The sequence below is a fragment of the Clostridium beijerinckii HUN142 genome, from assembly GCF_000621745.1.
Classification (GTDB): domain Bacteria; phylum Bacillota; class Clostridia; order Clostridiales; family Clostridiaceae; genus Clostridium; species Clostridium beijerinckii_A.
Map to the genome: position 1 here is coordinate 346027 of NZ_JHXK01000005.1, position 57671 is coordinate 403697.

Here is a 57671-nt window from a genome sequence, read left to right on the forward strand (position 1 = left end):
TTTGTTTTGGTTCAAGCATCCCTACTAGCTTTCTTTCAATACTCTTTGGATTGTTTCCTGCCTGAATAGCTAAAATTCCTTCAAGCATAATATTCATATTTTTTATTTCTTCTTGAGATTTTCTTTTTAACCTATTTGCAAATGGATGCCAAATTAAATATCCAGTAAAAATACCATAAACAGTTGCAACAAAGGCTGATTTTATACTTTCTCCAAGTTTTTCAATGTCATTAAGATTTCCAAGAGCACCTATTAATCCTATAACAGCTCCTAAAACTCCAAGAGTTGGCGCTGTACCACCTGCTGTTGTAAACGCTGTAGCACCAAGGCGGTGTCTATCTTCCATACTCTCAATTTCTATTTCTAGAACTTCTTTTATAAGATCTGGTTCTAAACCGTCAACTACCATTTCTAATCCTTTTTTCATAAATTTATTTTCTAGTCCCTGTATAGTACTCTCAAGAGATAATAATCCATCTCTTCTAGTTGTTTGAGACATCTCTACAAGCTGTGCTATAATTTCAGCTGGATCTTCTTGACCCTTAGCACTAAAAAGAACACCAAAAATCTTAGGAAGCTTAGTAAACTCTCCTTTTGGAAAAGAATTCAGCAATGCTATTACAGTACCACCAATGATTACCAGTATTGCTTCAGCACTCATAAGTACTTGAAGGCTTGCTCCCTTTTCCAGCATGGCTGCAACTACAATTATTAACCCTCCGATAAGACCAATTACTAAAAATATATCCATTTTTGTCCCCCTTTATTATTCTTCGCACGTCATATGATTAAATGTTAATTTTTTATTAGTAATATAACATATAATTACATTTTTTGTCGTTTTTCTTAGTCATCTGGAATCTATAACCTATAACTATAATACCATAATCTTGAACAATCGAAAACTATATTATGACATATTATATAATATAAATTCTATATATTTTGACTATATGGCACTTTCATCTTCTTTTATTAATTTAATTTGTTGGATTTACTAAATTCAAAACAAAATCTTATTATTAATTTCATCCATATTGTCGAAATATAGGTATTTTTCTGATATAGGTATAAAAATGTGTTCCACAATACATCGAATTAACTTAAAATATAGAATAATAATCCATACAATAAATTCTTTATAAATATAATTAAACAAAATAACATATATTAGAAAACTTTAATAATTCATCATACATTAAATACTTCCCTATGATCAATAAATGTACGATTACTTTATTAATCATAATCACTTCAAATAATAATACGCTTTTATATGAAATGTATATCTATTTCCTTATATCTAATAACTAAAGTTTCTAGATATTATATTTTAAATTTCCTTATAGTTTCTCCTATTTTTTTGCTAGCACAAGCTGTTCTTTTGCATTAACTGGAATATTATTTATAAAATAGATTGAATTACTAGAGCTACCTTCTATGCTATTAGTGCTCTCAGAAGATTTTTGAGACATTTGGGCCATCTGTTGAACTGCACCTGATACTTGATTTATCACTGCATTAACATCAACTTTGTTCTAATCTTCAAATTCCTCAACAAATTTCCTCCCTTTAGCAACAAATTTCTCATTATGATTTTAAAATTTCTTTTATTTTTAGATAATAATGTTATTAAACTAAAATATATTTACTAAATTTCACATAATATTAATATTTTGTATTATATTTAAAAAGTTTAGCATTTCTACTTTTACGTGATTATTAATCTTCTAATGTTTTCAACCATTAATTTATAAACCAAAACAGGTAAATTTAAAGGAGTTATTGATTTTATCAATAACTCCTTTAAATTTACCTATTCTATAATTCTTCTCCATTTGTCTTTATGACATTTTGATACCAATAATAACTATCCTTTTTATAACGGTTCATTGAAGCGCCTTCTTCTTCTTCACGATCTACGTAAATGAAACCATACCTTTTTTGATACCCATTCAACCAGCTTAACAAATCTGTTATGGACCATGTACAATAAGCAAGTACTTCAGATCCCTCATTAATGGCTTCTTTTAGTTCTTCTATATGTGCCTTTAAGTATGCTATACGATAATCATCATGAATTTTATTGTCCTCAGTCTTTTTGTCAAATGCACCTAATCCATTTTCAGAAATAACTATCGGTAAGTCATATCTGCTTGTAATAGTTCTGCAACACATTCTTATACCTATCGGATCTATTGTCCAATCCCAGTCTGTAGTTTTTAAATATGGATTTGGTGGATTTTTAAATAATCCAGGTGTTCCACTAATTTGTGCTGTCCCTTTTTTACCTGTTGTATTCATTTCAGCCATACCAACACCATCAATTGGGTTATACTCAACAACTGCTGTTTGATAGTAATTAACTCCCATGAAATCTACCTGAGCTGCCGCCTTCATAAGCTCTGCATCCCCATCTTCAAATACAGGTGCTACCCCCTGACCTTGTAGATATTTTAATGCAGCTTTTGGGTATCTCCCGTATGCATAAACATCCATCCACCAAAATGATTGTAAATCATCGTAATCTGCCTTTGCTATATTGTTTAATGGATTGCAGTCTATTGAATAGCTAGGTGAAAATGCAAAGCTTGCTCCTATCTTACCATCTGGCACTATTTTTCTAAAAGCAAGCACTGCTTTTGCATGAGCTAAATTTGCATGATGATTTACTTGATAGAACATCTTTAAATCATTTTTCTTTCCTGGTGGGTGTACTGCCATTATCCATCCAAGACTAGTGAATATGTTTTGCTCATTTAATGTTATCCAATACTTAACTTTATCTTTATATCGTTCAAATAAAGTAATAGCGTAATTTTCATAATCATCAATTATATTTCTACTTTCCCAGCCATTATATTCTTCTTGTAAGGCTATAGGCAAATCCCAATGATATATTGTAACCATTGGCTCAATTCCATACTTTAAGCATTCATCTATAACATTATCATAGAATTCTAATCCTTTCTCGTTAACTTCGCCTTTTCCTTTTGGATAAATTCTTGGCCAAGATATAGAGAATCTATATGTTTTTAATCCCATTTCCGCCATTAATGCAATATCTTCTTTATAGCGGTGATAATGATCAACTGCTACATCACCATTTGTTCCTTTGAATGTTTTTCCCGGAATCCTTACAAATTCATCCCAATTACTTCTTCCTTTTCCGTCCTCTTCAGCTGCACCTTCTACCTGATATGCAGCTGATGCACTTCCCCATAAAAAATTATCTGGAAAACCATGTTTTTCTTTAAAATACATTTCTTTATCCTCCTACCAACAAACTTTCTATCACATCTTTGTCAAAATTCTTTTAACTAAATATTATCCTTATTATTAACAACTACTTATAACTCTAGACTACCATAAATTTATTGCACTTGTCCATATAATTTATAACTTTAATTATCAAATGTAATGTCATTTATTTTTTTAATAATGTCATTATATATTTAATTGCAAAATTGTGAAAATATTATATTAATCTTATAAAATAATTCATATAAATCCTGTAATATTTATATATATAAGTCCTAGATAATATAATCCATTCTTTATAAAATTATTTGGTTTGTTATAGCCTGATAGTTTATTTTGAGATAAACTTTGATGAATTAAACTTTTTAGGCCCCATATGATTGATTGAATTTAATATAACAAAATAACCCTATACCAAATTAATAATATATAAGTTCGGTATAGGATTATTATATTTACTAAGACCTAGTAGTTTCCCTACTATTTTCACGTGGATTTTTAAAGCTAGGAGGTGTTGGTTCAGGATCATCAAAATACCTTCCAGGAGTTGATAAGTCAAAATATAATCTAGAATCTTTAGTTACCCCAAAATCTTTATTTGATGCTCTATCCTGCACCTTGTTTAATGCTTCTCTAAATAGTGCATTATGCGCTTCCTCTCTATTTAATAGAAAGTCTATGGTCTCTTTTACGTATTTATCATTAATTTGACGATATAGATATTCATATACAACCTTTGCTCTCTGCTCAGCTGCTATATCCGATAATAAGTCTGCTGCAATGTCTCCTGTAACATTAACATAATCTGCAGTCCAAGGGTGTCCTGATGCATTAATAAGTCCTGGTGCAAGACCTGTCAATACATGAGTTTCTATTTCCCCTCCAGGAGTTTTAGTATAATCAACTTCATGTCCATTTAATAAATTTATAGTTTGTGCCACCATTTCCATATGACTTAACTCTTCAGCCGCAATATCTAGAAACAAATCATGAATTTCAGGATCTTTTACCCTAAAACTCTGTGAAAGATATTGAAGTGCCGCCTTTAGCTCACCATTTGCACCACCTAGCTGTTCTTGCATTAATACAGCATATTGTGGATTTGGTCTCTCTACTTTTACATCTCTAAGTAATGGTTTTTCGTGTTTAAACATTGTACTTACCTCCATTCATCTCAGTTAAAGTTATTTACAAAGTTAGTATTTAATAATCTAATGCTTATTATTCAAAACTCTAAATACATAACTGTGATAAATTTACAAACCTCAACAAATAAAATTATTTTTTATAGAACTGGTCTAAAAAATAAAATACCTGCATCTCTGCAGGTATAAACTCACAATTTCCTATTTGTAATCCACTAAACTCAAAGAATATATTATTTATATTATAGAAATACTTTCATTTCTAAATTGTTATCAACTCATACTCTTTGTTCCCTAAACCTAATTCCATAGCATAATCAATAGCAACTTTCCAATCTGTTTCAGGACTAACATCTGTAAAATGGTCATTATGCTTACAACCACTCTTTTCAAGAAGACTACCTTTCATAACTGGTTGCTTATTTACTGCATCCGCACAAGCTACATCTAGTGCTACTGGATCAAAAGATGCAAACATACCTACATCCGGAACAATCGGTACATCATTTTCTGCATGACAATCACAGTATGGCGATACATCAATTACCAAGCTAATATGAAAATTAGGTCTTCCATTCAATACTGCCCATGAATATTCAGCTATTTTCTTATTTAAAATATCATTTGATTCATCTGATGCTGGCATAACCGCATCCATTGGACAAATTCCTATGCAACGACCACACCCAACACATTTGCTATGATCGATGAGTGCTTTTTTGTCTGTTAAACTTATTGCACTATGTGCACAGTTTTTAGCACACATACCACAGCCAACACATTTATCTTCGCAAACGCTAGGTTTTCCACTACTATGCATTTCCATTTTTCCTGCGCGCGAACCGCATCCCATACCTATATTTTTTAAAGCGCCTCCAAAACCTGTTAACTCATGTCCTTTAAAATGATTTAATGAGATGAATATATCTGCATCCATAATCGCATGACCTATTTTAGCTTCTTTTACATATTTCCCACCAGCGATTGGAACTAAAGCTTCATCAGTCCCTTTTAACCCATCTCCAATTAATATATGGCAACCTGTTGAAAACGGACTATATCCATTTTCATATGCTGAATTTAGATGATCTAAAGCATTCTTTCTGCCTCCTACATATAGAGTATTACAGTCTGTTAAAAATGGATTTCCTCCTAATTCCTTAATAGTATCTACAACAACTTTAGCAAAATTAGGGCGCAAAAATGCTACATTTCCTGGCTCGCCGAAGTGAATCTTAATTGCTGCATATTTCTTCTCAAAATCAATTTGATCAATTCCTGCACTCTTAATTAAACGTTTTAACTTTTGTAGCAAATTTTCCTTAGCTGTTGCTTGCATATTAGTAAAATATACTTTCGATTTTTCCATTTTAAGTCCCTCCAAATTATTTATAAGCTAATGTACTAATTTAATTATAGATTTTAGAGTTAACTCTAAGTCAATACATATGGTAAAAAATCTTTTAAAATTTAATGCAGTATTAAAAATTATATGCCACACCACCTATAACATTTAAAATTATCCACAATGATTAATACTTGTTCACAATTTATTGAGAAATAAGTGTTAATATAATGCATATAGTTTAAAACTATTTTAAACGTGGATTTAGCCTTCCTGAAATCAAAAGAAATCCAAATGGCCCCCCCGTTATAATAACTAACTTAAACGGAAAAGTAATAACACTTAAGAAAACTGGTAATGTTAAAGCTGGAGAAATTGTTTTAGATATTAAATAATTATTGAAAGCAAAATAATATTTAATTAAACATATAAGAAATTGTATTTTATATTATTCTAACTAAAAAAAATCACGACATTTAATTATTAATTGTCGTGATTTTTTTAATTTGCTCATTATAATATTACTTTATATGATTATTTTCTATTCTTTTCAATCCATTCAACTGCAAAATCTACAATTTCTCGTTGCCTCATGAATCTTACATCCGCATTCCCTATTTTTGTATTTTCAACTCTATACTTTTTCTCAAAATCAATTCCTATATCCATAAAATCTTCACCATCAACATATAACGTTGAATACGTAACCCATTTACGCTCGCCATCTTTCATCATTGCACAACTGTTTCTCTCCATATGCTTTGATGGATAATCAGCTCTTTCATCTGCTAAATGAATAGATGTATTTTTATCATATCCAGTTCCCAATAGTAATACATATCCATCTAAATCATATAATTTCCCAATTGGAGAACTTTCGCCAAAAATATCGCTTAAATCATGGTTGTTTATTAAGTATTGTGCATTTTTTCCCCATGCAGCAAAAGACCTTACAGGATGATCACTTCTTAAAACACCTGGCCACTTTCTAAACATTTCTGCTACTGCTCCCATTGTATTTGTTGGAGTAATATTCTTATCATAAGCTGGCCAATTATCTCTTATAATATCCCACCACTCTATTGGTTCCTCCCAATGTACACCATATGTTGGGTCCATGTTTTTCCATGTCTGTGTAGTCATAATTATGGTTCCATCTTTTCCAACTAACTCTATTAACGCTTCAATTATGATCTGTGGGCCTCCACAAACAAATCCAAAGCTTTTCATTGAAGTATGAACTATAATATTTTGTCCACTTTTTATACCAAGTTGTTGTAGCGCATTTACTATATCTTTTTTAATTACAATTTTTCTATCCCCCATACCCTTTCCCTCTCAACTTTAATATTTAATTTTTATTATCTCTTCTATATTTCATAGGCGTGCAACCTACTATATTTTTAAATAGCCTATTAAAAGTTTTAATGCTATTAAATCCACAGTTATAGGCTATCTCTGCAATAGTTTCATCTTCCTCAATTATACGCCACTCTGCTTTTTTAATTCTATAATTATTTAGATAATCTAAAAATGTTACCCCAGTATTTTCTTTGAAAAACTTTGTAAAGTAATATTTACTAAACCCTATAGACTTTGAAATATCATCTAAATCAATATGCTCTTGATAATTACTATCTACATATTGAAATACACTATCCATTTTCTTTAATCTTTCCTTTTCGCGGCTTAAGTCTTCAGATGAATATGCTTGCTTAGGTATATATCTAAGTAGTATACCCGCCAAATCATATAGTCTGGCTTTTATTATTAACTTGTATCCTTCCTCAGCCTTACTATATTCATTGATAATCTCATTTATGTGCCTCTCCATTAGTGCATGGATTTCATTCCCTATGGTTAAATGTATTGATTGATTCCACATAGGTTTTATTATTTTAGTATCTTTCGTTCCAGAAAGAAAATTATCATATATGGAAGTTCTAAATTGTATTACAGCTCTATTACTAAATTTTTTCTCTTTAAAAAAACAATGTATTTCTCCACCACCAATTATAAGTATATCACCTTGCTTTAAATTATAAGTATCTCTATTAATACATGCCTTTAGGGTACCTTCCACAAGATAAATAATTTCTATATCTTCATGCCAGTGATGTGGTGTATTAGAATACCCATCATTAAAAAACAATCTAAAAGGAAATTCAGGTTCTAATACTGTTTTTTCAAAACTCCCATGCATAAATATCTCCTCCAAAATAATTACAATTAAGCTTCTTGATTAATTTCTATAACTCTATCACCTTCTTCTTGATAACTGATTCACGAATAATCTCCATAAGCTTCATAACCCTCATTACCTCTGTATTCTTTACAAGAATTTCTTCTTCTCCTCTTATAGCTCCCATAACATTTCTATAAAAGTCCTTAATATCAGAAGAAACAATTTTAAGTGCTTCTTCTTTAATTGTTTCTTCTGTCCTAGGCGCCATAGTTTTTGTTAATCCGGCAGCTGTTCTAATAGGAATTGCATCATTTTTACGGCTATCAGTTATACGAACGACTTTGCCTCTTAAATTCCAGTCCTCTATCACAGCTGTACCATTTTGACCTAACACATACCAGCGTGGTAAATTTATAAAATTGCTTGTTCCAACTTCTACAACGTAAATTAATCCGCTTTCAAATTCTAACTCAGCAGTAAATCCATCATCCACAAGTTCATTGGTAACATGAGTAAATCTAGCATATACTGATTTTATCCTTTCATCAATCATTATGCATGCCTGGTCAATAATGTGAACACCCCAATCTAAAAGCATTCCACCACCATGTTCTTCTTCTTGTCTCCAATCACCTGGTATGCCACGAGATCCATGTACTCTAGACTCTATTCTAAAGACATTTCCTAAGATAGCTTCATCATATATCTTTTTTACAGTTAAATAATCCTCATCCCAACGTCTATTTTGATGAACAACCAAAAATTTATCCATTTCTTCTGCTACGTCTACCATCTCTTTAAATTCTAAAGATGACATTGCTACTGGTTTTTCACAAATTACATTTTTGCCAGCTTTTAATGAACTGATTACTATCTCTTTATGTACATCATTTGGTGTTGCACATAAAACAATATCTACTTTCTCATCTTCTAAAAGCTCTTTAAAAGAATTATACGGATTTATTCCATTCTCTCTAGCAAATGCTTGTCTATCTTCTTTAATATCATAAGTACCGCAAACAGTCAAATTATCAATTCCTTCAATTAACTCACGATGCCAATTTCCCATGCCTCCCAATCCAACTATTGCTAAATTGAACATCTCATTACACATTGTTTTATTTCTCCCTATCAAATTTTTATAATTATGCCCAAAACATATCACCTTTAGCTTCAAAAATAATTGCATCCTTTAAACAATTTATTGCTTTTATCAACCCTTCTTCTGTTGTCATCAAACTATCCTCATGTTCTATACTCAACGCATGATCATACCCAACCATTCTCAACGCAGAAACAATGTCCTTCCAATAGCCAACATCATGTCCATAGCCGACAGAGCGAAAAATCCAAGAACGTTCAATTTCCTTACTGTAGTGTCCTACATCTAGCACACCGTTTATTGGACAATTGATTTCATCTATCTTTGTATCCTTTGCATGAAAGTGGAAAATGGCATTATGCTTTCCGAGCTCCCTAATTGCTGCCACTGGACTAACTCCTTGCCAAATTAAGTGGCTTGGATCAAAATTAGCACCAATTTCTGGTCCTACAGCTTCGCGCAATCTTAATAAACTTTTAGGATTATATACACAAAAACCAGGATGCATTTCAATAGCTATTTTATCTACCCCATGAGCCCTTGCAAATTTCACTTTTTCCTTCCAGTAAGGAATTAAAACTTTATTCCATTGATAATCTAATATTTCAATAAAATCTTCTGGCCATGGGCAAGTAACCCAATTTGGTTTTTGGGAAGTCTCACTGTCACCAGGACAGCCAGAGAAACAATTTAATATTCTTACTTCCATTTTTTCGCACATTAAAATTGCATTAGTCAAATCATCATCGAATTTTTTTGCTATTTCCTTATTGGGATGAATTGGATTGCCATGACAACTAAATCCACTGATTTCTAAACCACTTCTTTCTAAAATAGATTTAAATTCGGCCAACTTTTCTTCATCTTTTAATAAAATTGCTGGGTCACAATGATGTCTCCCTGGATAACCTCCGCAACCGATTTCAATTGTTTGTACACCTTTACTTGCCAAAAAAGAACAAGCATCTTCAAAAGATCTATCTTGTAAAACTGGATTAAATACACCTAATTTCATATAAATTCATCTCCATAAAATATAATATTATTAATTATTTAAAATATACAGCCTTACCAGTTTTAGCAGACTCATATATTGCTTCTAATATTTGAGTAACTATTAAAGCTTGTTCAGGCCTAACCACTAATTCATCACCATTAATGATTGCATTATAGAACGTACTTTGTTCTATATCAGGAGCACTATCTTCTTCTCCATCATAAAAAGCAACTCCAGTAGCATCTAGTGCAGGCTTTTCTATACATTGTTTATTATACTTAACAGAATTTATCCTCAAACCATCTTTCATATCAGCACCAGCTTTTGTACCACATAAAGAAGTTTTAGCTTCATCAACATCAAGACTATTTAGTGCCCAGCTTGATTCTAGATTTATTGTAGCGCCATTTTTCATCTTAATAAATCCAAAAGCTGAGTCCTCTACTGTAAACTCATCCTTATCCCAATCTCCCCAAGCATTTCCCGTACATGTTTGATCTCCTAACTTGTGGTATACAGATCCTAATACACACTCTGGTTCATAGTTATCCATCATCCAAAGTGTTAAATCAAGGGCGTGAGTACCTATATCAATTAATGGACCTCCACCTTGTTCATCTTCATTTAGAAATACTCCCCAAGTTGGAACAGCTCTACGCCTTATTGCATGTCCCTTTGCATAATAAATTTCACCTAAATCACCGTTTTCGCATGCAGCTTTCAAATATTTTGAATCTGCTCTGTATCTATTTTGATAACCTATAGTTAGGATTTTGCCAGTTTCTTGCGCTACTTCGAGCATAGCTTTAGCTTCAGCGTATGTTTTAGCCATTGGTTTTTCACACATAACATGCTTATCAGCTTTCATTGCTTCAATAGATATATAACTGTGTGATTTATTTGGAGTTAAGACGTAAACGGCCTTAATTTCTTTTTCTTTTGCTAAAAGAACTTTGTAGTCAGTATAAATTCTACTTTCTTCTTTGCCATATTTAGCTTTTGCTTCTATAGCTTTTTCTTCTATTAAATCACAAAATGCTTCTATTTCTATGTTGTGATTCTTTTTTATTGCTGGTAAATGCTTTCCGTTTGCAATACCTCCACATCCTATAATAGCAACCTTTAGTTTCTTTTCATTGCATGTATTCTCCATAATAATTCCCGACTTTCATAGCTTATTAAACCTTAAAGTTTGAAGTCAGTTTTTCACTTCCTTTCATAGTAAATTATCATAATTTATTACTCTTATGAATGATACGTATCATTGTCTTTCATAAATAATTCTATACTTAAATTCGTCCATTTACTCGCCATTAATTGCTTAGTTATTCTCAAATATTGTTTTGCGCATATTCTTTGAATGCTATGATATATTAATTTACCACTTTAGGTTCAAATCTAAATTATCTACATTACAAATTTTAATAGTTTATCCAATTTAATTTTTTAATATAATTTCCTTTCCCCATACATAATCCATTATTTAAAACCACATAAAAAGAAAAACCTTATTTTATTAAAATAAAGTTTCTTCTTTTCTCTTACCTTCTATTTTATTTTTTTCTTATCTAGCGACTCTTATTAGATTAATTATTAGCGGTGGCAAATGGATCAAATTGCTTTCATGCAATCTTATGAATCGCTCATAATTCAAGCTATTTTCTAATTAATTTAGCGACAGTTTCCACATGCCTTGTATTTGGAAACATGTCTACAGGCTGTACTTCTATTGTTTTAAATCCTAAACCCTCTAAGTGTTTTAAATCTCTTGCTAAAGTACTTGGATCACATGATACATACACCACTCTTTTAGGCTTAGCTTCCCCTATAGCATTTAGTAAATTGATATCGCATCCCTTTCTTGGTGGATCTACGACTATTATATCTGGGTTGATTCCATTTCTTATTAACTCTGGAATCACTTCTTCAGATTTTCCTACATAAAATTCCGAGTTGTCTATTCCATTTATTTTTGCATTGTCTACCGCATTATCTATCGCCTGCTCTACTATTTCAACACCATAAACTTTTTTTGCATTTTTAGATAAAAATAATGTTATTGTTCCAGCACCGCAATATGCATCAAAAACAATTTCATTTCCGCTTAAATCGGCATATTCTAAAGCCTTATTATAAAGTACTTCTGTTTGAATAGGATTTATTTGAAAGAAAGATAACGGTGAAATATTAAATTTATATTCACCTATGTAATCAGATATATAATCCTGACCCCACAAAGTTATACACTTATCACCGAGAACCAAACTATTATTTTTAGTATTTATATTCTGAATTACTCCTTTTAAATTTTTAATCTCTTGTCTAATATCTTCTATCAGTTCTTCTTTATTAGGAATTTCCTTATCAGTAGTAATCAGTACAACCATAATTTCATTAGTTTCAAATCCCTTTCTTACCATTATATTTCTAATTAGCCCTTCACTAAAAAATAAAGTATCTTTCCTAGCAGGTAATATAGAATACTTTTTCATCCACTTTCTTACTATTCTTATAATTTTATCAGTTTCCTCATCCTGAATTAAACAATTATCCATATCAACAACTTCATGTGTTTTTTCACTAAAAAATCCTATTGAAGGCTCATTGTTTGTCAATCCAATTGAATATATTCCCTTATTTCTATACCTATACGGAAATTTCATACCTATTGTATTTTTAACTATCTCTCCCGATAATCCACCAATTCTTTCTATACAATCCTTTACTCTATTATATTTGAATTTTAATTGCGAATCATAATCACAATGCATTAGAGTGCACCCACCACATTTTTCGTAATAATTACATTGTGGTACAGTTCTTTCGCCACATTCTTCTACTATATCTATAAGCTTTCCATAAGAATAATTTTTTTTATTTTTGATTATTTCTATCTTTACAGTTTCTCCTATTAAAGCTCCTGGGATAAATATTGGATATCCGTCTATTTTTGCGACACCCTCCCCTTCATATCCCAAGGAATTTATTTTTACAATATACTCTTTATTTCTCTCTAACACATGTACACATCCTTCATTGTTAGTATCACTTCTTAACTATAATTTTTCAAGTCAATATTTAAAAATACTTTCTACATTTTATCATATCTTATTCATTTATTTAAGATTAATATGATTTTCCTAAAATAAAAAAAAGAGCACCTTACGGTGCCAATACAGAATCAGTTGCCATTTAATTCCATAATCATTAAGTTATTATTTCTCTTTTAGAGCAATAATATACATTATATATTAAATATTATATTTATAAATGTTAATTTTTTGTTAACTTTATATATATCTTTAGAATTTAGCTAAACTTTTATTATCTTTAATACATATTACACTAAAATTCATGTGTGGCAAACATTTGAAAACTTTGACCTAAAAAAATCCCAAGCGACTTTGGAGCCGGAGATTTTTCTCACGCATCTGCATTTTCGAATGCATGTGATAAAAATTTGGTCGCCAAATAGATTTATTTTTTATTCTTTTAGTTTTTACTTACTTAAATAACCTGTCATATAAGCTATCTACAGATTTAAATCCAATATAGATTCCTAAAGAACAAAAAAGGAACTTTGGTAAGATTCTTACCAAAGTCCTCATTATATATATTAAAAAAATTATGTTTCAAATATTATTTTACTTCGCTAATTTTTAAAAGGTTTGTTGCGCCAACTTGGTCTACAGGTACTCCAGCTGCTAATACAACTATATCTCCTGCTTTAACAAATTCATTATTTCTAGCTATTTCAACTGATTTTTCTAACATTTCGTCAGTTGATTCCATCTTGCTAGCAACTACTGGATATACTCCCCATGAGAATGCTAATTGTCTAGCAACTATTGGATCTGGAGTAACAGCTATAATTGGGCATTCTGGTCTACATTGAGAAATTCTCTTAGCAGTTGCACCAGTTTGAGTTGAAGTTATTATAGCAGTAGCTTCTAATTCGTTAGCTGCATTACTAGCTGCTCTTGAAATAACTCCTGCAATAGCTGGAATATGTGATTTAGCTTGAGATATTGCTACTTTGTATTCTAAAGATTTTTCAGTTTCTTCAGCAATCTTAGCCATTGTAGCTACAGCTTCTACTGGGTAATCTCCATTAGCACTTTCTCCTGATAACATAATTGCATCAGTACCATCTAATATAGCATTAGCAACGTCTGAAACTTCTGCTCTAGTTGGTCTTGGATTTCTCATCATAGAATCTAACATTTGAGTTGCAGTTACAACTGGCTTACCAACTGCTTTACACTTCTTGATGATCATCTTTTGAACTGCTGGAACTTGTTCTATTGGAATTTCAACACCAAGATCTCCTCTAGCTACCATTATAAGGTCTGAAGCTTCTAAGATTTCGTCTAAGTTGTCAACACCTTCTTGGTTTTCAATTTTCGAACAAATAAGGATTCTTTCTCCACCATTTGCATCAAGTATTTCTCTGATAGTCTTTACATCAGATGCTTTTCTTATGAATGAAGCAGCTATCATAGTAACTCCAACTTCACAACCAAAAATTAAATCTGATTTATCTTTTTCAGTAAGAGCTGGTAATTGAATTGACACTCCTGGTACATTAACTCCCTTATGAGTTCCAACGAATCCAGTGTTTTGAACTTCACACTTAATAGCATTTCCTTCAACAGATTTAACAGTTAATCCTACTAAACCATCATCTATTAAGATAGTATTTCCTGGCTTAACATCATTTGCTAACCCTGCATATGTAACTGAACACTTAGTAGTGTCACCAACTACATCCATATCTCCAGCATATACTGTAAATTCAGAACCCTTAGCTAATTCAACTTTCTTTGGTTCAAATTTACCAGTTCTGATTTCTGGTCCTTTTGTATCAAGAATTATTGCAATTTCTCTATTTAACTTTTTTGATAGTTCTTTAACTTTCTTAATTCTTCCACCATGTTCTTCGTGGTCTCCATGTGAAAAGTTATGTCTTGAAGCATTCATTCCTGAAAGAACGACTTTTTCTAATATTTCCATATCTTCACTTGCAGGGCCAATAGTACAAATCATTTTAGTTTTTCTCATTAAACTAACACTCCTCTTTCTTCTATTAGGCACATTAAATAAAATAATAGTCCAAAGATGCAACATAGATATACATGCTGATCTATTATTTTCTCGATTGTACCTTATTTATAAAATTTATATAAATAAACTATAAGCTAAATTATTATGATAATACTTGAGCGATATCATATAGCTCTTTATCAAATTTACTTTCCATATCAAGAGCTTCATCTATATCTTGATCTATTATTTTATTATCTCTAATTCCTATTACTCTTGAAGTTCCACCTTTTAATAATACTTCTATAGCCTTTGCTCCCATTCTTGAAGCTAAAACTCTATCTGTAGCACTAGGACTTCCACCTCTTTGAATATGACCTAAGATTGTTGCTCTTGCTTCAATTCCAGTTACTTCTTCAACGTACTTTGCAAGTTCAAATGCTCCTCCAATTCCTTCTGCAAGCATTATTAGATTATGCATTTTTCCTTTATTCTTACCTTCTAAGATAGTTCTACAAAGTGCATCTTTATCAAACTCCATTTCTGGAATTATAATTGCTTCTGCGCCTCCACAGATACCTGCATATAAAGATAAATCTCCACAGTCTCTACCCATAACTTCTACAATTGAAACTCTTTCATGAGAAGTTGAAGTATCTCTGATTTTATTTATAGCATCTACAACTGTATTTAACGCTGTATCAAATCCTAAAGTAAAATCTGTATAAGCTAAATCGTTATCTATTGTTCCTGGTAATCCTATTGTTTTAATCCCAAGCTTTGATAATAACTTTGCACCCATAAATGAACCATCTCCACCTATAACTACTAAAGCTTCCACACCATAAGCTTGTAATATTTTTGCAGCCTTTTTTCTTACTTCTTCATTCTTGAATTCAGGACATCTAGCAGTTCTTAAAATTGTTCCACCTCTTTGGATTATATCAGATACTGAATTTCTATCCATGCTGAATAATTCTCCATTGATAAGTCCACTATAACCTCTTTGTACTCCCATAACTTCAATTCCGTTATGAAGCGCAGTTCTTACTACTGCTCTAATTGCAGCATTCATGCCTGGTGCATCTCCACCACTTGTTAACACAGCTATCTTTTTCATAATATATATTTCCTCCTTAAAATACCGCAAAGGGACCTTCAAGGACCCTTGTGTACATAATATAACCATAATTTATTAATCAAGAATTATTGTACATAAATTTGAACCAATTATCAATGATATTTAACCATTTTCTGATATTATTCTAAAATAAATGTCTAAATTTTATGAAAAATTTCACAATACAAATAATTTGAAAATTATTTTACTGAATTTATGACTATATACCGCTAAATATCATATTTTTCATATAAGCTATCTTTATTTATAACAAGGACACTAACTGCATTTTCATAATAGTTTTAGTGTTATAAAACAATGAACGTAATTTGTCTTCTCTATTATAACCAATAATCGATAAATTTATATAAAATAATATAATTTTTGTGATATTAATTTTTGTAATATTTTTCATTTATATATTTACTAAATTTTCAATCACATCTTGTTTCTAATTATGAATCTAATACTTTAACATTCTCTTCTCCTAAAGTTTGTCTCAGTAAGTTCATAGCATCGCTTTCTAAGGAAATCCACCTATCTCTCGGCACCCTAAATTTTTGTCTTCCTTTACTCTCAAATATATAAATAGGAGTATCTCCCATATATTCTTTTATCAATAATTCTTTTAATCTTTTACTCAGAACTGTTGCTGCCACCTTATCATCAACTCTTAAATATACCTTTGAAGTATTGACTTTCTCTAGAGGTTCTATACTTTCGCAAATAAGTTTTGGCGGTTCATCTTCTTTCAAACTTAGTCTACCTTTAACTATTACTAAACTATCTGTTACACATAATTCTTTTACTTTCTCCAAAGTTTTAGGGAAAACTATTACCTCAATCGTTCCAGTTAGGTCTTCAAGTTTTAGGAATGCCATTATAGAATTATTTCTTGTTACCTTTTGGTTGACATTAGCAAGTATTCCTCCAAGAATTACTCTATCATTATCCTGTAATGTATCTTCCTTATTAAACATATTAATTTCACCAATATCACTCTCAAGAGAGTCATCTAACGTTTCATTCATTAGAAATATTTTAGAAATCTCATTTGTAGTCTGCATTTTCAGACTTTGAGCATAGTCATCGAGGGGATGTCCCGTAATGTAAAGTCCGGTCATTTCTTTTTCCATAGCCAATAAGTTACGTTTATTAAATTCTTTAATATTAGGGTAACTAACTTCTGGATTTTTTAATTCTTCACTTGCAAATAAGCTTATTTGTCCATCAATATTTCTTCTCTTATCACTAGATATATTATCAATTAATTTCTCGTGAACAGCTAACATCTTAGATCTAAAAACATTAAAGTCATCTAAAGCTCCAGCTTTTATTAAGCATTCAATAGCACGCTTATTTATTGATGATGGCTCCATTTTATTTATAAAATCCACCAATAATTCAAATTTGCCTTTTTCAGCTCTTGCCTTCACTATACTTGCTACAACATTGGTTCCAACATTCTTTATTGCTGCTAATCCAAATCTAATTTTATTATCTTTAACAGTGAATTTAGAAAAGCTTTCATTTATATTAGGTGGTAAAACTTGTATTCCAAGCTCTTCTGCTATACCGATGTAGTATGCTACTTTTTCACTAATCCCCATTATTGAATTAAGCATTGCTGCAATCATCTCTACTGGATAATACTTCATAAGATATGCTGTTTGATATCCAACAACTGCATATGCTGCTGCATGTGATTTGTTAAACGCATAAGAAGCAAAGTCCATCATGGAATCAAAAATTTTATTAGCTATCTCTTCTGAAATTCCATTTCTCACACATCCTGGCACTATTATCTCATCATTTTCAACAATACCATAAATGAAATTTTTTCTTTCTTCCTCCATGACCTTATGTTTTTTCTTTGACATAGCTCTTCTAACCATGTCACTTCGCCCCATAGAATATCCTGCCAAGTCTCTAACAGCCTGCATTACTTGTTCTTGATATACTAAACACCCATAAGTTACTTTTAATATTGGTTCTAACTCTTTGGTTAGATAAGTAGCCTTTTCTGGATTTCTCTTTCCCTCTATGTATCTTGGTATCTCAGCCATTGGACCAGGTCTGTATAAAGAGATTCCTGCAATTATGTCTTCAAAGGAATCAGGCTTTAATTCTTTCATAAATGAAGTCATTCCTGGTGATTCCAATTGGAATACTCCTGCTGTATTACCTTCTCCAATCATATTATAAACTTCTTCATCTTCAAAATCTATCTTGTCTAAGTCTATATCTACTCCTCTATTTTCTTTAATCATTTTAACAGCATCATTCATAACAGTTAATGTTCTAAGCCCTAAGAAGTCCATTTTAAGCAATCCAAGCTCTTCTAGTGTGTTCATTCCAAATTGAGTTACAATCATCTCATCATTTTTCTGCAATGGAACATATTCAACTAATGGTTTCGATGCTATAACCACACCCGCTGCATGGGTAGAAGAGTGCCTTGGTAGTCCTTCTAAATCCTTTGAAACGTCTATTAACGCTTTTACTCTTTCATCAGTATCATAAGCCAATTTAAGCTCCGGATTTAAATCTAACGCCTTCTCTATAGTTATTCCTAACATTGTTGGTATCATCTTAGCTATCCTATCAACTTCTGCATAACTATAATTCATGGCTCTTCCAACATCTCTTATACATAATCTGGCTGCCATTGTACCAAATGTTATTATCTGCGAAACGTTGCTTGCTCCATATTTCTCAACGACATAATCAATAACCTCTTGTCTTCTTTCATAGCAAAAATCACTATCTATATCAGGCATAGATACTCTTTCTGGATTTAAGAAACGCTCAAAAATCAAATTATATTTAATTGGATCTATTTTGGTAATTCCTAACGTATATGCCACTATTGAACCTGCTGCAGATCCTCTCCCTGGACCCGTAGGTATTCCACTTTCATACGAAAATCTAACAAAATCCCATACAATCAAAAAGTAATCAATATATCCCATTTGCTTTATGACTTGAAGTTCATATTCTAATCTATCAACATATTCTCTAGCTTCTTCATAGTTTGCTACTACTTTTTCAATTTTACTATAGTCCAAACTTTGATTTTTAAGGTTCTCAAATACACTATATCTATCTATGAGACCTTTATAACAAGTATCTCTAAGATACTCATACGGATCTTGGTTGTCTTCTAACGGAAATTTAGGCAGTTTAGATTCGTGAAACTTATATTCATAGTTACACTCATCTGCTATCTTAATAGTATTTTCTAAAGCCTCAGGAACATAGGAAAACAAATCCCACATTTCATCTGCTGATTTTAAATAAAATTGATCTGACGGATATCTTCTTCTATGAGGATCATCAATGGTTTTAGCTGTTTGTATACACATTAGTACGTCATGTGACCTAGAATCTTCCTTACTTATGTAGTGAACATCATTAGTGGCAACTAATGGTATGCCAGTTTCATTAGATAGTTTTATATTTTCTTCATTTACTCTCTTTTGTTCTTCCATTCCATGATTTTGTAACTCAATATAAAAATCACCATTAAAAATTTCTTTATATATTAAAGCTGTCTCTTTTGCTTTCTCATAATTACCTTTAAGATGGTAAGATTGTACTTCACCTCCTAAACATGCACTCAAAGCAATTAACCCTTCACTATGTTTCTTCAAATATTCATAATCTATTCTTGGCTTATAATAGAATCCTTCAATAGATGCAACTGATACTATTTTCATTAGATTTTCATATCCAATTTGATTCTTTACTAATAAGACTAAATGATAAGTTGAATTTTCTTTATCTGGTTGTTTTATATGTCTAGACTTTGGTACAACATAAACTTCGCATCCTAAAATAGGTTTTATATCATTTTCCTTTGCCGCCTTATAAAAATCTACAAGCCCATATAAAACTCCATGGTCAGTAATAGCAATACTCTTCATACCTAATTCTTTTGATTTCTTCATGAGCTTTCCTATTTTTCCCGATCCATCAAGCAAGCTATATTCTGTATGCAAATGTAAATGACAAAATTGTTTTTCTTCCATCATCCTCACCTCCTCTTTAAATTAACAATTAATTCAAAGTTTAAAATTTATAGTTTTTTTAGGACTTTTCTAATTAAACTATAAATCTTAAACCATACGTTATTTAAAAATCTAAAGTTTTACTGCCTTCCATATATGGGCCTATAACTTTTTTAACTTTTTCAACATGAAATTCATTCACATCATATGACAAATAATCTTCCTTATTATCAAATCTTGTTATAAGTCCAATATCATAACTTCTATCGCTTTTTATTACATCTATCCCCACTTCTAGCTGCTTTAATTCTTTAATCATTCCATTCATAGATAATAAAGTCTTTTCCACAAATTTTAAATTTTCTGTTGTTGATTCTTTCAATTTAAATAATACAATGTGCGTAAACATAATATCCTCTCCCTTTAATTTAATTATCTGCTTGTTCTTAATTCCTCTGCTATCTTTTCTATCTTTCTTAATCTATGATTTATTCCCGACTTTCCTACTGGAGGATCTAACATTTCTCCTAATTCCTTCAGTGATTCATCTGGATAATTTAATCTAAGTTCTGCAATTTCTTTTAAGTTATCTGGTAATCTTTGTAATCCAATCTGTGATTGTATAAGTTTTATGCTTTCAACCTGCCTCACAGCTGCATTTACTGTTTTAGAAAGATTTGCTGTCTCACAATTAACAAGTCTGTTTACATTATTTCTCATTTCCTTCATTATTCTTATATTTTCAATCTCTAAAAGTGATGAATGAGCTCCTATTACATTAAGCAAATCTACTATTTGTTCTCCTTCTTTGATATATACTATGAAACTATTTTTTCTTTGTATAACCTTAGAATTTAAACTGAAAGTATTAATTAGATTCGATAGATCTTTTGCATACTCTTCACTATGCGTTACAAATTCTAGGTGGTAAGTTTTCTCTGGGTTACTTATGCTTCCTCCACCAATAAACGCGCCTCTTATATATGCTCTTTTTATACCTTCATCTTTAAAAATATACTCCTCTATCCTATAATCCAAACTCATTATTCCATCAATTTCTTTAAGTATTCCAGTGTCGCTTAATAATCCCCTAACACCCATTTCTTCAGAAATCACTACCATATAAATATTATTCTTCTTTAAAGAGTTACTCTTCTTTACCATTAACTTTGAATGTATATTAAAGTGATCCTTTAAAAGTGTAAAAATCAATCTAGCACTAGCTGGGTTTTCTGTGGTCATTTTAAAACTAAGTCCACTTCCACTAAAAGCTAATGTACCACTAACCTTCATAATAGCTGATATTTCTGCCAACGCCTCTTCCTTCGAAATATCTATATATCTGCATATTTCTCCTTTAACTTTAGATGAAAATGACATTCCGTTTCCTTCCTTATCTATAAATTTTCTTATAATTTATAATTAATCAATTACTTTTCCTTTTTCTTCTCTGACTCTTTCTTTAATACGTTGCGATAAATACATATATTCTATTATCTTTTTCTTATCATATAAAAGTTTCTTTTCCATTATTGTATCTACTAATATTTCTGCCAACTTATCTGAATCGTGCTTTACCAATCCATTTTTAACTTTTACTAAATCATCGCCAACTATTTTTACACCTAAACTATTAATATCTTCTCTATCTAATTTAACAAGTTCTGCACCATCTTTTTGGTATTTTTCCTTTAATTCCTCTGTTATTTCTCCTGTATTAGCAATTACATAGTCAACAATATCTTTCCCACCATATTTGAATAAAACTTTTAAGTGGTCTGATACTTTAAACCCTGTACTCTCTCCAGGCTGAGTCATTATATTAGAAATATATATTTTAATGGCACTACTCTTCCTAACTTCTTTTGCAATATCTTTCACAAGCAAATTAGAAGTTATACTTGTATACAAACTACCTGGTCCCATTACTATAGCATCTGCTTCTTTTATAGCCTCTAATGCCTCTGGAAGAGCTTTTGCATTCCCCGGAACTATTTTCAATTCTTCTATTCTAGATTTTTGTTCAATAGCCTCTTCTGGAATTTGTGATTCTCCTTTTACTATGTTGCCATTTTGTAGTTTTGCAACCAATTGCATATTATCCAAAGTAACAGGTATAACTTTACCTGTTACAGCTAATACCGAACTCATTTTTTGAACTGCTTCCTCAAAATTGTCAGATATTCCATCCATAGCCGCTAGAAATAAATTTCCAAAGCTTTGATTTTTTAATCTCCCATCAGCAAATCTATATTGAAGTAAATCCTCCATTATAGGCTCTGTATCTGCCAATGCTAAAATACAGTTTCTTATATCCCCTGGAGGTAAAATTCCCAAATCTTCTCTTAAATCTCCTGATCCTCCACCATCATCTCCAACCGTAACTATTGCAGTTATATTTGACGTATAGTACTTCAATCCTCGAAGCATTGTGGACAAACCAGTTCCCCCACCAATTACGACTATTTTAGGCCCTTTTACTAATAATCTTTTTTCATATATTAGACTTTCAATTTTTCTGCTATCTAAAGATACTTTAAGGTATCCTCTATTTACCAATACAAGTATAGATTTCATTGTTTCAGTAACTGAGATATATAAAACAAATATTCCTGTAATATTTAAAAATACATAAAAAACTTGGTAATATAAATTGTAAACTCTATGATTGACTAGCTCTGTAAATCCAAATGATATTAACAATATTCCAAAAACCCCAAACGCTAGCCATCGCTTTACTTTAATCCCAGCCTTAAGCCAATCTTTTATCCTCATAGTTTCTTTTCCCCTTTATGAAGATCTTCGGCTACATCTCTATGTTCTATTTTAGAATTATAATTTTCTCTATTTAATATCTCATAAACTTCATTAGCTATTGCAACAGAACGATGTCTTCCCCCTGTGCATCCTATAGATATAATTAACTGACTTTTTCCTTCTTTTATATAATTAGGTATTAAGTATTTCAACATGTCTATTAACTTTTCTATAAAATTCGCCGTTTCCTCTTGCTTTAAAACGTAATCTTTAACTGGTTCATCATTACCAGAATACTGTTTTAATTCCGGTATATAAAAAGGATTTGGTATAAATCTAACATCAAAAACCAAATCAGAATCTACTGGTATCCCATATTTAAATCCAAAGCTCAATACTGTAATTGATAATTGCTTTTCCGGATAGATATGATCTCCATAATTCTTATTTATTTTTTCTCTTAAATGCCTTATTTCATATTTAGATGTATCAATAATAATATCGGCTATATTTTTAACTTCTCTTAATTTTTCTCTTTCTTGCGTAATCCCAGTCAAAACTCTTCCATCTGGTGATAACGGATGACTTCTTCTTGTCTCCTTGAATCTCTTAATAAGTACCTCATCAGTTGCTTCTAAAAACAATATTTCATATTTAAATTCGTTTTTCCTTAAGTAATTTAAAGCTTCAAAAAAGTCATCAAAGAAAATTCCGCCTCTAATATCTATAACTAATGCTACTTTTTCAATATTTCCGCCACTTTGCGTGCATACTTCTGCGAACTTAGAGATTAACTTTGGTGGAAGGTTATCAACACAAAAATATCCTAAATCTTCTAGTGCTCTTGTTGCTTGTGTCTTCCCTGCTCCTGATAATCCTGTAACAATAACAAATCTCATACTACACACTCCCTTTTGCCAAAGATATTTTTTAGGCATAACTATTACTCTTAATTTGCCTTAACATCAAAATTATATCATACTATTATAATTAAATCATAAAAAACCCAAAAGTCTCTAAACTCTTGAGTTTTATATAATTTAGTGTTTACTTATAGATATATTTAACATCTATAGCTTCTATTTTTGTTTATAGTTCTAAAAATAATAATTTTTCATTTTTATAGTTACTAAAATGCTTAATCTTCACCCCAAATTCTAACTTCAGGATATAAATCTACTCCAAATTGTTTTTTCACTTCGTCCTTAACATGACATATTACACCTAATACATCCTTAGCTGTTCCATTATTATAATTAATAACAAATCCAGCATGCTTTGCTGAGACACACGCTCCGCCAATAGTAAATCCTTTTAATCCAGCATCCTCAATTAATTTTCCTGCAAAATATCCCTCTGGTCTTTTAAATGTACTACCTGCTGAAGGGTACTCTAACGGCTGTCTTTCTTCTCTCCTTTTAGTTAATTCATCAACTCTAGCTTGAATCTTTTCTTTATCACCATTAACTAAATTAAAAGTTGCACGTAATACTATATATCCCTTTTGCATAACTATAGACTGTCTATATCCTAAATTTAGTTCTGCTTTAGGAATTATTCTAATTTCTTGATTATCATCTAGTACTTCTGCGCTTTCAATGACAAATGAAATTTCTCCGTCATAAGCTCCTGCATTCATAAATACAGCTCCACCTACGCTACCCGGAATACCACAAGCAAATTGAACTCCTGCTAGTGACCCTTCTGTAGCTGCCTTCGAAACATCTTTAAGTAATGCTCCACATTCTGCAATAACCTTATTACCTATACATTCTATTTTATTGAGTTCGCATAACTTTATAACAACACCTCTAATACCACCATCTTTAACTAAGATATTAGACCCATTTCCTATTACATAAAATGGTATATTATTTTCTTTGCAAATAGTGATAGTTTCTTTTACCTGTTGTATACTGTTTGGAGTCAGAAGTATGTCTACTGGTCCTCCAACTTTAAAGTATATATGTTCACTCATTTTCGCATCTAATTGAATTTGTGACTCTTTGTATAATTTGCTGAACAAATTCTTATATTCTCCATAGTGCTTCATGCCAAAACTCCTCAAACATTTATATTAATCTGCTTTTTGTTTACATGATATAGAATAATTCAAATATTAATCTAAGACAAGTAAATTTTTATTCCGTACTATTATAGCATAATTTATTTATTTTGTTCATGTTTTTAATATATATTCAAAAAATAACATAATGCGTTCTAATTACACAGTATTGGTACAATGATCCAATACTAAAAATTAGGTTGAGCTCACCCAACCTAATTTATCTTATTTTGCATTTCTAAAATACTCTAATATACTATTTGCTGCCTTCGTATCAATTGATTCTGCCTCAAGAAGTTCATCTAATGTAGCCTTTTTAATATTATCAATACTTCCAAATTTCATTAGAAGAGACATTCTTCTCTTCTGTCCAATATTAGGTATATCATCTAATATTGAATGAAGTGTTCTCTTATCTCTTAAACTTCTATGGTAAGTAATTGCGAATCTATGAACTTCATCCTGAATTCTTCTTATCATTTGCATCAAATTAGAATTTCTATTTATTATCAATTCATTATTATTATAAATTATCCCTCTAGTTGCATGATAATCATCCTTAACCAATCCACATACAGGTATATTTACTCCTAATTTATTTAATACTTCAAGAGCTATATTTACCTGGCCCTTTCCACCATCCATCATAATTAAATCCGGAAAATTTGAAAACTTCCCGCTAGAAAACTTAATTTCCTTATTTTGAATCTCTCTAATCTCTTTTAATCCATGAGTAAACCTTCGTTCCAGAATTTCTCTCATACTATCATAATCATTAGCACTTTTTACTGTTTTTATACGAAATCTTCTATAATCACTATTTTTAGCTTTACCATCTTCAAATACAATCATTGACCCAACAGAATCTACTCCTTGTATATTCGATATATCATACGCCTCAATTCTAAGTGGCATAGTATCAAGTTCTAACAATTCTTGAATCTCTTTTAATGAAATCATATTTATTTCTTTGTCTCTCAAAATCTTATCTTTAAATTGATCTAAAGTGACTTTTGCATTGTTTTTAACTAGCTCTAGCATCTCTTTTTTCTCACCTTTTATTGGTACCTTAACAAATACCCTTGAACCACGCTTTATACTTAAAAATTCCTCCAATGCTTCAATTTCATCACTTTCTGGAATGTATATATTCTTTGGAACCTTTGGCGTTCCTCCATAGAATGAAATTATAAATTGTGAAATGATTGTTGTGTCTTCTTCATGAGAACTATTTTCAATCATAAAATGCTCTCTTCCAGTTATTTTTCCATCTCTTAAAAAGAATACTTGAACGCAACAGTCCTTCTCATCTTTATAAATATTAATAAAGTCTTCATCATTTTCTTGGGATTTAAACACCTTTTGTTTTTCTGCTATATTTTCTATAGCAACTATTTTGTCTCTTAAAGATGCAGCTTTCTCAAATTCTAGACTTCTTGATGCATTCTGCATTTCTTCTTTTAATTTATTTAAAAGACTCCTATCCTTTCCACTTAAAACTTCCATTATTTCATCCACCATTTTTTTGTATTCAATTTTAGAAATACGTCCTTCACAAGGTGCATTGCATTTTTTTATATGGTAATTTAAACATGCTCTTGTTGTCTTTTCACCTTCTATGATAGATCTTTTACAAGTTCTTAATGGAAAAATTCTTCTAATTAAATTTATTGTTTCATGCACATCTCCTGCATTTGGATATGGTCCAAAATACTTATTTCCATCCTTAGCATAATTTCTTGTTATAAAAACTCTAGGAAAATCTTCATTAGTAGTTATTTTTATAAACGGATAAAATTTATCATCCTTTAATGAAATATTATATTTAGGGCTATACTTTTTTATTAGATTACATTCTAATATTAAAGCTTCCATTTCAGAATCTGTTACTATGTATTCAAATTCGGCAATATTCTTAACCATCGCTTTTACTTTTTCCGAATGATTTTTAGAATTTTGAAAGTATTGGCGTACTCTATTCTTTAATATTTTTGCTTTTCCTACATAGATAATCTCTCCAAGTGAGTTTTTCATTAAATAAACCCCTGGTTCATTTGGCAAAATCTTTAATTGAGCTTTAAAATCAAACATTCCAGCACTCCTTTCTATGAATTTAAAGATAAAAATTAAAATTAAAAAGTGAAGAGTTTAAAGAAAAATCATTTTACTATTTCCAATTTAGTAATCTTAAGAAATTTTAATGGTTCTCCTATAGCTATTCACTTTTTATTTAACATATTTAATTTTAATTTCCAATAACTGCTTGCCTAATTAATTTTCCAGCTATCGGTGCTGCTGCACTCGCTCCATATCCTCCATTTTCAACTATTACAGCAACTGCAATTTTAGGATTACTTGCCGGTGCAAGCCCAATAAACCAAGAATGAGGTTTAGCACTTTCTCCATTAGCAAGATTGTAGTCAGCTGTACCAGTCTTACCCGCTGCATCAGTTCCTTGAAAGTAACTCCAAGTAGAGTCAATTCTTGAGTTGACTAAATTTTTCATATAGTCTTTTATTATTGTAGCATTAGCTGAACTTATAACTTGTTTATTCACTTTTGTTTCTACTGTCTTAACTACATTACCGTCCTTATCCACCACTTGACTAACAAGTCTTGGTTCCATCATCTTACCATCATCAGCTACTGTACTTGCAACCAACGCCATTTCCATAGGAGTTGCTAAAATACTACTTTGACCAATCCCTGATTGAGCTATGCTCCCAATTTCAGCTTTTGATAACTTTGGAAATTGGCTCTGATCTATTTTAAATCCATCAGATTCTACTGTATTATTAAAACCAAACTTCTCCGCAGTAGCTTTTAACTTATCATTTCCTAGTTCCATCGCCAATGTACCAAATACAAAATTACTTGATAATCTATACGCATCTTTTAGATCTATTTCACCATTAACTTCTCCATTATCATTACTCAATGATTGTTTATCATTAAAGATTATTTTACCTGTATCATTAAAAGTTCTATTTGTAACTCCCGGAATATTTTCTAATGCACTACTAAGAGTTACTGTTTTAAATGTTGATCCCGGCGGATATTTTCCTGATACTGCTCTATTTATAAATGGGCTGTCTTCATTAGAAGCTTTCATTGATCCTTCCAAATCATTTGGATTATATGTTGGCTTAGAAACCATAGCCAGTACTTCTCCTGTTTTAGGATTTAAAGCTACCACTGCACCCTTATTACTTCCAAGTGCATCGTATGCTATTTTTTGAAGCGTTGGATCTAATGTAGTTATAACACCATTACCAACTTTAACCTCATCTTCTTTTCTATTATTAAACATTGATTTTAACTTATCCACGCTAAAATCTTTGGCTAAATTTAAAATATTGTTAGTAAGCTTATTGTATGTAGTTAACTCATTATCGTAGTTTGCCTCTAATCCTGTTAATCCATATCTTGGATCTACATATCCTAGAGCATGAACATATAAATCTCCGTTAACATAAGTTCTTTTTTGTGTTAGAGCATCTACTCTTGCACTTGTTGTAAGCGGATTTTTATTTCTATCATATATAGTTCCTCTTAAAACTTCATTCCTTCTTGCCCAAAGCCTTTGATTACCTTCACTTTCAGCTATATTAGGTGCTGAAAAGACTTGAAAATATGCAATATATGAGATAAGAGCTACAAAGCAAAATAAAAAAACTACCATTACCTGTTTTATACTATTAGATACATTTTTCAATTTTTAGCCCTCCTCCGATATCTTTTGAAGTATTGCTAGTGCAAAAAACATAGTTATTATTGATGATCCCCCAGCACTAATAAGAGGTAATGTAATTCCTGTCAAAGGTATTACTGCAAACACGCCTCCAATTATAACTAGAACCTGACAAGCTATCATAGCGCTGAGCCCTATAGCGTTAAGCTGTGAAAATCTATCTTTAATTCTAAACGAAGCTCTCATTCCCCTATAGAAAAATAAGAAATATATTATCATAATTCCAAGCCCAAACACCATACCCATTTCCTCACAAATTACTGCAAAAATTAAGTCTGAGGTATTTACTGGCATAAACCCTGGATAGCCTTGACCAAGTCCACTTCCAAACATTCCACCAGAAGAAATTGAATATAATCCTTGAACTATCTGATATCCCGTAGTATCTTTATACTTCCACGGATCCCGCCATATTAATACTCTTTGCTGTACATGCGGAAACAGTTTATATGCGAAAATAGATCCCAACACAAATAGTATAAATGTTATTACTACGTACTTTTTCTTTCCAGTTGCAACATATAACATTGTTAATGAAATACCAAAAAATATTAGCGCGGATCCCAAATCCTTTTGCCCAACCAAACATCCTAATGAGTATACAACAACCAGTGCAGGTTGCCAAAGTTGTTTAAAATCTTCTATTATATTATTCTTGTCTTCATAATCATGTAAAGCTGCCGCTAAGTATATAGCAAATGTTATCTTACCAAATTCCGATGGTTGAATACTAAATCCACCAATTCTAATCCAGTTGGTTGCACCATAAACTTCTTGGTGTGCGAACAATGCTAGAGGCATTATAATCAGAGTTGCTATCAGATATACCTTCTTGTACTTAACAAAATCTCTTATATCTGGAATTATCACTACTAGAGCAATAAATATAACTATTCCAGCTGCAAAATACATTAACTGTTTAATAGCAATGTCACTATCCAATCTATATAGTACAGCTATACCTATTACTGACAATATACATGCAAATGTAATCAAAAATTTATCCCCATGAGGATAAAACTTCCGTATTAATATTTGTGTAGCAGTTATTAGGCCACATACTATCAGTCCCATATATATAGCGCCTTTATCTAGATCATCTTTTAATATTGCTAAATTTGTAAAAAGTGCTATGCATAACAAATAAGTTAGCAGTAATAGTTTTATTTCATCTCTTTTTATCTTCAATCCATATCACCCCACCGTGCTATTCCTTTGATATTTAGATTTCTAAAAATACTTTTGTAAAGCTCAGCGGAAAATATAGCTGTATAATACTTCCCGCTGAGCCTAAATTTTTTCCAATAGAAATACTTTTAATATTCTCTTTATTAAAATATCCTAAATCAAAATCTTGAAAACTGCTGTACCAATTTTTATCTCATCTTTATTAGACAGTTTTGCTTTACCATTTATCTTATTTTTATTTAGGTAAGTACCATTTGTACTATTTAAATCTTCTATAAATAAGGAACTATTCCTTATGATAATTCTTGCATGACTTCCTGAAACATGTTGATCACATAATACAATAGAATTATCATCTTTTCTTCCTATTGTCAAATCTGACCTTATAGGAATGATTGATCCATCCTTTAAATCTTTGCTACTTCCAGAATTTATAATTTCTAAGCCATAACTTCCTTTTGCTGTAGGCGGCCTTCTTTTCTTTCCTCCATTTTTAACATCCCTATACATTATCTTTAGCGCATAGTATATTATTACATATAGTATAACAATAAAAACAATTCCAAAAAAACCAGCAATTATTCTCGAAAAACTCATATTTTCACCTCAATATTCATTCCTGTATCCATTGTATATGTAAAATAACTTTCAAAAATCTATAAGTTGTAATTTACATTTACCCTACTAATGATTATACAATAAAAAAGTAAGTATGACATTCAAAAGTGCCACTTAATTAATATATATTATTATATCATCTAGATTATTTTAATATCTACTTATCATATTCTGTCCTATAATGCCCCAATTGTCAATTTTCAATATAATTTCTTCATAAAAACTTTATTTTTTAATTTTATGTTTTATATATCTTACAAGTTGGGCATTATAATTACCAATTATAGGTCTTAATATTATAGCTCTAAATATGAGTACCTATTCCTTAATATCCATAAGTTTTATCTAAGCACATCTTTCAAATACTTACCTGTATAAGATTCCTCAACTTTGCATAGTTCCTCTGGAGTTCCATATTTTATAATTGTACCACCCTTATCTCCACCTTCTGGGCCTAAATCAATTAGATAGTCTGCACATTTTATCATATCTAGATTATGTTCAATTACAACCACAGTATTTCCTGTTTCCACTAAACTTTGAAGTATTTCTATTAATCTGCTGACATCATCTACATGTAACCCTGTTGTTGGTTCGTCTAATATATAAAGAGTTTTTCCTGTGCTTCTCTTTGATAATTCATATGCCAACTTAATTCTTTGTGCTTCTCCTCCTGATAATTGAGTTGAAGGCTGACCTAACCTAATATATCCAAGTCCTACATCATTTAATGTCCTTAATTTATTCTCAATTCTAGGTATATTTTCAAAGAATTTCAACGCTTCTTCAACTGTCATTTTTAATGTATCATCTATATTCTTGCCTTTATACTTTACTTCTAAAGTTTCCCTATTATACCTCTTTCCCTTACATACTTCACATGGAACATAAACATCTGATAAAAATTGCATTTCTATTTTTATTATTCCATCTCCAGAACAAGCTTCACATCTTCCACCTTTAACATTAAAGCTAAATCTACCTTGCTTATATCCTCTCATTTTAGCTTCCGTAGTCTGTGAAAAGAGCTCTCTAATTATATCAAACGTACCTGTATAGGTTGCTGGATTAGAACGTGGTGTTCTTCCAATCGGACTTTGATTTATGTCTATTATTTTATCTATATTTTCATATCCAATTATTTCTTTATGGTTTCCTACTGGATTTTTACTCTTGTTTACTAATCTATTTAAACCTTTATAGAGTATTTCATTTACTAAAGTACTTTTTCCAGAACCAGAAACTCCTGTAACCATAGTTAAAGTACCAAGTGGAATTGATACATTTATATTCTTTAGGTTATTTTCCTTAGCACCTACGATTTTTATTTTTTGTCCATTACCTTTCCTTCTAGTCGCCGGGATCTGAATTGACTTTCTACCAGTTAAATATTGACCTGTTATTGATTTTTCACATGCTTTAACTTCATTAAGTGTTCCAGCAACAACTACTTCTCCGCCATGTTCTCCCGCACCCGGTCCAATATCAACAATGTAATCTGCTTCCTTCATGGTATCTTCATCGTGTTCTACAACAACTACTGTATTTCCAACATCCCTTAGATTTTTCAAAGTATGTATTAACCTGTCATTATCCCTTTGATGCAATCCAATACTTGGTTCATCTAATATATATAAAACACCCATAAGTGCTGAACCAATTTGTGTTGCAAGCCTTATTCTTTGTGATTCTCCGCCTGATAATGTTCCAGAATTTCTTGATAAGCTTAAATAGTCTAAACCAACATCTAATAAAAACTGCAGCCTATTTTTAATCTCTTTTATAATTTGTTCACTTATAAGTTTATTTTTTTCTGAAAACTCCACTCCATTTATGAATTCAAGTTCTTCTTTTATTGACATACTTGTAAATTCATATATATTTTTTCCACCAACAGTAACTGCTAGCACTTCCTTTTTTAATCTAGCTCCTTTACATTTTGGACACGAATCATTACTCATGTATTGCTCTATTTCGCCCTTTATAAGATCTGAATTACTCTCTCTGTACCTTCTGCTTAATGCATTGATTTCTCCTTCAAATGCATAACTATAGGTAGCTTTAACCCCATCTTTCACGTATTCAACTCTAAGTTTTTTCCCATCTGTTCCATACAATAATAAATCGATATGTTCTTTATCCAAATCTTTTATAGGTCTGCTTAAATCCAATCCAAACTCCTTAGTTAATGCCTGAAGTATTGCATATGTCCAAGAATCTTCTTTTAGTCTTCCACTTCCCCAGCTTGCTATTGCTCCTTCCATAACACTTAATTCTCTATTAGGTATAACAAGCTTTTCATCTATCTCCATAAGACTTCCAAGTCCATCACAATGATCGCACTTTCCATATGGAGCATTAAATGAGAATAATCTAGGCGATAACTCATCAATACTTATTCCGCAATCCGGACAAGCAAAGTTCTCACTAAATAGAGTTTCTTCTCCTCCAATAACGCTGATTATAACTAATCCTTCACCCATCTTTAAAGATGCTTCTACAGATTCTGTAAGTCTTCCTTCGATACCTTCCTTTATAACAATTCTATCAATAACAGCTTCAATATTATGCTTTTTATTTTTATCTAACTTCACTTCTTCTTCAGTTAAGTCATAAATTTCCCCATCTATTCTTGCTCTAACAAATCCGCTCTTCTTTATATGTTCTAATATCTTTTCATGAGTTCCTTTTCTTCCCTTAACTACAGGTGATAACACTTGAAGTTTTGTTCTATCTCCATAACTCATAATTTGATCAACAATTTGATCAACAGATTGTTTGGTAATTTCCTTTCCGCATTTTGGACAGTGAGGAATTCCCACTCTAGCATATAATAGTCTTAAATAATCATATATTTCAGTTATTGTTCCAACTGTAGATCTTGGATTTTTACTTGTCGTCTTTTGATCTATTGATATTGCAGGTGATAATCCTTCTATATATTCCACATTAGGTTTATCCATTTGTCCTAAAAATTGCCGTGCGTAAGAAGATAAAGATTCAACATATCTTCTTTGCCCTTCAGCATATAATGTATCAAAGGCCAAAGAGGACTTACCTGATCCTGATAATCCTGTAAGTACAACTAGTTTATCTCTTGGTATTTCTAAACTGACATTCTTTAAATTATTAACTTTCGCACCTTTTATTATTATCTTATCGTTCATTAAACTAACCTCCTACTTAATGGACAATACATAATTCGTAATTTTATATAATATGTTACATATTCATTATTACTCATTATTTCTTATCTTTAATTTCATTAATGATATCTCTAAGCTCAGCCGCTCTTTCGAATTGAAGATTTTTTGCCGCTAAAAGCATTTCTTCTGTGAGATCTTTAATTAACTTATCTTTTTCTTTCTTAGTAAGTTTTTTCTTATCCGCAGTCTTATATTCTTCAACTTCCTCTGCAACCTTTGTAGCCTCTATAATATCCCTTACATCTTTAATTATTGTTGTAGGTACCATTCCATGTCTTTCGTTATGCTCTTTTTGCAGAGCTCTTCTTCTTTCGGTTTCTTTCATCGCTTTATCCATAGACTTTGTTATATTGTCAGCGTACATTATAACCTTGCTTTCTGAATTTCTGGCTGCTCTTCCTATAGTTTGTATTAGTGATGTTTCTGACCTTAAAAAGCCTTCTTTATCGGCATCTAAAATTGCAACTAAAGCTACTTCTGGTATATCTAATCCTTCTCTTAAAAGATTTATTCCTACAAGTACATCATATTCGCCAAGTCTTAAATCTCTTATGATTTTCATTCTTTCTATAGTATCAATATCTGAATGCATATAAGTTGTTTTAACACCAAGCTCTATTAAATATTTAGTTAAATCTTCTGCCATACGCTTAGTTAATGTTGTTATCAATATTCTAAATCCACATTCTATTGTTTTATTAATTTCTCCATACAAATCATCTATCTGCCCTTTAATCGGCCTTATAATAATTTCTGGATCTAACAAACCTGTAGGTCTTATAATTTGTTCAGCAATTTCTTCAGAATTATCTATTTCATAAGCCGATGGAGTAGCACTTACGAATACTACCTGATTAACTTTCTTTTCAAATTCCTCAAACTTTAGTGGCCTATTATCATAGGCACAAGGAAGCCTAAATCCATAATCTACTAATGTATTTTTTCTTGATCTATCTCCTGCATACATTGCTCTAACTTGAGGCAATGTTACATGACTTTCATCTATAAACATAAGAAAATCTTCAGGAAAATAATCTATTAATGTTTTAGGTGGCGTTCCTGAAGCCCTGCCATCTAATATTCTAGAATAGTTCTCAATCCCACTACAATATCCCATTTCTTTTATCATCTCAATATCAAAGTTAGTTCTTTGCCTTAACCTTTGAGCTTCTAAAAGTTTATCCTGAGCATTAAGTTCTCTTAGCCTCTCCTCTAATTCCCCTTCAATTATACCAATTGCTTTATCAACAGTTTCTCTAGATGTGGCAAAGTGAGATGCAGGAGTTATAGCTACATGATTTCTTTCTCCTAAAATGCTTCCTGTTAATACGTCAAATTCTCTTATTCTATCAATTTCATCTCCGAAAAATTCAATTCTAATCCCTTTATTTGAATACGATGCAGGAATTATATCTAGGGAATCTCCTCTAACTCTAAAGGTTCCTCTTGAAAAGTCTATATCATTTCTTTCATATTGAATTTCTATAAGCTTCTTTATAACTTCATCTCTCTCTTTTTCCATTCCAGTTCTAAGACTTATAGTCAACTTTTTATATTCATCTGGATTACCTAGACCGTATATGCAAGAAACAGAGGCAACAATTATTACATCCCTTCTTTCAAAAAGAGCTGAAGTGGCTGAATGCCTTAATTTATCTATTTCATCATTTATTGATGCATCTTTTTCTATAAATGTATCTGTTTGAGGCACATATGCTTCCGGTTGATAATAGTCATAATAAGATACAAAGTATTCCACTATATTATCAGGAAAAAACTCTTTAAATTCCGAGCATAATTGTGCTGCTAAAGTTTTATTATGCGCTAAGATTATAGTAGGTCTTTGTAATTTTTCTATAATATTTGCCATAGTAAATGTTTTTCCTGAACCTGTTACTCCAAGCAAAGTTTGACATCTATTATTGTTTTTTATTGAATTAACTAATTTATCGATTGCTTGCGGTTGATCCCCCGTAGGTTTAAATCTTGAGTGTATTTTAAATTCTCCCATTGTATTACCTCCAATCCGAACAGACATTCGTATCATATGTATATTTTACTTTTCCTTAAGTATTAAGTCAATAAATTATGCTATTTATTTTGAATACTCACTTATGTTTTTAATACTGTCCATAAATCTAAAATATTATAATTATCAGATATTTACTTTATTTAATCGAGTTATAATTAAAATTATTTATTAATTAAAAATTACACTGAATATAAATATCTCTCACTTCAATTTTTTTATCAATTAAAGAAAAAAGTGGCTAAGCCACCTTCTAATCACATCTTATTATCTTTATTTTTAATATCCTTATTATGCTCCATATCATTCTCTTTTTTTATTTTATAATCGACGTTTTTTTCTGAACCTTTTAATGAATTCAAAACGCTTTTAAAATCCTCTCCGTCGACTGCCACAATATCTTCTTCGCTTACATTTCTAGGCACCAATAAAATTCCAAGCCTAGTATTTTTATTATGCCTAAATTGAATATCTTTCACCATCCCATGGGAATTTTTAACTTTAAGAACTGCATTGTATAAGTTTTCCTTTAAAATCCCATAAACTTCCGCTTCTGAATTAATACTTTTACCGTTAACTGATAAAACTTTACTTTCAATGCCAATTCCAAATTCCCGCATCTTAGAATCTGCTGATATTTCCAGAACCATCAGGCCTTCCTCATCGCTAACAAACTTAGGCATCTTGTTTTTCTCACTATTTACTTGAAGCTTAAGCATTAATTCATGAGTTACTGGCATAAAAATCACAATAAATATTTCCCCAATAATTCCGAACCTAGCAATTTGAGCTGAAATTATTAGAAGAATTCCATAAACTAATATGTGAACTCCTGAGGATACAGCTTTTTCTCTTTTGCTTTTTGTAAATGTAATCGAAGAATAACCTAATACCATATAAAAAGGAACTATAGAAATAATACTTCCAGCTATTAAAGCGAGTCCATATGGTAATTTAATTAATGGCCACCAATCCGGATTAGATATAGAGTCTGTCATATAACTCAACATTGAATTATTTGCATTCATAGCAATAATTATTGCTATTGGCAATGCCCAATATCTTTTTAATGCATATCCGCCTAAAATTTTATTGTTTCTATTTGTAAATACAGGTACAGCTCCTCTATCTCCATCAATAATTACTAATATTCCTTCAATAACATGAAATACTCCTATAAGAATTGCTAAATAAAATATATTTAAATCCAAAACTCCTAAGCTATTAGGAATGAATATATTAATCAATTTAATTATAATTACTAAGCCACCTAGAATTGCTCCTGAATAAGAAAAGCATATTAACCTTGGTCTTATAAGCATTAATAATATTGATATAACAAACAAATACGATATTCCAGAATTTTCACTAAAAACTACACCTAAACTTGTAAGTATTATGCTTCCTATAATTCCACCTATAATTCCTAAAACAAGTTGAGATAGTGTAAGTTCAATAGATGAATTTACACTACCTCCTAAAATTATTTTTTGCATAGTTACTACTTTTTTGTTCTTTGAATGTAGTACTATTATTAAAAGTATTAATAAGAATACTAATGGAGGGGTTACTATCGCACCTGACACGCTTCGTAGCGTATATATAAATAAACCCATTTAATCCCTCCCTATTGGATCTTTTCTCCTATTTTTTCAATTGCTGTCTTCAATTGTTCATCGGCATTTTTATCATAGCCCTTTTCATCAATACTAATAGGTGTTGTAACCTCAAAGTCCGGTGCTATTCCTTTTTTATGGATATTCTCTCCATTTGGAGTATAGTATTTAGAAATAGTTACCTTAAGTCCACCAATATTATCATCAAATTTAATTGTTTGCTGAACTATGCCTTTCCCAAAAGTAGTTTTTCCAACAATTGTTGCTGCTCCATAATCTCTCAAAGCCCCAGTTACAACTTCTGATGCACTAGCGCTATTTCCATTAACTAATAAAACTAATGGCATTCCTTCTGCATCTCCCCCAATAGATAACGAATCATTTCTGTTCTCATATTTATCAATTGTGTAGGTTATTATCTTTCCTTTTGGAATAAACTGTGATGCAACTCCTACTGCTTCTGTTAATAGCCCACCAGGATTTTCTCTCAAATCTACTATTAAGCCTTTCATCCCTTGAGATTTTAATTCATCAATAGTATTTTTAAAATCTTCCGTAGTATTTTCATTCATGAAAGTCTTTATACGAATATACCCTATCGAAGAATCTAGCATATTTCCCTTTATTGACTCAATCTTTACTTTTTCTGGCGTTACATTAACATCAAATTCATTTGTATCTGCTCTCTTAATAGTCAGTTTCAACTCTGAATTATTTGCCTCTGCAATCATAGACGTTGCTTTTTTTAAATCATCGCCTGATACATCTACATCATTTATTTTTTCAATTATATCATTTTCTTGTAGTCCAGCCCTGTCAGCAGGCGCTCCCTTAACAGTTTCCAAAATTGTTACCTGCTTATCTTTTAATGTAACAGTAACACCTATCCCTGTCATGCTTCCGCTACTTTGTTTCATTAAATCATCAAATTCGCTTTGATTCATGAATACAGTATATTGATCATTTAAGGCATTAGTCATTCCCTTAATGGCTCCTTCTAAGAGAGCATTATCATCAATTTCACCATCAAACTTTTCAATTAATTTATCTCTAACTGTAAAAAGTGCTGAATATTTACTCTTATCATTTATCTGCGAAGCTGTACTCTTGACTTCTGGTGATGTTCTTACTAGAAATATGCCTTTAGTGGCTATATAGTTCCCTCCTAAAAAGGATACACATATAAGAAGTACCATAAACAATATCGTTGGTATTAAAAGTATTTTTCTATTTTGTCTTCTATTTGCAAATATGTATTTTCTTGATTCCTTCACCTATAAAGACTCCCTTTCATATGTATCATACATATAATCCCAATATATATCTTTATAGATTAAAGTGGATTATATTGTAAAGTTTTTCTCAAGATTTTATAGTATAAAAACTATTTTTCTTTATTCCTATTTTTATTATATTTACACTTATTTGCAAAAATTATACCACTAAAAACTTCCTTAATGAAATTATACTAGCAATTCCACCAACTATAATGCCACCAAGCATAAATTGCCATAATAAAGTTGAGAAAATAAACGTTGCTGGTACAAGGCTTACAAATACTAGTTGCGAAGCAATCCACCTAACTAGTCCATTATATGCAGCAAATAATGCTCCACATGCTAATGTTGCTCCAATAAACCCTATTACCATTCCCTCTATTACAAATGGCCATCTAATGAACCAGTCGGTAGCCCCTACAAATTTCATAATTCCAACTTCTCTTCTTCTTGAATATACAGTTAATTTTGTCGTATTCATTATTAAGAATATTGAAACACCCACTAATATTATAAACAATCCAAAACCAACTATTTTTACACCATTTACTATTCCTACAATCTTGTCTACTAATTCCTGTTGATCACCTATAGTCTCAACACCTTCGAAATCTTTTATTCCTTCACTTACAGCTGACGCATATTCTGGTGATTCCAGCTTCACTGTAAATGATGCTGAAAAAGGATTATTTTGCAACGTATACCCTTTTAGCAGCCCTTCATTTTCATTTGTAGTACTTTGAAAATTCTTGTACTCTTCTTCTTTTGATTGGTATCTTACGTCTTTAACCCCTTCAATTTCTCGTAATTTTATTTCTATCTCTCTTTGATCAATAAGTTTTATATCATCCTTAAGGAATATTTTCAACTCCACTTTGTTCTGAACAGTACTTATTCCTTTGTTTATATTGTTAGCAACTAATATAAATATCCCCAAAACAAAGAATGTTATAAGTACAGTAATTACTGAAGCAATACTAATAGTCTTATTTCTCTTTAAACTTGTAAATGCATCTTTAATAAAATGTGCAATAGTATTAATTTTCATCTTCGTACTTACCTCTTTTCTCGTCTCTAACGATTTCTCCCTTTTCAATAGCTATAACTCTTTTTTTCATATAATCAACAATTTCTTTTGCGTGTGTAGCCATCAGAATTGTAGTTCCAGATTTATTTATATCCTCAAGTAATGACATTATTTCTCTAGCTGTATCTGGATCTAAGTTACCAGTAGGTTCATCAGCAATTAGAACAGATGGATTATTAACTAGCGCTCTTGCCAAAGAAACTCTCTGTTGCTCTCCTCCTGATAATTCGTTAGGAAACATTTTATATTTATGAGATAATCCAACTAACGATAATACCATTGGAACTCTTCTTCTTATATCCTTTTGAGATGCTTCTACAACTCTCATAGCAAATGCAACATTTTCATATACATTAAGAGTTGGTATCAGCCTAAAATCTTGGAATACCATTCCTATCTTTCTTCTGTAATAAGGTATTTGCTGCCTATTAATAGTCGATAAATCTTTATCCCCTATTAATATTTTTCCATTGGTTGGTTCAATTTCTTTCAAAAGCATCTTTATAAAAGTAGATTTCCCTGATCCACTTGGTCCTACTAAAAATACAAATTCTCCTGCTTCTATCTCAACATTAATATCTGATAATGCTTTTACATTATTATTGTAAATTTTAGATACTCCTCTAAACTCGATCATACTCAAACACTCCTTCTTTATTGTATATTCCGCAAATTAATTGCAAAACCTACAAAATTAATTATAACATAAGAATACTTTCTAATGTTATACAAATTTATTAAATTTGGAGCCATTTGTTGGTAATTAGTGTTGTTTTATATCGTTAAATCCTTCTCCTAATACTTCATGAACTTCCCCTACTGTTATGAAGGCATCAGGATCTACATCCTTTATGAATTTCTTTAATTTTATGAATTGATTTCTACTTAAAACTGCATAAAGTATGTTGGTTTCTTTCTCTGTAAATGCTCCCACACCATTTATAAATGTACATCCTCTATCTAATGTATCTATTATATATCTGCTTATCTCATAATTACTTTTGCTAATAATAAATATACTTTTGCAAACATTAAATCCTTCTATAACTCTATCAACTATTAAACCAAGTAGTATTATACTTAGCATAGAATACAACGCAACATCTACCCCAAATACAAATGCACTTGCTAAAGTTATTGTAAAATCCACTACTAATAAAGCTTTTCCTATATCTAAATGGAAAAATATATTTAACATCTTTGCTAATATATCAGTTCCTCCTGTTGATGCATTTTCATTAAATATAATAGCCATTCCAAATGCTGAAATTAATGTTCCAAAGATAGTTGCCATCATTAGGTCATTTGTAATCGCTGCTGGCCTTAAAAATTTCTCGATTGCCCATATTATAGCTGACAATCCTAAACTAGCATAAATCGTCTTCACCCCAAATTTTCCGTCAATAAATATAAGTGCTACTATAAATAATAATCCATTTAATACAAAACTCACTACACCTATTGAAAAGGATGGCATAACTGCATTAATAATTATTGCTATTCCTGTTACTCCACCTGCTGCAATATTGTTTGGAGCGTAGAAATACTCAATCGAAAGTGCAACTAGAATTATCCCAAATGTTATTATTAAATATTCCCTAAATTTTGATTTTTTCATTATCATCTTCCCCTTTTAATTTTTATTTATATTAGAATTTCTCTCATAGTTTTCCTTGTTTATTTTTGATTATTCAAAAATAGAAAATGCAAGATCTTCGGCTATTTCATAAGCTTTATATCTTGCATTTTTAGTATTTTATATTCTATTATTTTGGATTTATTATTTCTTTAATGAAATAGCCTTTTTACTATGCTCTACTATGGCCTCTACTGTTAACCCATACGCTTTTAACAACTCGTTTGGCTTACCACTTTCACCAAAAGTATCTTTTATTCCAACTTTTAATACTGGCACTGGACATTCTTCTGTTAAAACTTCAGCAACTGCTGAACCTAAACCACCAATTACACTATGTTCTTCTGCTGTAACTATTGCCCCTGTTTCTCTCGCTGCATTAGCCAATAATTCTTTATCAATTGGTTTTATTGTATGTATATTTATTACTCTTGCATCAATTCCATCCTTAGCAAGCTCTTTTTTAGCCTCTAACGCTAATTCAACCATTAATCCCGTTGCAACTATAGTAACATCATTACCCTGGGCTAATGTCACACCTTTTCCAATTTCAAACTTATAATTATCAAAGCTATTTACAGTGCTAACAGCTAATCTTCCTAATCTAACATAGCAAGGTCCTTTATATTCCGCTATAGCTAATATTGCGGCCTCTGTTTCTATATCATCTGCCGGGTTAATTACAGTCATATTTGGAATACTTCTCATTAACGATATATCCTCTATAGATTGATGAGTCGCTCCATCTTCTCCAACTGTTAATCCTGCATGAGTTGCACAAATCTTGACATTCAAATTCGGATAGCATATAGAATTTCTTATTTGTTCAAAAGCTCTTCCTGCTGCAAACATTGCAAATGTACTAGCAAACGGAATTTTCCCACATGTTGAAAGCCCTGCTGCAACTCCCATCATGTTTGATTCTGCTATTCCCATATTTATAAATCTTTCTGGTGAGACAGCTTTAAAATCAGCTGTTTTAGTTGATTTTGATAAATCAGCATCTAGTACTACAACATCTTTATTTAAATTTGAAAGTTTTACTAACGCTTTACCATAAGCCTCTCTAGTTGCTATTTTATTTCCCATTAGTTTTCCCCTCCAATTTCCTTTAACGCTTGCTCACATTGCTCTTTATTTGGAGCAGTTCCATGCCATCCCGCTTGATTTTCCATAAATGAAACGCCCTTACCTTTTACTGTATTGCATATAATTGCAGTTGGCTTTCCTTTAAATTCCTTTGCTTTTGCAATGGCATTTATAATTTCATCATAATCATGACCATTTATAGTTAAAACATTCCATCCAAAAGCTTCAAATTTCTTATCTATTGGACCTGGATTCATAACATCTTCTATATTTCCATCTATTTGTAATCCATTATTATCTATAAATGCAGTTAAATTATCTAATTTATAGTGAGCTGCAGACATTGATGCTTCCCAAACTTGGCCTTCCTCAAGCTCTCCATCTCCTAGAATAGTATATACTCTATAATCCTTCTTATCAAGCTTTCCAGCTAATGCCATTCCAACAGCAGCAGAAATTCCTTGGCCTAAAGAACCTGTAGACATATCAATCCCAGGTAAATCATTCATATTAGGATGTCCTTGTAACCTTGAACCTGTTTTTCTTAGGCTATTTAGCTCTTCTACTTCAAAATATCCTTTTCTCGCCAACGCACTATATAATGCTGGCGCAGCGTGGCCTTTTGATAAAACAAATCTATCTCTATTTGGATCTTTTTCATTAGATACATCTATGTTCATTTCTTTAAAGAATAGTACTGACATAATATCAGCTATTGACAAAGAACCTCCCGGATGACCTGATGATGATTCTGTAAGCATAGAAACTATATCTTTTCTCATTAACTTTGAGATTTCTTCAAGTTTGTATTCATTATTCATTATACAACCCCCTATTATTAATTTACTCATTTATATTATGTTTTATTTTAACATATTTATTCTAACATAGAAAATATAACTTGTATACTTCATTTATAAATGTGATATACTTTTAAGAGCTTTAATTCAGTATAGAGTATTCTTATACATAAAAAGAGTAGTACAAATAAAGAATTACCCATACCACTCCTAATATCAATAGATATAAAACCCAATCATCTCTTTAGCTTAAATTCAAACTAACTGCCAATGCCTTATCAACCTTTTTCATGTCTGCTTCAGTCATATGTCCAATTTTTTCTTTAAGTCTTCTCTTGTCTAATGTTCTTATTTGCTCTAATAAGACAACAGAATCTCTATTTAATCCATACTCCTCTGATGAAATTTCAACATGAATAGGAAGTTTAGCTTTATTTATTTGAGATGTTATTGCAGCTACAATAACAGTAGGACTATATCTATTTCCAATATCATTTTGTATTATAATAACAGGTCTTATTCCGCCCTGTTCGGATCCTATAACTGGACTTAAATCCGCATAGAAAATTTCCCCTCTTTTTACCACAATGTTTGCCATTTTTAAATAATCACACTCCGCAAATCCATGCCTCATACTCATTAACATCATCTAACATATATTCAAAACCTAATTTAGAATATTCCAAGTTTATTTCAGCCATTTCTTGATAACCACTTTTCATTAGCTTTTCAAAATCGGCTGAAAATCCCTCGTTAATATATTGTATTAACGATTTCTCCATAATTCCACTATTTTTTTTAATTTTATTACTTTCCGCGTTAATTATTTTCTTATTTTTCATGTTATTTAGATTAATTATTGACATCTTTTCGCCTCCATAGCAGTAAAAAGTTCTTATAACTATGATTATATTGCAAATTATGTCAATTTGTCAAAGGATTTGTATTACTTCTTTACCATTCTCTAGATAATTATTCTTAAATGTTTCCTCTACAAAATTTATAATATGTACTTTAAATTTATGTTTAGATTTAGTATATCGTTCTTTAATATTAATGTTGGCTTGATTTCTAATTAATAAATTTATTTAACTCAAAATAAATCATCACTTAATGTTTTTTCTTTTTTAAAATCACTATACTTTATTATTACTCTCTCTTTATTATCATCATCTAAAATTTTTAATAATACTGGGATCTTCTTATCCTTATCGACATAGAATTCAGCTTTATTTAAATGCTTATTCTTACTGTTAAATTCTATATCTACTTGCAAATATACTCCTTGACCCCAATCTGATTTAACTTCTTTTATTTCATCAACTTGCTTATTAGATAGTATATTTTCTATGAATGCCAAAGGATAAATTACGTCTATATTCTTATCAAGAGTATATCCCTCTTTATCTTCGCTTCCTTCAACTTTTATCTCTGAGCCGTTATAAACCTTAACTCTGTTATAATCGTTTCCGAATTCTATTCTCGATCCCTTATCACAGCTATAATATTGCATTGTATTCTCCTCGAATTCTGACTTAGAATTCTTAAACAAATAATCTACTTTACTACTGTAATATTTTGTATTCCTAAGTTCACTAATTATATCTTCATTTGAAGGGGTAATCACATCTCTACATAAAACAACTAATAAAATCATAAGTACTGGAATAAGCACCAAAAAACCTATAATTAACTTTTTATTGAACAATACTTTTCTAAAATCCATAAGCCCTCCTAAGATTTATTACTACATATTACTATTTATGAAAATCCTAGGCACTTTATTCTTAATTAATCAATAATACTGTTAATTTCTTTAGGCAATTCAGTTATAATATCTCTTGCATTTACTATGTAAACTTGTTTGCTTAATTTATCCGCTATATCTCCGTGAATATATGCACCTAAAAGAGCAGCTTGATTTAGGCTGACTCCTTGTGACAGAAATGCATTTATTATTCCGGTCAATGCATCTCCCATACCTCCTGATGCCATCTTACTATTTCCAGTAGGATTTATATACACTTCTTTTCCGTTCGAAATTACGGTATTGTACCCTTTTAATAAAACAATTATTTCGTATTGCTTAGCAACTGCCTTTGCTATATTAACCCGATCAGCCTCCACATCTTCAATAGCTATTCCCAGAAAACGTGCCATTTCACCTGGATGTGGAGTAATAATTGCTCTACCTTTTAAATCATTTAACAAATATTTATTCTCTCCTATAAGCGATATTCCATCCGCATCAATCACAATGGGACATTTACTATTACTTATGATCTTTTCTAATAAGTATTTTTCCCCTTCTCCAATACCAATTCCAGGACCAAAAGCAATAGAGCTTGCTCTTGTTATAAGTTCTATAAAGTTACTGTCATCTTCCCAATTTAATGTCATAGCTTCTGTTAATCTACTTGATAGTACCTTTTGTACCTCTCTGCTGCACGCTAATGTAGTTAATCCTGCACCTGCTCTAACTGTACATTCAGTAGTGATAAAGGCAGCTCCTGTAAATCCCATCCTTCCAGCTACAACTACTGCTCTACCGTAATCTCCTTTATGACCATAAACCTGCCTCTTAGAAAGCATCTGATTATATTCCTTCTTCTCTAATATATACGAGTTATTAGAGTTCTTCTTTCTTATATATTCTGGAATACCTATCTTTAATATTTTCATATTTCCGACACAATCAATAGCTTTGTAATTCAAAAAACCCTGTTTGACAACCTCAAATGTATAAGTTATATTAGCACGCACTGCAATTCCTCTCTCAATCCCTAGATCGCAGTCCAAACCTGATGGAGTATCAATTGACACTACAAATTTTGCATATAAATTTATACATTCTATAATCCTTTTAAATATTCCTCTTAAGTCTTTATTAAGACCAACTCCAAAAATTCCGTCTATTAACAGATCATAAGCCTTAATATCGCATATTACGTTTTCATTTATATCGCTCTCTGACTTTATAAATAATATGTCGCTCTTTTCAGTTAATTTTTCTAATATGCTAAAGTTAATTTTAAAATCTTCACTATAATTTTCGTCTTTACTTACAATATAAACCCTTACCCTTTTCCCGTGTAATATCAAGTGTCTAGCTAATGCCAGGGCGTCCCCTCCATTGTTTCCTTTTCCACATAATATTAAAAATGATTCACCCTTATCTGAAAGCTCTCCAAATAAGCCTATTGCAGCATTTTCCATCAATACTATACTAGGGATTCCAATATAATCAATGCATTCCCTATCAATTTCTCTACATTGTTTAGCCGAAAAAATTTCTAACATTATATTGCCTCCATGACTGCATAGGCTATTGCATTTTCCTTGCTATGTGAAATACTAACATGCATTTTAAATTCTTTTGTCTCCAATAAGTTATAAATTTTATCACTTAAATTCACTACTGGCTTTCCTAACTCATTTCTCAATATTTCAATATCCTTTAATCCAAATCCTCTAAATCCAGTCCCTATTGCTTTACTGATTGCTTCCTTTGCCGCAAAATTTCCTGCTATTACATTCCCCTTAAATCCTTTTAATTTAAAATATGCAATTTCATCATAAGTAAATGATCTCTCAATAAAAGTATTTGTTCTTTGTATAGCACGTTCTATCCTATTAATCTCTATTATATCTGTTCCAATTCCAATAATCATAATTTATCGCCTTTCTTAGTAATCTCTTACCATATATTAGCGTAAATATTTAATTATTTCTATACTTCAACGTTAATTTATAGCTTTCTCACCCATACCAATATCAAACTCATAAGCGTGCTCATCAACATATTTTCCTATAATATCAATTAAATGAAGCGGTGATACTTGATTATTAAATAATTTCATAAGTAAATGTTTTACTTTGTGCCTATGAATTGATATTATATCTATTCTTTCTCTCTCTAAATTTACGTTTTTTAAACCAACGTAATCTTTTCTTTCAATTTCAATTCCATATGCAGTTATTCCCTTATAATCTTTCTTTATAAGCCTATATACGTATCTATACTCCACATCAGCCTCGCTATTAATTGATGTATATTCCTCAACCAAATTCATAACCCTTTCAACTCCCTCAAGATAGTAATTCCTCGTTTACAAACCTATAGTATCACATAATGTATCAATAAATTGTCAAAGCATGTCCTCTTTTTCAAGATTTATATTTTTTTTATTGACAATAAAACTTCTTCCTTTAGTTTTTACAACATATACATTCTTTAAATCTCCACATAAAAATAATATTTTGTCGAAATTTGATATATAAAACAGTATATATTCTCTCTCTATATATAATATAACATTTTTTAACAACTAAAATTCTATTCATCATTATAAAAAAATAAAAAAAGAGCTATCAGCTCTTTTTTCACCTCATAATCTCTTTTTTTGTTTCACCATAATTGAAAAATATAAAATAGATATCGTTTACATATTTATTATAACACATATTCACATAAATACAACACTTTTTCTACAAATATTTTTATTTATTTCTATAGCATAAAAAATGACTTTTTTATTGTAATATAAATCCCTCTTGTCTTGCATCACTAACTTTATCACTCATTTTTAGTATTATTAAATTAAACTAGCATTATTAGAGATTTTATATAAATAAACATTCTGCTAAGAGAGTATTTATTTTAAATATACTTTTTCTTATAAGTAAAAATATACTTTTTATGTTATTCAAAGGTTATCCAAACGTATCAATAATATTATAGCAATTAGATAACCTCTTCTGTAATAAGCATATTCTTTTAGTTGTGATATACTTACCTATCCATATACCTTATATCATTAAAATTAACTAGGCCAATATTTTTATAAAGCCTCTGTTTGACTTTTCTTATTTTCAAGAAACTTAAAATCTTCCGCTATAACCTCTGCTATATACTTTCTGTTTCCCTCCTTATCTTCATAACTACCAGTTCTTAGTCTGCCACTTAAAGTAATAAGGCTTCCTTTTTTCATATACTTTACTATAACTTCAGCTTTTTTTCCCCAAACTTTTATAGGTATAAAATCTGCTTCTCTAATTCCATCAGGTAATCTAAAATTTCGTTGCACAGCAATTGTAAATTTAGCATAAATTTTATCTCCATTTTCAGTGTGCCTAAGTTCAGGGTCTTTAACTAATCTTCCCAATAATATTATTTTATTCATATTTTACCTCCTGAATATTTTTCTTTTAAAGTTATATCCACTTCGATATTTTATATTCAACAAAAGACTAAACTTTATAAGAAAATTCTTCAAAAATAAAATTATATGAAATCTTTAACCTTATTATCTATCGTTCTCTGAGTATTTCTCTTCTATTCCTTATTTCCGATGTAACAAAATTTATCTCTACCCCTAATATGAATATTATTGATATTAGAAATAACCATGTCATAAGTATAAATACTGCTCCAAGGCTTCCATAAAACCTAGAATAATTATTAAAATTATCAATATAAAATGAGAAAACAAAAGATACTAACACCCAACCTACTGTACTAAATATTGAGCCTGCAATTACCTCTTTCCATACCAACTTTTTAGCAGGAGCAAATCTGTAAACACCTATAAAAATAGATATCATTATAACTAATATAAAAGTATATCTGAATATATTCCAAATAACCAATACTATTTCATAAAATGGATTAATGCTTTTAATATAGTCCCCTATTACATTTCCAAACACTAGCGCTGTTAAAGTCAAAATTATAGTTACAGCTAACGCTAATATTCCCAGCATAGAAATGATTGAGAGTTTAATAAATGATCTTTCTTCTTTAAAGTTATACGCCTTATTTATACTTTTTATTATAGCTTTAAACGCAGATGATGCTGTCCATAGCGTTAACAAGATAGATATTCCTAACAATCCAGTATATTGATTGTCAAATATCTCCACTACAGTTGACTGAGTTAATTCTAGCACGCTCCTCGGAAGCATAACATTTAGTTGTCCCAGTATTTGTTTAGAACTTATACTGCTAAATCCAGCCAAGGTCATCAAAAATAACATAAATGGAAAAAAAGATAGTATTAAATAATATGCTAATTGAGATGCTAATGCAAATACATCGTCTCTCTTAATCTTTACTATAAGATGTATAATTAAATTAACTTTGCTACTTAATTTTATATATTTCATTTTATCACCAATTTCTATCTATATTAATCTAAAACCTATTTATTATACAGTACTTATTTTATTCGCTTTTCATAAATTATATGTACCCTTAATAAATGTAATAAAAAAGCACACCCATAATTTTATGGATGTGCTCTTTTTATCAATACTATATTCTAACTAGCAATAAACCATTAGCATTCATATGCTATGCTGATATCGTCATTAACTTCTATATATCCTACAGAATTTATAATTTATAAATTTTCTCTCTATTATTAACCACATTTTTAGTTGCATTTCTAGTATCGTAAACAACTTTAGCTCTGGATACAATTGATTCATAATCATAACAGCTATGATTTGTTGTTATAATTACTATATCTGACTCGTCTATGACCTCTTTCCAATCAACCGAATTATAAACTTTACCCTTATATTTAGAAATCGGACAATAAGGGTCATTCACCATTAAATCAGCACCATTCTTTTCTAATAGCTCTATTACCTTGAATGCTGGAGATTCTCTATAATCATCAATATCATTCTTATATGCAACACCTAGTAAAAGAACTTTAGCACCATTTAATGCCTTTTTATTTTTATTTAAAATCTTCATTACATTATCTAATACGAACTCAGGCATCGAATCATTAATTTCACCTGATGTTTCAATTAGTCTTGTATGATAATCATATTCTTTCGCTTTCCATTCTAAATAAAACGGATCAAGTGGTATGCAGTGACCTCCTAAGCCTGGACCTGGATAAAATGGCATAAATCCATATGGCTTAGTCTTTGCTGCATCTATAACTTCCCATACATCTATTCCCATTCTGTTACAAAGAATAGCCATTTCATTTGCTAAACCAATATTTATATTTCTAAAAGTATTTTCTAAGATTTTTTCCATCTCAGCTACAGCCGGAGATGATACAGTATGGATATCTCCCTCTAATATATTTCTATATAATGCTGCCGCAACTTCTGTACAATCTGATGTACAACCTCCAACAACTTTAGGAGTGTTTTTAGTATTAAAGTCTTTATTACCTGGATCAACTCTCTCTGGTGAAAAAGCTAAGAAAAAGTCTTCTCCGCATTTAAGTCCACTTTCTTCTAGTATTGGCTTAAGAACTTCTTCTGTTGTTCCTGGATATGTAGTACTTTCAAGAATAACAAGCATACCTTTATGTAGATATTGTGCAACACTCTTTGTTGACTCTACAACATATGACAAATCTGGTTGCTTATATAAATCTAATGGAGTAGGCACGCAAATGCAAATAGTGTCTACATCTTTAACAAAACTAAAGTCTGTAGTAGCTCTTAAAGTATTTTCTTCTACTATCTTCTTTAAATTTTCATCCACTACATCTCCAATATAGTTTTTCCCCTCATTAACCATATTTACCTTTTGATCTTGAACATCAAATCCAATAGTTTGATAACCAGCATTAGCCTTTTCTACAGCTAATGGTAATCCAACATATCCAAGACCAACCACACCAACTTTTGCAGTTTTATTATTTATTTTGTCTAATAATTGTTGTTTTAATAATGACATCTTATACCTCCTGTAATTTACGGCCAAAAATTTTATCCACAGAACATAATTTACTAAAAAATTTTATTAACAAATTACATATGGAATGTTAATAAATAAAAACCTGTTTTTCTAATCTATACATTCTACTTTTTCTTTATCTTTACTATACTTTTTTCCACAAGCTCCACAAGTTGCATGTTCATCTTTAAAGCTTAACTTTTCTCCGCATTCACATACATATCCCATTATACTTGCAGGATTACCTACTACTAATGCATAATCAGGTATGTGTTTAGTAACTACTGCTCCAGCACCTACTAATGCATATTTTCCTATATTATGGCCGCACACAATTGTTACATTAGCACCTATAGAAGCCCCTTTTCCAATTATAGTATCTTTATACTCGCTTTTTCTTTCAATAAAGCTTCTTGGATTTACTACATTGGTAAATACACAAGATGGTCCTAAGAATACATAATCTTCGCAAACAACTCCTGTGTATACAGATACATTGTTTTGTATCTTTACTCCATTTCCAATTTTTACACCAGGTGATATTACAACGTTTTGACCTATATTACACTTTTCTCCAATTACAGAATTACTCATTATATGAGAGAAGTGCCAAATCTTCGTTCCGTCACCTATTACTACGTCGTCATCAATGTAACTTGATTCATGTACAAAATAATTCCTACCCATAATTAACCCTCACACTTATCAATATTTTTCTTAAGTAAACCTTAAGTTCAGAACATATAGAAATTTGCATATTACAATATTAATATTATGCTTTTATCTTTTCAACTATATAATTTATTTCATTTTCTGTTAATTCTGGATAAACTGGTATTGCAAATGTTCTATGTGATAAATATTCTGCAACCGGCATATCCCCTTCCTTATATCCTAAATCTTTATATACTTTTTGTAAATGTAATGGAACTGGATAATAAACTCCAGTTGCTATACCATTTTCTTTAAGTTTATTTATCATATCTTCTCTATTTTCGCATTGTAGCACATATTGATGATATATAGTTTCATTTTCTTCATCAACAGTAGGTACAACTACATTAGAATCTTTTAATTTTTCATTATATATTTTTGCCACTTCTCTTCTTCTACTATTCCAATTATCTAAATGTGGCAATTTTACTCTTAGAATTGCTGCTTGAATAGCATCTAACCTAGAGTTGAACCCGATTAAATAATTATAGTATTTTAAAGCATTATATACAGTATCGTCGCCGTCTTTAGATGTCTCTACTTCATCATTTATATCATTTAACAAATTATAAGCTTTTTGTCCAGTTTCTCCACTTCCATGTGTTCTTAAAGCTTTTGCTATTGTTGCTATATTATCATCATTTGTCACTATCATGCCACCATCGCCAGCACATGAAAGATTCTTAGTTGGGAAGAATGAGAAACATGCTGCATCACCTAAAGTTCCCGCCATCTTTCCTTTATATTTAGAACCTGATGCTTGAGCCGCATCCTCTACAATTTTTAAATTGTGATTCTTAGCTATTTCGTTTATTTCATCCATCCTAGCACATTGTCCAAAAATATGAACTGGTATAATAGCCTTTGTTTTATTTGTAATTTTTTCTTCTATTTTAGTTGGATCTATATTAAATGTTTCTTTTTCAACATCAACAAAAACAGGTGTTGCACCTACTGCTGAAATAGCTTCAGCTGAAGCAAAATAAGTAAATGTAGAAGTTATTACTTCATCTCCATTCCCTATTCCTAAAGATTTTAATGCAATAACCAATGCATCAGTTCCATTCGCTACTGATATTGCATGTTTAACTCCTATATATTCTGCAAATTCTCTCTCAAATTCAATTACATTCTTGCCCATAATATAATTCGCAGAAGAAAGCACTTCTTTAGTTACTCTATCTAAATCTTCAGCAATAGACTTATATTGAGCTTTTAAATCAATTAATGGAATATTCATTATCCTCGCTCCTTAATTCTACTTTAATAAGCTATTAATCATCATCAATATATTCTCAATTCAAACTTCTAATAGACGATATCAATAACTAGATATTTTAAAATTGTAGTATGAATACTAAAATTATATTTATATATATACTTTCATAAAACTACCATGAATATTTTAACATACTTATTTTTAATTCACAATGCACAATACAATCTAGTAACTTATTTCATACAATTATAGATAAATTAATATTTATCTATAGGATACCACTCATTGGGTAAAAGGACACTATATTTGCTATTTATATATCTATCATCAATGAGCAAAACTCTTCCTATGTCCATCTCAGTTCTTATAACTCTTCCTACAGCCTGTTGGACCTTATTTATTCCTGGAAATACATACGCATAGTCATAGCCATCTTCTTTATAAAAATCTTTTATGACTTCATTTGTCATATCTACCATAGGATATCCCACTCCAATTATTATACTTCCAATTAATTGATCACCAGGCAAATCTATTCCTTCTGAAAACATACCTCCAAGCACACAAAACATTACTAAATTATTGCTGTTCTTAAATCTTCTTAAAAATTCACTTTTTTCTTCCTCCGTCATATTAGGTTTCTGTTTTATCAGATTACAGTTTTCTAACTTCGAATCCTCCATATAACTATATAGCTCTTCCATATATGCATATGATGGTGAAAAAACCATGTAATTTCCAAATTTCTGCTTTATAAAACCACAAATTTTATTTTTCACTAATGGCAGGGTCTTTTTTCTATATGAATATCTTATATTAATAGGACTAATATAAACCTTTAAGTTTTCTTTATTAAAAGGAGATGGAAGCTTTAACCTATATGTATTATCATCTCCTCCAAGCATATTTACATAATATTTTATTGGCGATATCGTTGCAGAAAAAAATATTACCGAGTAACATTTCCCTAAATATTCTCTTAAATTCTTAGCTGGATTTACACAATATAAGCTCAATTTCACTTCTTGAGATTCCTTTTCTACACAAGTCCTATAATTTTCGTCATATAGCTGTATCGTAGAATTAAAAGCATTTATATCAAAATATAACTTTAATATATCTTCATAGCCATCAAATCTATTTCCTCTTACCAGTATCTCTTCACTTTCTTTTAAGTATAACTGTAGATATTTACTCAATTCCTTAGGTTGTTCATCTTCATAAAATGATTTTACTTCTTTATGGTCACATTCATTTCTTAAGTCAATGAAATAATCATTGATCTTTCCTAATAAAGAATGTAGCTTGTTTAGTTTTCCCTTAGTTATCTTTTTACAATTTAAAATTTGACTTTTGGATAAAGATGCAGAATACATATTTCTTGATCTATCGATTAAGTTATGTGCTTCATCAACCAAAACTATATTTCCTTTGCTTTCTAGAACTCTTCCCAAAGATACTCTCGGATCAAATATGTAATTATAATCGCCTATAATTCCATCGCAATAAGTACTTAGATCTAAAGATAATTCAAAGGGACATACCTGATATTGTTCGGCATATTTCTTCAATATTTCCGCGGAAATTCTTTCTTCACTTTCAATAATATTTATAATTACTTCTTTCACTTTACCATAATAGTCTTTGGCATATATGCACTTTTCTGGATTACAATCAAAGTCACCATTAATACATGTTTTCTCTTTTGCCGTAATCGTGATAGTCTTAAATTTCAATCCATATTGACGCAATCTTTCAAAAGTTTCTTCAGCAACTTCCCTATTTATAGTCTTTGCCGTCAAATATATAATTTTTTCTCCAATTCCTTCACTTATAGCCTTTACAGCTGGGAAGATGGTTGATATAGTTTTTCCTATACCTGTAGGTGCTTGAACAAATAATATTTTCCCCTCTTTTATAGTCTGATATGAAACATTAACAAGTTTTCTTTGACCTTCTCTGTATTTTTCAAAAGGAAAACTCAGTAACTTTATAGTTTGATTTCTTGTATTTTTCCATTTAAATATTAGAACGTTAAATTTCTCATATTCTTTTAATAAATCAAATATAAATTCTTCTAATTCTTCCATAGTAAATCTTTTCTCAAAGCTCTTAACCTCATTAGTTTCTAGCTGCATGTAAGATAATCTCACATGAATTTCTTCAAGATTATTTTGATTTCCATAAATAAAAGCATACACCTTTGCTTGAGCCCAATGGACTTCGTTCAAATCATCAATGTATGCAAAATTCTTATAAGTTGATTTTATTTCTTCAATTATAACTTTATCTTTTTCTGTTATAATTCCATCTGCTCTTCCTTCAATATATATCAGACTTTTACTCATCTCAAACTCATGAGTTAAATACACTTCCTTTTCATAGTTCTTATAAATCTTTCCGTTATCTTCTTGAAGCTTTTGATGTGCTCTAACTCCTTCTACTGCCCTAGCACTTCCGGAAAATCTATTATCTATATCACCCTTTTTCAAGCAAAATTCCACTAGATTTCTTACAGACTCTCTTATAAGAATTTTATCCATAAATTAATTCCTCACTATAGTTAAAATTACATTTTACATATTAAGCTATACACATAGCCATAAAACACTTACTTAATTAGCCTCACAAAAATTTAAGTTCTAATTAAGTAAGTGTTTTTTAGTTTATTACTATCGTAAATATTTTACCTCATATAATTTATTCTTCTTCATATTCTTTAACTATTTTTTGAACTAACTTTTTAATGACGCTTGCTTCTGCTATTAAAGAAAGAACTAATAGGAAAATTTTAATTCTTTCCTTATCATTATCTTTCAATTTAAAATTTTCAATTATCTCTTCCAATTTATTATCATTTAATATAAAAGTAGCTAAATAGTTATCTAAACTTTCCTTTTGTATTTGAGTGAAAGTTTTATATGTCTCTTCCCATGATAATATATCATCACTTCTGTCATTGATTTCATTAAATGCAAGTCGAAAAACTTTCTTTATTTCTTCTGTTGTTAATAAAGGCCTCATATAACTAAGCAATACTAATTGTATCAAATGCATTTTTGTATATCCTCTTTTTTTGCCATCTTCAGGCTTAGTTATAACTTCGCTTTTAGTATAATTTTGAACTATATTATTAGTAAATTTCTCATCAACAAATTTATCATTCAGATAATCGATTACTTGAGATAAAAACAAATCATATTTGGGAATATCTTCATATGAAACGGAAGTACTTTTAGACATTTCCTTAGCTAACTCTTTTATATAATCTGAATCAAATTTTCCTGCCATTTTCATGCACCTATTCTTTCTCAATCTATATTATCTATATTATATAGTAATGATGAACTTGTTACAAGTTATTATAAACATTATAATATAAATTTTTTTCTAATACTTTATGATTCTCTGATATTAATAGTATTATACGACATATATAATTTTTTTTAAATATAGTATTAATAAAAAATATCTAATTTATGTAATCAATCGACATTATTATCTATAGTATCTGTATTTCTACAAAAAAATCGGACATATGCCTTAAATTACTTTATTTGTAAGTTTGTCATTATATAATTGTGAATATAATTCATATACTTTTCTCTAATCATTGGTATAACTGCATTCCTCAAATCTATTAATTTGGATTAATATGATACTTTTACAAATAAACCCTCTTGACTTTTCTAAAATATGGTAGTATATTTTATATAAGATGTTTATTAAAGTTGAAATTTGTAATTTCTTATAAATATTTAAAAATATACATTGACTTTATATTACATACTTGGTAATATATCATAGTAGAATGTCGAATCATGGAATTAGGAGGAATTTTTTATGAAATCAACAGGTGTAGTTAGAAGAGTAGATGAATTAGGAAGAATAGTTATTCCTATAGAACTTAGAAGAACATTAGATATTGCTGAAAAAGATGCATTAGAAATTTATGTGGACGGAGAACAAATAATCTTAAAGAAGTATGAACCAGCTTGTATTTTCTGTGGAGATGCAAGAGACGTAATCAACTACAAAGGTAAGAATATTTGTACTAAATGTTTAGACGAAATAAAAACAAACAGATAATATTTGATATATTCTTATTTCCTATTATCGAATTATATCACAAACCAAAAATAGACTATCTCAAGAGTTAATTTGAGATAGTCTATTTTCTTAACTTAATTATATATTGGTTGAGAATCTATATACTTCACTCTTAGGTAATTCTCTTTCCTTAGCTACGAGCTTTATAGCTTCTTTCTTACTAATGCCATCATTAATATATTTAACTATATGCTCTTCAATAGATAAATGTATCCAGCCTTCCCTTTGTTCTTCTTTTATCTCTTCAAGTCTTTTTCCCTCTAATACAAGAACAAATTCTCCTCTTGGCTTATTCTCCTGAAAATACTGAATTACTTCTTTTAATGTTCCCCTGTGTATTTGTTGATACATCTTAGTTAATTCTCTGCATGCCGCAATTTTTCTATCTCCAAATGTATCTAATAAGAACTCAAGCGTATCCATAAGCCTATGTGGTGCTTCATAAAATATAATAGTTTCCTGACTTTGTAATAATTCATTTGTAACTATTTTACGTTCTTTATTTTCTCTTGGCAAAAAACCTCTAAATAAAAATTTAGTTGTATCTAATCCAGAATATACTAATGCCGTAGTTATAGCCGTTGCTCCTG

At 30.4% G+C, this 57671-nt stretch carries 47 protein-coding genes (2 of these 47 only partly in view); 1 reads left to right on the plus strand and 46 read right to left on the minus strand.

From position 1 onward, the window contains the following. The 45 genes from motA to T483_RS0101575 form a co-directional block, all read right to left on the minus strand. Positions 1-751: the 5' portion of a flagellar motor stator protein MotA gene (motA, locus tag T483_RS0101350; protein WP_026885199.1), read on the minus strand. The gene continues 35 nt to the left of window position 1, outside the view; only the first 751 of its 786 coding nucleotides appear in the window; its start codon is at positions 749-751; the stop codon falls past the left edge of the window. 604 nt (positions 752-1355) lie between these two features. Further along, the gene (locus tag T483_RS30860; RefSeq protein ID WP_242841786.1) at positions 1356-1517 is read right to left on the minus strand and encodes a hypothetical protein; all 162 of its coding nucleotides are present in this window, start codon (positions 1515-1517) and stop codon (positions 1356-1358) included. A 304-nt stretch (positions 1518-1821) separates the two neighbouring features. Continuing rightward, positions 1822-3264: a glycoside hydrolase family 1 protein gene (locus T483_RS0101360; protein WP_026885200.1), complete on the minus strand. Its 1443-nt coding sequence runs from the start codon at positions 3262-3264 to the stop codon at positions 1822-1824. A gap of 455 nt (positions 3265-3719) precedes the next feature. Continuing rightward, entirely contained in the window at positions 3720-4415 is a 696-nt protein-coding gene (locus tag T483_RS0101365; RefSeq protein WP_026885201.1) for a manganese catalase family protein, read from the minus strand. Between the two features lie 253 nt (positions 4416-4668). Beyond that, the gene (locus tag T483_RS0101370) at positions 4669-5775 is read right to left on the minus strand and encodes a DUF362 domain-containing protein (protein ID WP_026885202.1); all 1107 of its coding nucleotides are present in this window, start codon (positions 5773-5775) and stop codon (positions 4669-4671) included. Positions 5776-6285: 510 nt separating this feature from the next. Further along, the gene (locus T483_RS0101375; RefSeq protein WP_026885203.1) at positions 6286-7077 is read right to left on the minus strand and encodes an aminoglycoside N(3)-acetyltransferase; all 792 of its coding nucleotides are present in this window, start codon (positions 7075-7077) and stop codon (positions 6286-6288) included. 25 nt (positions 7078-7102) lie between these two features. Then, the gene (locus T483_RS0101380) at positions 7103-7954 is read right to left on the minus strand and encodes an AraC family transcriptional regulator (RefSeq protein ID WP_026885204.1); all 852 of its coding nucleotides are present in this window, start codon (positions 7952-7954) and stop codon (positions 7103-7105) included. A gap of 46 nt (positions 7955-8000) precedes the next feature. Next, on the minus strand, positions 8001-9050 hold the full coding sequence (locus T483_RS0101385; protein WP_026885205.1) for a Gfo/Idh/MocA family protein: 1050 nt from the start codon (positions 9048-9050) through the stop codon (positions 8001-8003). Between the two features lie 31 nt (positions 9051-9081). Continuing rightward, on the minus strand, positions 9082-10053 hold the full coding sequence (locus T483_RS0101390; protein WP_026885206.1) for a sugar phosphate isomerase/epimerase family protein: 972 nt from the start codon (positions 10051-10053) through the stop codon (positions 9082-9084). Positions 10054-10087: 34 nt separating this feature from the next. After that, entirely contained in the window at positions 10088-11188 is a 1101-nt protein-coding gene (locus T483_RS0101395) for a Gfo/Idh/MocA family protein (RefSeq protein WP_026885207.1), read from the minus strand. Positions 11189-11690: 502 nt separating this feature from the next. Then, positions 11691-13055 carry a 23S rRNA (uracil(1939)-C(5))-methyltransferase RlmD gene (gene rlmD, locus T483_RS0101400; RefSeq protein ID WP_026885208.1) on the minus strand — a complete coding sequence of 455 codons (1365 nt, stop codon included), beginning with the start codon at positions 13053-13055 and terminating at the stop codon, positions 11691-11693. 619 nt (positions 13056-13674) lie between these two features. Further along, complete coding sequence (gene pyk / locus T483_RS0101405) at positions 13675-15096, minus strand: pyruvate kinase (RefSeq protein ID WP_026885209.1); 1422 nt, start codon at positions 15094-15096, stop codon at positions 13675-13677. 145 nt (positions 15097-15241) lie between these two features. Beyond that, positions 15242-16198, minus strand: a complete 957-nt coding sequence (gene pfkA, locus T483_RS0101410; protein WP_026885210.1) for a 6-phosphofructokinase — start codon at positions 16196-16198, stop codon at positions 15242-15244. Between the two features lie 455 nt (positions 16199-16653). Then, complete coding sequence (locus T483_RS0101415) at positions 16654-20229, minus strand: DNA polymerase III subunit alpha (protein WP_026885211.1); 3576 nt, start codon at positions 20227-20229, stop codon at positions 16654-16656. Positions 20230-20332: 103 nt separating this feature from the next. Then, positions 20333-20617: a Dabb family protein gene (locus tag T483_RS0101420; RefSeq protein ID WP_026885212.1), complete on the minus strand. Its 285-nt coding sequence runs from the start codon at positions 20615-20617 to the stop codon at positions 20333-20335. 23 nt (positions 20618-20640) lie between these two features. Beyond that, on the minus strand, positions 20641-21588 hold the full coding sequence (gene whiA, locus T483_RS0101425) for a DNA-binding protein WhiA (RefSeq protein ID WP_026885213.1): 948 nt from the start codon (positions 21586-21588) through the stop codon (positions 20641-20643). Between the two features lie 42 nt (positions 21589-21630). After that, on the minus strand, positions 21631-22983 hold the full coding sequence (locus T483_RS0101430) for a gluconeogenesis factor YvcK family protein (RefSeq protein WP_026885214.1): 1353 nt from the start codon (positions 22981-22983) through the stop codon (positions 21631-21633). Next, entirely contained in the window at positions 22980-23864 is an 885-nt protein-coding gene (rapZ, locus tag T483_RS0101435) for an RNase adapter RapZ (RefSeq protein ID WP_026885215.1), read from the minus strand. The genes T483_RS0101430 and rapZ overlap by 4 nt, the downstream gene beginning before the upstream one ends. Positions 23865-24103: 239 nt before the next feature. After that, complete coding sequence (gene murB / locus T483_RS0101440) at positions 24104-25018, minus strand: UDP-N-acetylmuramate dehydrogenase (RefSeq protein WP_026885216.1); 915 nt, start codon at positions 25016-25018, stop codon at positions 24104-24106. Positions 25019-25255: 237 nt separating this feature from the next. Next, positions 25256-27121, minus strand: a complete 1866-nt coding sequence (uvrC, locus tag T483_RS0101445) for an excinuclease ABC subunit UvrC (protein WP_026885217.1) — start codon at positions 27119-27121, stop codon at positions 25256-25258. A 154-nt stretch (positions 27122-27275) separates the two neighbouring features. Beyond that, entirely contained in the window at positions 27276-28745 is a 1470-nt protein-coding gene (locus tag T483_RS0101450) for a peptidoglycan D,D-transpeptidase FtsI family protein (RefSeq protein ID WP_026885218.1), read from the minus strand. A gap of 3 nt (positions 28746-28748) precedes the next feature. Continuing rightward, complete coding sequence (locus T483_RS0101455) at positions 28749-29969, minus strand: FtsW/RodA/SpoVE family cell cycle protein (RefSeq protein WP_026885219.1); 1221 nt, start codon at positions 29967-29969, stop codon at positions 28749-28751. Positions 29970-30122: 153 nt separating this feature from the next. Beyond that, positions 30123-30566, minus strand: coding sequence for an FHA domain-containing protein (locus tag T483_RS0101460; RefSeq protein WP_026885220.1), 444 nt, complete (start codon positions 30564-30566; stop codon positions 30123-30125). Positions 30567-30928: 362 nt separating this feature from the next. Further along, entirely contained in the window at positions 30929-33754 is a 2826-nt protein-coding gene (gene uvrA / locus T483_RS0101465; protein WP_026885221.1) for an excinuclease ABC subunit UvrA, read from the minus strand. A 76-nt stretch (positions 33755-33830) separates the two neighbouring features. Continuing rightward, positions 33831-35804 (minus strand): excinuclease ABC subunit UvrB, encoded by a 1974-nt coding sequence (gene uvrB, locus T483_RS0101470; protein WP_026885222.1) that lies wholly within the window; start codon positions 35802-35804, stop codon positions 33831-33833. 275 nt (positions 35805-36079) lie between these two features. Continuing rightward, complete coding sequence (locus tag T483_RS0101475; RefSeq protein WP_026885223.1) at positions 36080-37438, minus strand: hypothetical protein; 1359 nt, start codon at positions 37436-37438, stop codon at positions 36080-36082. An 11-nt stretch (positions 37439-37449) separates the two neighbouring features. Then, a complete protein-coding gene (locus T483_RS0101480; RefSeq protein ID WP_026885224.1) occupies positions 37450-38712 on the minus strand; it encodes a S41 family peptidase in 1263 nt (420 codons plus the stop codon). Positions 38713-38872: 160 nt separating this feature from the next. Next, a complete protein-coding gene (gene ftsX / locus T483_RS0101485; protein WP_026885225.1) occupies positions 38873-39763 on the minus strand; it encodes a permease-like cell division protein FtsX in 891 nt (296 codons plus the stop codon). Then, positions 39753-40439, minus strand: a complete 687-nt coding sequence (ftsE, locus tag T483_RS0101490) for a cell division ATP-binding protein FtsE (protein WP_026885226.1) — start codon at positions 40437-40439, stop codon at positions 39753-39755. The genes ftsX and ftsE overlap by 11 nt, the downstream gene beginning before the upstream one ends. A 126-nt stretch (positions 40440-40565) precedes the next feature. Then, complete coding sequence (locus T483_RS0101495) at positions 40566-41420, minus strand: YitT family protein (protein WP_026885227.1); 855 nt, start codon at positions 41418-41420, stop codon at positions 40566-40568. A 162-nt stretch (positions 41421-41582) separates the two neighbouring features. After that, complete coding sequence (locus T483_RS0101500) at positions 41583-42527, minus strand: transketolase family protein (RefSeq protein WP_026885228.1); 945 nt, start codon at positions 42525-42527, stop codon at positions 41583-41585. Then, positions 42527-43348 (minus strand): transketolase, encoded by an 822-nt coding sequence (locus T483_RS0101505; protein ID WP_026885229.1) that lies wholly within the window; start codon positions 43346-43348, stop codon positions 42527-42529. The genes T483_RS0101500 and T483_RS0101505 overlap by 1 nt, the downstream gene beginning before the upstream one ends. Before the next feature lie 223 nt (positions 43349-43571). Further along, positions 43572-43925 carry a type II toxin-antitoxin system PemK/MazF family toxin gene (locus T483_RS0101510; protein ID WP_009172938.1) on the minus strand — a complete coding sequence of 118 codons (354 nt, stop codon included), beginning with the start codon at positions 43923-43925 and terminating at the stop codon, positions 43572-43574. A gap of 10 nt (positions 43926-43935) precedes the next feature. Then, positions 43936-44193 carry a hypothetical protein gene (locus T483_RS0101515; protein WP_026885230.1) on the minus strand — a complete coding sequence of 86 codons (258 nt, stop codon included), beginning with the start codon at positions 44191-44193 and terminating at the stop codon, positions 43936-43938. Positions 44194-44420: 227 nt separating this feature from the next. Beyond that, positions 44421-45053, minus strand: coding sequence for a germination lipoprotein GerS-related protein (locus T483_RS0101520; protein ID WP_026885231.1), 633 nt, complete (start codon positions 45051-45053; stop codon positions 44421-44423). A 65-nt stretch (positions 45054-45118) separates the two neighbouring features. Continuing rightward, positions 45119-46627: a bifunctional ADP-dependent NAD(P)H-hydrate dehydratase/NAD(P)H-hydrate epimerase gene (locus T483_RS0101525; protein ID WP_026885232.1), complete on the minus strand. Its 1509-nt coding sequence runs from the start codon at positions 46625-46627 to the stop codon at positions 45119-45121. Beyond that, positions 46627-46998 (minus strand): holo-ACP synthase, encoded by a 372-nt coding sequence (acpS, locus tag T483_RS0101530; RefSeq protein WP_026885233.1) that lies wholly within the window; start codon positions 46996-46998, stop codon positions 46627-46629. Before acpS ends, T483_RS0101525 begins: the two co-directional genes overlap by 1 nt. A 72-nt stretch (positions 46999-47070) precedes the next feature. Then, on the minus strand, positions 47071-47400 hold the full coding sequence (locus T483_RS0101535; protein WP_026885234.1) for a DUF6514 family protein: 330 nt from the start codon (positions 47398-47400) through the stop codon (positions 47071-47073). Positions 47401-48168: 768 nt separating this feature from the next. Then, positions 48169-48510 carry a single-stranded DNA-binding protein gene (locus tag T483_RS0101545; RefSeq protein WP_026885236.1) on the minus strand — a complete coding sequence of 114 codons (342 nt, stop codon included), beginning with the start codon at positions 48508-48510 and terminating at the stop codon, positions 48169-48171. A 127-nt stretch (positions 48511-48637) separates the two neighbouring features. After that, the gene (locus tag T483_RS0101550; protein ID WP_026885237.1) at positions 48638-49492 is read right to left on the minus strand and encodes a YihY/virulence factor BrkB family protein; all 855 of its coding nucleotides are present in this window, start codon (positions 49490-49492) and stop codon (positions 48638-48640) included. A gap of 229 nt (positions 49493-49721) precedes the next feature. Further along, a complete protein-coding gene (locus T483_RS0101555) occupies positions 49722-51038 on the minus strand; it encodes a nucleotide sugar dehydrogenase (RefSeq protein ID WP_026885238.1) in 1317 nt (438 codons plus the stop codon). A gap of 111 nt (positions 51039-51149) precedes the next feature. Continuing rightward, positions 51150-51725: an acyltransferase gene (locus T483_RS0101560; RefSeq protein WP_026885239.1), complete on the minus strand. Its 576-nt coding sequence runs from the start codon at positions 51723-51725 to the stop codon at positions 51150-51152. Positions 51726-51810: 85 nt separating this feature from the next. Continuing rightward, positions 51811-52992 (minus strand): DegT/DnrJ/EryC1/StrS family aminotransferase, encoded by a 1182-nt coding sequence (locus T483_RS0101565; protein WP_026885240.1) that lies wholly within the window; start codon positions 52990-52992, stop codon positions 51811-51813. 236 nt (positions 52993-53228) lie between these two features. Beyond that, positions 53229-55514, minus strand: coding sequence for an ATP-dependent DNA helicase (locus T483_RS0101570; RefSeq protein WP_026885241.1), 2286 nt, complete (start codon positions 55512-55514; stop codon positions 53229-53231). 157 nt (positions 55515-55671) lie between these two features. Beyond that, on the minus strand, positions 55672-56262 hold the full coding sequence (locus T483_RS0101575) for a DUF1836 domain-containing protein (RefSeq protein WP_026885242.1): 591 nt from the start codon (positions 56260-56262) through the stop codon (positions 55672-55674). A 552-nt stretch (positions 56263-56814) separates the two neighbouring features. Between T483_RS0101575 and T483_RS0101580 the strand changes: the two genes are divergently transcribed. Then, positions 56815-57060, plus strand: a complete 246-nt coding sequence (locus tag T483_RS0101580) for an AbrB/MazE/SpoVT family DNA-binding domain-containing protein (RefSeq protein ID WP_012061035.1) — start codon at positions 56815-56817, stop codon at positions 57058-57060. Between the two features lie 99 nt (positions 57061-57159). On the opposite strand, the gene rsmI is transcribed toward T483_RS0101580, so the two are convergent. Next, positions 57160-57671, minus strand: the 3' portion of a protein-coding gene (gene rsmI, locus T483_RS0101585) for a 16S rRNA (cytidine(1402)-2'-O)-methyltransferase (RefSeq protein ID WP_026885243.1). 334 nt of this gene lie beyond the right edge of the window; the window shows 512 of its 846 coding nt (coding positions 335-846); its start codon lies beyond the right edge, outside the window — the gene reads right to left on this strand; it ends in the stop codon at positions 57160-57162.

Excerpts from the sequence above, each read along its gene's own strand:
- T483_RS0101360 (WP_026885200.1), bottom strand. The coding sequence starts at position 3,264 with ATGTATTTTAAAGAAAAACATGGTTTTCCAGATAATTTTTTATGGGGA.
- T483_RS0101365 (WP_026885201.1), bottom strand. The coding sequence starts at position 4,415 with ATGTTTAAACACGAAAAACCATTACTTAGAGATGTAAAAGTAGAGAGA.
- T483_RS0101370 (WP_026885202.1), bottom strand. The coding sequence starts at position 5,775 with ATGGAAAAATCGAAAGTATATTTTACTAATATGCAAGCAACAGCTAAG.
- T483_RS0101375 (WP_026885203.1), bottom strand. The coding sequence starts at position 7,077 with ATGGGGGATAGAAAAATTGTAATTAAAAAAGATATAGTAAATGCGCTA.
- T483_RS0101380 (WP_026885204.1), bottom strand. The coding sequence starts at position 7,954 with ATGCATGGGAGTTTTGAAAAAACAGTATTAGAACCTGAATTTCCTTTT.
- T483_RS0101385 (WP_026885205.1), bottom strand. The coding sequence starts at position 9,050 with ATGTGTAATGAGATGTTCAATTTAGCAATAGTTGGATTGGGAGGCATG.
- T483_RS0101390 (WP_026885206.1), bottom strand. The coding sequence starts at position 10,053 with ATGAAATTAGGTGTATTTAATCCAGTTTTACAAGATAGATCTTTTGAA.
- T483_RS0101395 (WP_026885207.1), bottom strand. The coding sequence starts at position 11,188 with ATGGAGAATACATGCAATGAAAAGAAACTAAAGGTTGCTATTATAGGA.
- pyk (WP_026885209.1), bottom strand. The coding sequence starts at position 15,096 with ATGAGAAAAACTAAAATGATTTGTACTATTGGCCCTGCAAGTGAAGAT.
- pfkA (WP_026885210.1), bottom strand. The coding sequence starts at position 16,198 with ATGAAAAAGATAGCTGTGTTAACAAGTGGTGGAGATGCACCAGGCATG.
- T483_RS0101415 (WP_026885211.1), bottom strand. The coding sequence starts at position 20,229 with ATGGAAGAAAAACAATTTTGTCATTTACATTTGCATACAGAATATAGC.
- T483_RS0101420 (WP_026885212.1), bottom strand. The coding sequence starts at position 20,617 with ATGTTTACGCACATTGTATTATTTAAATTGAAAGAATCAACAACAGAA.
- whiA (WP_026885213.1), bottom strand. The coding sequence starts at position 21,588 with ATGTCATTTTCATCTAAAGTTAAAGGAGAAATATGCAGATATATAGAT.
- T483_RS0101430 (WP_026885214.1), bottom strand. The coding sequence starts at position 22,983 with ATGAGGATAAAAGATTGGCTTAAGGCTGGGATTAAAGTAAAGCGATGG.
- rapZ (WP_026885215.1), bottom strand. The coding sequence starts at position 23,864 with ATGAGATTTGTTATTGTTACAGGATTATCAGGAGCAGGGAAGACACAA.
- murB (WP_026885216.1), bottom strand. The coding sequence starts at position 25,018 with ATGAAGCACTATGGAGAATATAAGAATTTGTTCAGCAAATTATACAAA.
- uvrC (WP_026885217.1), bottom strand. The coding sequence starts at position 27,121 with ATGTTTGATTTTAAAGCTCAATTAAAGATTTTGCCAAATGAACCAGGG.
- T483_RS0101460 (WP_026885220.1), bottom strand. The coding sequence starts at position 30,566 with ATGAGTTTTTCGAGAATAATTGCTGGTTTTTTTGGAATTGTTTTTATT.
- uvrA (WP_026885221.1), bottom strand. The coding sequence starts at position 33,754 with ATGAACGATAAGATAATAATAAAAGGTGCGAAAGTTAATAATTTAAAG.
- uvrB (WP_026885222.1), bottom strand. The coding sequence starts at position 35,804 with ATGGGAGAATTTAAAATACACTCAAGATTTAAACCTACGGGGGATCAA.
- T483_RS0101475 (WP_026885223.1), bottom strand. The coding sequence starts at position 37,438 with ATGGGTTTATTTATATATACGCTACGAAGCGTGTCAGGTGCGATAGTA.
- ftsX (WP_026885225.1), bottom strand. The coding sequence starts at position 39,763 with ATGAAAATTAATACTATTGCACATTTTATTAAAGATGCATTTACAAGT.
- ftsE (WP_026885226.1), bottom strand. The coding sequence starts at position 40,439 with ATGATCGAGTTTAGAGGAGTATCTAAAATTTACAATAATAATGTAAAA.
- T483_RS0101495 (WP_026885227.1), bottom strand. The coding sequence starts at position 41,420 with ATGAAAAAATCAAAATTTAGGGAATATTTAATAATAACATTTGGGATA.
- T483_RS0101500 (WP_026885228.1), bottom strand. The coding sequence starts at position 42,527 with ATGGGAAATAAAATAGCAACTAGAGAGGCTTATGGTAAAGCGTTAGTA.
- T483_RS0101505 (WP_026885229.1), bottom strand. The coding sequence starts at position 43,348 with ATGAATAATGAATACAAACTTGAAGAAATCTCAAAGTTAATGAGAAAA.
- T483_RS0101510 (WP_009172938.1), bottom strand. The coding sequence starts at position 43,925 with ATGGCAAACATTGTGGTAAAAAGAGGGGAAATTTTCTATGCGGATTTA.
- T483_RS0101515 (WP_026885230.1), bottom strand. The coding sequence starts at position 44,193 with ATGTCAATAATTAATCTAAATAACATGAAAAATAAGAAAATAATTAAC.
- T483_RS0101520 (WP_026885231.1), bottom strand. The coding sequence starts at position 45,053 with ATGGATTTTAGAAAAGTATTGTTCAATAAAAAGTTAATTATAGGTTTT.
- T483_RS0101525 (WP_026885232.1), bottom strand. The coding sequence starts at position 46,627 with ATGTTAGAAATTTTTTCGGCTAAACAATGTAGAGAAATTGATAGGGAA.
- acpS (WP_026885233.1), bottom strand. The coding sequence starts at position 46,998 with ATGATTATTGGAATTGGAACAGATATAATAGAGATTAATAGGATAGAA.
- T483_RS0101535 (WP_026885234.1), bottom strand. The coding sequence starts at position 47,400 with ATGAATTTGGTTGAGGAATATACATCAATTAATAGCGAGGCTGATGTG.
- T483_RS0101545 (WP_026885236.1), bottom strand. The coding sequence starts at position 48,510 with ATGAATAAAATAATATTATTGGGAAGATTAGTTAAAGACCCTGAACTT.
- T483_RS0101550 (WP_026885237.1), bottom strand. The coding sequence starts at position 49,492 with ATGAAATATATAAAATTAAGTAGCAAAGTTAATTTAATTATACATCTT.
- T483_RS0101555 (WP_026885238.1), bottom strand. The coding sequence starts at position 51,038 with ATGTCATTATTAAAACAACAATTATTAGACAAAATAAATAATAAAACT.
- T483_RS0101560 (WP_026885239.1), bottom strand. The coding sequence starts at position 51,725 with ATGGGTAGGAATTATTTTGTACATGAATCAAGTTACATTGATGACGAC.
- T483_RS0101565 (WP_026885240.1), bottom strand. The coding sequence starts at position 52,992 with ATGAATATTCCATTAATTGATTTAAAAGCTCAATATAAGTCTATTGCT.
- T483_RS0101570 (WP_026885241.1), bottom strand. The coding sequence starts at position 55,514 with ATGGATAAAATTCTTATAAGAGAGTCTGTAAGAAATCTAGTGGAATTT.
- T483_RS0101575 (WP_026885242.1), bottom strand. The coding sequence starts at position 56,262 with ATGGCAGGAAAATTTGATTCAGATTATATAAAAGAGTTAGCTAAGGAA.
- T483_RS0101580 (WP_012061035.1), top strand. The coding sequence starts at position 56,815 with ATGAAATCAACAGGTGTAGTTAGAAGAGTAGATGAATTAGGAAGAATA.